We start from the raw sequence: 56,983 nt of genomic DNA, 5'->3' as shown, positions 1-56,983 counted from the left end.
CGCATCATCGAAGTGGAATTTGGCCGCAATGTGGGGACCGATGCGGAGGTGATTGCCCCCAATGGCACCATCGCGGCCTATGGCTCGGCGCAGGACATGGCGCCCACGCTGCCCTTTGGTCCGTTGCTGTTCAAGGCTGCGACGGTCGACATCCTGTTGATCTATCTTCTGCCGCCAGATCAACGCGCCGTGGCGATCGAGCATCTGCATGATGCGCTGCTTACAGGCGCGCTGACCTGCCCGATTGCCCAAACCTTTGCGCTGGCAGACACAGCAGCAGCACATGGCGCGGTCGAAGCAGGTGGACGGGCCGGAGCCATTCTGGTCGAGGTGCAGGCGTGATCCGTGCCCTATTGATCATCCTGTGCCTGTGCGCCGCGCCGCTTTCGGCACAGAACGCAAGCCAACCCCAAGGCACGATTGCCATCACGGACAGTGCCGCGCAGGACGCGGCAATTGCGGTGCGTATCCGCGATATTCTGAACGAGCTTGATGGGTTCGACGGGGTGACCGTGTCCGTCACGTCAGGCATCGTGACGCTGCGGGGCACGACCGTGGACACTGCAACCGCCGACCGGCTGAATGAGCTTGTTGGTCGTGTCGAAGGCGTCGTTGCCATCGAGAACGAAGTGACCGAAACGACGGATGTAGTCGCCCGGTTGAACCCAGCGGTCGAGCGCTTTCAGGCCCGCATGACACAGGCCGTTGCGATGCTGCCGCTGATTGCGGTTGCCCTTTTGGCCTTTGTTCTGGTTCTGACCCTTGGGATGTTGCTGGCTCGCGCGCGTTATCCTTGGGACCGGATCGCGCCAAATGCCTTTATCGCCAACATCTATCGCCAGGTGGTACGCATCCTGTTCTTTATCGCAGGTGTGGTCATCGCGCTGGATATCCTTGGGGCGACGGCCCTGCTGGGCACGATACTGGGTGCAGCGGGGATCGTGGGCCTCGCCATCGGTTTTGCCGTGCGTGACACGGTCGAAAACTTTATCGCATCGATCATGTTGTCGATCCGCCAACCCTTTCGTCCCAATGATGTCGTCGAAATCGAAGGCGACACGGGCAAGGTCATTCGCCTGACCAGTCGGGCGACTATTCTGCTGAGCTTTGACGGCAACCACATCCGCATCCCCAATGCGACCGTCTTCAAAAGCCGCATCGTGAACTACTCCACCAACACCGAACGCCGCTTTAGCTTTGAGATTGGCGTGAGTTCCGACGCCGATCTGGCCGAGGTGCGGCGCATGGCAGAAGAAACCGTGGCGGAGCTGCCCTTTATCCTTTCCGAACCGGCACCGATGTCGTGGATCGAACGGATCGGGGATGGCGCGATTTTCATGACAGTCACGGGCTGGATCGATCAAGAGGCGACATCGCTGGTCCGAGCCAAGGGGAGGCCCTGCGTCTGGTCAAGGCACGAATCGAAGGGGCCGGAATCGAAGTGCCCGACACCACCTATCGCATTCAGTTGCTGGGCGGTGCGGCACTCGACGCAGAATTGGACCAGCCCGGACCAAGCGAACAGGCACCCGCTTTGCCGACAGCCCCGGAGGTCGAAGCCGCCGATGTTACCGACATGTCAGAGCCGGGACTGGACAAGCTGGTGGATGCCGAACGCAATGACCCCGACGCCCCCGATTTGCTGACAGATGCGGCCCCCAAGGAATAGTCGGATTTTTGATGTAAAGGGGCTTGCGCACATCGCTTTGCCGCTCTAATTAGCGCGGCACGTTGGGATGTAGATCAATTGGTAGATCAACTGTTTTTGGTACAGTAGGTTGTAGGTTCGAGTCCTACCATCCCAGCCACTTTCCACAATATCACTGCACTCGCCGCATCAGCACCGCGCGATGTCGCGATTCTATCTAGCGTGGGCTGTAGCACCTGATAGCGTTTGGGCATGAAACATCTTGCCCGTACAGACACCCGCGCCGACGCAGCCATTGCCACGCTAACCGACGTTCCAGATCCCAGCGTGAGCGCAGACAATCCGGCGCGCCTGCTGCGCCGGTGCCCGGCGGCGGCGCCAACACCATTGGTGTCCTCGCCTGTCTTGGCGGACAGTGCGAATGTAGCCGAGGTGCAGATCAAGGACGAACGGGCGCGCATGGGTTTGGGCAGCTTCAAGGCGCTTGGTGCGGCTTATGTCATTGCCTGCGACGCCGAGACCGGCGCAGCGTCTGGACGAACTTATGTGACGGCCAGCGCTGGCAATCACGGCTTGTCAGTCGCGGCGGGTGCGCAAGCCTTCGGTGCAAAGGCGGTTATCTATCTGGCAGACACCGTGCCGGAGGTGTTTGCCGACCGGCTGCGTAGCTTTGGTGCGGATGTACGGCGTCATGGCTCGGTCTACGAAGACAGCATGGCCGAAGCGGCCCGTGCGGCGGAGGCCAATGGCTGGACGCTTCTTTCTGACAGCTCCTGGCCCGGCTACTTCGACATCCCGCACCGTTTGATGGAAGGGTATACTGTACTGATGCAGGAAACCGTGGCCGCTATGGATGCGCCCACCCATATCTTCCTGCAGGCGGGCGTTGGTGGACTGGCCGCGGCTTGTGCCGCCTATGCGCGCGACGCATGGGGACAGGCGCCCCGGATCATCGTGGTTGAACCCGAGGTGGCCCCCGCCCTTTTCGCGTCGGTTCAGGCGGGCGCACCGCAAGTGACCGAAGGGCCAAGTTCGGACATGGGGCGGCTTGATTGCAAAGAACCATCGCTGATCGCACTCAAAGGGTTGGCGCGAGACGCCAATGACTACGTGCTGATTTCCGAGGAGGAAGGCGCGCACGGCAGCACGGTCTCGGCCGAAGTTGGCTTGGCATCCACGCCCTCCGGGGCGGCGGGTCTGTCCGCCTTGCTGGCGAGCGCGCCATATCGTGACGCATTGGGTCTGACGGACGCGCCACGCGTGCTGCTGATCCTGAGCGAAGAGGCGTCGGAATGACACCGCACGCGCGCGGTTTCCACACGGCTGAATTTGCGGAGCGCACCCGCAAGGCCCAGTCGATGATGGAAGGTGCTGGCCTGTCTGCGCTGCTGCTCACAACTGAGCCGGAGATCAGGTACTACACCGGCTTTCTCACCCGTTTTTGGGAAAGCCCAACGCGCCCTTGGTTCGTTGTCGTTCCAGCGGAAGGCAACCCGATTGCTGTTATTCCATCCATCGGCGCACACCTGATGGGCCGGACATGGATCACCGATATTCGGACGTGGCAGGCACCGGACTATGACGATGACGGTATCGCATTGCTGGTCGACACATTGTCCGAGCACACTCCGCCCGGCGGCTCAATCGGCATTGCCGATGCGATGGAAAGCTATGTCCGCATGCCTTTGGGCGATCTGCGCAGCCTCGAGCAAAAGCTGGGATCGCGCAGGCTGGTGAGCGATATGCAGATCACGCGGCGTTTGCGATTGACCAAATCCGAGGCCGAGATTTCAAAGATACGAACCGCTGCAAACATCGCCGACCGAGCCTTTGATCGCGTGCCCGAGATCGCCCGAACAGGAACACCATTGTCCGAGGTGTTTCGCAGATTTCAGGCGCTGTGCCTTGAGGAAGGCGCAGACTGGGTGCCCTATCTTGCCGGAGCGTCAGATCAGGGTGGGTATGGCGATATGATCTCTCCGGCGACGGAAGCACCTTTGGAACCGGGTGACGTTCTGATGCTCGACACCGGCCTCGTACACGACGGATATTTCTGCGACTTTGATCGCAACTTCAGCATCGGTGAACCGAGTGCCGAGGTACAGGACGCTCATAAGCGGTTGATTGATGCGACCCGAGCCGGGTTCGAAGCCGCCCGCCCCGGCGCAGTGATTTCGGACATCTTCCACGCCATGAACAACGTCGCGAACCCGGGGGGGAATGCGATGGAGGCAGGGCGACTGGGTCACGGGCTGGGCATGCAACTGACCGAATGGCCGTCGATCATTGCGGCGGACCATACCCCAATAGGCCCCGGAATGGCCCTGACTCTGGAACCGTCAGTTCTCTTGGGCGATGGGCGCATCATGGTCCATGAAGAAAACATCGTGGTGCGTAAGACCGGAGCAGAGTGGTTATCCTCCCCTCAGGACCATACTATTCGGATGCTGGCATGAGTGTCCCATATTCCATGGGCGATACGCGCCCCACCCAGCTTGGGCTGATCGTCCTTCAGGCGGACGAGACAATCGAACAGGACATGCGCGTCCTGATGCCCTCGGATATTGAATACATGGTCAGCCGCGTCCCTTCCGGCACCTCAGTGACCCCCGACACCTTGCGCGAAATGGCGGGCAACCTGACCGGCGCCGCGGCACTGCTGCCGCGCGGTGCAAACATGGCCTGTGTCGCTTATGCGTGCACCTCGGGCACGGCAGAGATTGGCGCCGCGCAGATCGCCGATCTGGTGAAGGCAGGCGTGGATACACCGGACGTCACGGACCCGGTCACGGCACTGATTGCCGCATGTCGGCATCTTGACGTTACCCGCCTTGGCCTGCTGAGCCCCTATGTCGAAAGCGTATCGGCCCGGTTGCGCGCCGTTCTGTCCGAAGCTGGGATTGATGTCGTGGCCTTTGCCAGCTTCGATGAACCAGTGGAAGAGCGTGTGGTCCGCATCTCGTCGCAGTCGGTCATCGACGCCGCCCAAGACCTTGGCCAAGAAACGGAGTTGGATGCTCTTTTTCTGTCGTGCACCAACCTGCGCACGCTGGCGACCATTCCGGAAATCGAAGCTGCGCGCGACATACCTGTCCTCTCCAGCAACCTGGTTTTGGCTTGGCACATGGCGCAACTGGCGCAAACACCGCTTGCGGCTGATCTGCCCTTCCGCCTGACTACTCAGGCGTCCAAGCGGGCCGGGTCATCCCAATAAACGCATCCCCTGCTCCACCGGCGACATTGCGATCCACCACATCCCGAAGCGTTTCGGTCCGATTGATCGCCCGCCACCCGGGCCCGGAGAAAGTCGAACGTTTGAAGACATGCCGCGACAACAGCGGGTTGGTCAGCGCCTGACTGAACGCATCAAGCGCCACGAACTTGAGCACAAGGCTGGGCAGCGGGCTGTTGGGCACCCGATCTTCACAGAACAGTCCGACGTGGAAATCCACGTCGCGCGGACCGTCGTAGAACTGGCGGAGCAGGCCCGCGACCTCGGGATCAGACGAGATCGCTTCGAAATTCGCGGGCCTGCGCTGACTCATGTAGTCGCAATAATCCGAAAAGCTGGCCAATGCACAGTCGCGGTCCTGTTTGATCGAGGCCACCTCAATATGCAGGAGCGGTTCTGCCGTGTTGCACGGTCCCAACTCGGCCGCTTGGGTGTCGCTGATCCCTGAAAATGCAGCGAGCAGGCCATGATCGATCAACAGCGCATTATTCATGAAGGTGGTGTGCACAGGGTGTTTTTCGCCCCCCCATTTCAGCGCATCGGGGATCAACGCGTGCCAACGATAGAGCAGGCTGAATTCGGTGGTGATCCAGTTCGGTTTGTTCCATGGCGCGTTCCACGCAACGGACGGATCGGCGCGCAAGCTGAAAGGCAACGGAGATATGTGGTTGATGTAATCCTCAACCACGATCTTGATGAACATGACGATGACCGCGTTGCGCGCGGTCTCAAACACCCGGTCGTCATCCCAATCCGGATGATCGGCCTCAATCTCTGCCGCGAGGCGGTTGTGTTCCCGCAGGAACAACGTGTTCAACATGGCAACCTGAGGGACCGAGTTTGCACGGTCACCACCGAAGGCAAAGATCGTGGGCCGGCGCGTATCATCAAGCGTGCTTTGCCCGAGCGGTGGGTCAAGGAGATCGAACTGCGGATCGACCTTGCCGTCCTTGTAAAGGAACGGTGCGTATTCCTCTCCGTTGATCATCTGCGAAGCGAGCCGCCCCTTGCGGCCTTTTTCGTCAGACCGAAGACGCAGCGCCAGAGTCTGCGCGCGGGTGCGGCCGTAGAGGGGACAAAGGTCAATCTCGTGGTTTGACGTGTTGCGTTTCAAGCGGTGAGTGGGGTCTTCGCCCGCAGGCACCAAGTCTTCGGATTCCGTGCGGATAAAACCGTCGGTCAGATATTGCGCAAAGGCCGGAAACAAACATGTCGATTTGGGGCACATGCGTTGTTTGCCGTCCTTGCGACGAAACAGCGTGGCGAGATCTTCGGGATCGGCGGCATTGGCACGGGGACGCGGTGGCAGGTGTCGGCCACTCCAACGGCGATCGGTCAACCCACCCCACCAGACATAGTCGCGCTCCGTGCTTAGCGGATGCGGGCGCGGTCGGGCGCGATTGACAACGCGATTGATTGCCCACCGGTTGACGCGTTTGGCCAAGAACGGAATGGCTTCGACAATCGAAAAGACTGCCTTTTTGACGGAATACGGAAGAAATGACATAGCTGGCTCAATAATTGAAAGAATGAATGCCATCAGCATCCGCCAAAGTGACCCGCAATGCCAGCTTAAGTTGTGGCAAGTGGTGAATTTGGCGTCATCACGCAGATCGCGCGCACACGAAGTGTGTGAATTTGTGGACTTAAAGACAGCCACCTTGGCTTACTAGTTCTACGAGATCAGGTTGATCCATACCCATCACACCCTACGTGACATGTCGGCGCGCAGATCAAACCACAATACCGGGACAGTTTTTATGAAGACTTTGGCGTCACTCTCCTTTGTTTTGCTTTTGGTTTTCGGGGCCGCAGCCACAGCGCAGCAGGGTCCACCAACCGTGACGGCGGCCAAGCCGGTCGTCAAAACAATCGTCGAAGATGACGAATTTGTAGGCCGGTTCGAGGCAAGGTCCGAAGTGTCCTTGCGGTCGCGTGTCTCAGGCTACCTCGAGGAGGTTCATTTCAAGGAGGGCAGTCTGGTCGAGGCGGGCCAACTTCTGTTCACAATTGACCAGCGGCAGTTCCGCACCGCCCTCAGACAGGCGCAGGCGCAGATTGATGTCGCCGATGCGACATATGAGTTTGCAACTGAACAGCTGGAGCGGGCGCAAGCGCTGATCGGAAACGGCACCATCCCGCAAAGTGTTCTGGACGAACGGCGCGAGGCGTATTTAGCCGCGCAAGGCGCCTTGGAACAGGCCCGTGCGGCATTGGAATTGGCCGAGCTGGACCTGGAGTTTTCAGAGATACGTGCGCCGATGTCCGGACGGATTGATCGATCACTGATTGATCCCGGCAACTTGGTTTCTGCGGATCAAACCGTGCTGACGTCCATCGTGTCGAACGATCCCATCTACTTCGTCTTCGACATCGATGAACGGTATTTCCTTGCCTATGCGAGGGATGCGCGCGCGCGCGGAACCGCCCTGCAAGAAGGGGGTGGTGCGTTGGAGGTCAAGGTGACGCTGTCGGATAACAAAATCCCGCCGCAAACAGGATACCTCGATTTTTCGGAGAACAGGATCGATGCCGAAACCGGCACAATGCGCGTCCGCGCCGTTCTGGAAAACCCGGATGAGTTACTAACGCCTGGGCTGTTTGGTCGGGTCAATGTGCCGGGATCGCTTCCATATGAAGGTATTCTGATCCCCGACCGGGCAATTGTTGCCGATCAAAACCGGCGGCTTGTGATGACCGTCGACGCCGATGGTGTGGTCACGCCTTTGCCAATCCGTCCCGGACCCGGAATAGATGGCTACCGCGTCGTGCGCGAAGGTATGGATGGAACCGAAACAATTGTGATTGACGGTCTGGTGACCGCCCGCCCGGGCATGACAGTGAACCCGGATATGGTCGAACTGCCACTCATCGCGGAGAACTGATATGGGCCGCTTCTTCGTCAGCCGCCCAATCTTTGCCGTCGTTGTATCCGTGATCATGACGATTGTCGGTCTGATCTCGTACTATCAGTTGCCGATTGAACAATACCCCGAAATCGCACCGCCCTCGATCGTGGTGCGTGCTTCTTATCCGGGGGCGGATGCGACGACCATTGCAAACACCGTTGCAACCCCGCTTGAGCAGGAAATCAACGGGATCGAAGGCATGTTGTACATGTCCTCATACGCGACAGCCGACGGCGCGATGAGCCTGACCGTCACTTTTGAACTGGGTACCGATCTGGATACGGCGCAGGTGCTGGTGCAAAACCGGGTCGCCATCGCCGAGCCGCGCCTGCCACAAGAGGTGCGCGCACTGGGTGTGACGACCACCAAATCCTCGCCTGACCTGATGATGGTCGTACACATGCTGTCGCCAGACGCGACATTTGATCAGCTCTACGTGTCGAACTATGCCCGGGCACGAGTGCGCGACAGGCTGGTGCGCTTGGACGGCGTGGGCGATCTGATCATCTTTGGCGAACGCGAGTTTTCGGCGCGGGTTTGGCTGGACCCGGACAAATTGGCCTCGCTCAGCCTGACGGCAAGTGACGTCGTTGACGCCCTACGGGAACAGAATGTTCAGGTGTCTGGCGGCTCACTTGGTGCCCCTCCGAACACGGCAGACAGCGCTTTTCAGGTGTCCGTCACAACCCAGGGCCGACTGGAAGATCCAAGGGAATTTGGACGCGTCATCGTAAAGGCATCTGATGCTGGTCGGGTTGTCCGTGTTCGCGATGTCGCTCGGGTTGAGATCGGTGCGCGGTCCTACGTCACCAACTCCTATCTCAACAACAAACCTGCTGTAGCGCTTGGTATCTTCCAGCGACCCGGTTCGAACGCGTTGGCCACCGCAGACGAAGTGCGGGCGACGATGGACGAACTGGCCCAGGACTTCCCGAACGGGTTGGAATACCAGGTCGTCTACAACCCAACCGAATTCATCAGCGCCTCCATCGACGCCGTCTACAAAACGCTGTTCGAAGCTGTTTTGCTGGTCGTCATTGTGATCATCGTCTTCCTGCAAAGCTGGCGCACCGCCCTCATTCCGCTGCTTGCGATACCGGTGTCTCTGATCGGGACATTCGCGGTGATGCTGGCGCTTGGCTACACGCTGAACCTGCTGACGTTGTTCGGGTTGATCCTTGCCATCGGTATTGTGGTGGATGACGCCATCGTTGTTGTCGAAAACGTCGAACGAAACATCCGCAACGGCATGACACCGCGCCAGGCGTCGGCCAGATCCATGGACGAGGTGCAAAGTGCCATCATCGGCACAACACTTGTTCTGATCGCGGTCTTTGTCCCTGCCGCGCTGGTGCCCGGTATCACCGGACAGTTCTACAGGCAGTTTGCCGTCACCATCTCGGTGGCAACCGTGATCTCAAGCATCAACTCGCTCAGCCTGTCCCCCGCCCTCGCTGCCATTTTCCTGAAACCAAATAGCAACTCACTGTCCCGTAATCTGCCATCGCGGCTCGGTGCTTATTTTGCCAACGCCTTCAACGGCGGTCTTGATATCGTCACGCGCGGCTATGCCGCCGTTGTGCGGGTGCTTGTTGGTACGTGGGGCATGATCGCGGTCGCAATTGTCGCCTTCGCAGGTCTTTTGGGCACAGCATGGTGGATCAATGAAAAGGTGCCGACGGGCTTCATCCCTGACGCGGACCAAGGCTATGCCATCGTCGTGGTGCAATTGCCCGAGGGGGCATCGCTGGACCGGACCGACACGGTGATGAAGCAAGCCACCGAGATTGCGCTTGAAACGCCTGGCGTCACCAATGCCGTTGCGTTCGCCGGGTTCTCGGGTGCCACCTTCACCAACGCCAGCAATCAGGGCGTGATCTTCACGACCTTCGCCCCGTTCGAGGACCGTCTGGAAAGCGGGTTGGATGCCAATGCAATTGTCGGGCAGCTCTTTGGCCGCATGCAGGTGATCCGAGAGGCATTCATCATTGCCATCGCGCCCCCTTCGGTACGGGGTGTGGGCACCGGTGGTGGTTTCAAGTTGCAGTTGCAGGACACTGACAGTGCGGACATGCGCCGCGTGTTGAACAGTGCCTACGCCATCATGGGTGCTGCACAACAATCGGACAAGGTGACGGGCGTCTTCACGACATTCTCAGCCAGTTCGCCTCAGGTGTACCTCGAGATTGACCGGGTGCGCGCGCAAATGCTGAACGTCCCGATTGGCGCAATCTTTGAGACATTGTCGATCAACCTTGGTTCAGCCTATGTGAACGACTTCAACGCCTTTGGCCGCCTGTTCCAGGTGCGCGCGCAGGCCGACCAGCAGTTCCGACTGGACGAAGAAGACATTCGATCCCTGCGTGTCCGGACGGCAACTGGTGCACTTGTTCCATTGGGAACCCTTGTATCCGTGGTCGACACGGCAGGCCCTGCACTGGTGCAGCGCTATAACCAACTCGTTTCTGTGCCGATCCAGGGCAATGCCATCCCGGGTGTGTCCACGGGTGACGCCCTGATCGCTATGGAGGAATTGGCTGAACAACTGCTGCCGCTCGGCGTGGATTACGAATGGACCGAATTGGCGCTGCAGGAACGCAATCAGGGTGACACGGCAACATACATCTTTGCCTTCTCGGTTCTGTTTGCTTTCCTCTTTCTTGCCGCTCTCTATGAAAGCTGGGTCTTGCCACTTGCCATCATTCTTGTGGTGCCACTTGCAGTCCTGTCTGCCTTGTCGGGTGTGATGCTGCGCGGCATGGACAACAACATTCTGACGCAGGTGGGACTTATCGTATTGGTGGGCCTGTCGGCCAAGAACGCCATCCTAATCGTGGAATTCGCAAAACAAGCGCAAGAGGAAAAGGGGATGTCCGCAATTGACGCCGCCGTGGACGCGTGCCGCCTGCGTCTGCGACCGATCCTTATGACAGCCTTTGCCTTCATCCTGGGCGTGGTGCCCTTGATGATCGCCACTGGCCCCGGGTCCGAGATGCGGCAAGCCTTGGGCACCGCTGTCTTTTTCGGGATGTCCGGCGTGACCTTCCTCGGCCTGTTTTTCACCCCGGTGTTCTATGTCGCCCTGCGCCGCATCTTCCCCGGAAAAGCAAAGGATGTGGAAAGCACCGAAACGGCATCAGAGCCAACGCCCAGCTAAGGGCTGTCTTTGCGCATGGCCTGTGGGCTTTGACCAAAGGCTGCCCTGAAGGCACGTGTCATGGCGCTGGCGTTCTCATACCCGCATCTGCCCGCGATCTCTGACACGGGCAGATCAGTCTCCTGCACAAGACGCAAAACGGCGTTGAGGCGCAGACGCCGGTATACGGTCGCTGGCGTAGCAGCCATCGCAGTCTTCATGCGATGCTCCAGCGTTTTCTGGGTGCATCCGACGCGACGCGCGATCTCGGGAATGGGGATCGGATACTCGATATTGTCCTGCATCAACGCCACCGCCCGGCCAACCATCCGCCCCGACGCGCGGACTGGCAGCGCTTGCACCGTTTCGCGCGACATGAACAGTTGGGCAACCTCCATCGCAACCAGCGGCCCATGTGCGGACGCAATCAGGCCGTTTGCCAGGTCAAAGGCCGCCATGGCACCCGAACACGTGATACGATCAGCATCGATGACATAGCGTTGCCGCACAGTCTCAACATCCGGGAACGCCTCGGAAAAGGCATCGAGCATGTCCCAATGAATGGTTGCGCGGTGGTCATCCAAAAAACCGGCACGCGCCAACAGCCAGCTTCCTGTGTCGAGGCCACCCAGAACAGCGTAACTCCGTGCTGCACTGCGGACAGCACCCACGATACGATCCTGATCCAAGTCGCGAATGCCGTAGGACGGCATGAGCATCAGCGCGGTGCCTTCGGCGTTTGCGAGGGCGTCATGTGGCTCAATCTGCAACCCGCTTGAGCTGGAGACCGGCGTGCCATCCAGCGTGAAAAACCGCCATTGATAAGCGGTGCGCCGCAAGAACCCGTTCGCAGCCCGCAGCGGTTCAACGAAATTCGCGAGGCAGTGGTTCGAAAACCGATCAAACAGGACGATGTCCACATGCTGCATCGCGTCATGGATTTTCGACCATTCCTGCATGATAAATGCCTAGCACTGCACGTTGTATGTCGGCAAGCCGCGCTCTGATCCTGCAGTCACAACAGGGAACGCATCAATGCAGTTTGGTTTGACCGAAGAACAGGACATGATCGTCTCGACCGTCCGCAGTTTCGTCGAGAAAGAGATTTACCCCCACGAGGCCGAGGTCGAACGGACCGGGCAGGTTCCCCACGAGTTGGGGGAGGAGATCAAGCGCAAGGTCATCGATATGGGGTTCTATGCCTGCAACTTCCCCGAAGAGGTGGGCGGTGCGGGCCTCAGCCATATGGACTTTACGCTGGTCGAGCGCGAGTTGGGGCGCGGATCGATGGCGCTGACCCATTTCTTTGGTCGTCCGCAAAACATCCTGATGGCCTGTAACGAAGACCAGCGTGAACGCTACCTGCTGCCTGCCGTGCGGGGCGAGCGGATGGATGCGCTGGCCATGACTGAGCCCGACGCTGGTTCAGATGTGCGCGGTATGAAATGTACGGCCATCCGCGACGGTGGCGATTGGGTCATCAACGGGTCCAAACACTTCATCTCGGGCGCGGAACACGCTGATTTCTTCATCGTGTTCATCGCCACCGGTGTTGACGACACGCCTAAAGGACCAAAGAAGCGGATCACCACATTCCTTGTGGATCGTGGCACGCCGGGGTTCGAAGTGCGCGACGGCTACAATTCAGTCAGCCACAAGGGATACAAGAATTGTATCCTGTATTTCGATGAGTGCCGCCTGCCCGATGCGCAGGTTCTGGGTGAGGTTGATAGCGGTTTTGCCGTGATGAATGAATGGCTTTATGCGACGCGCCTGACGGTTGCAGCCTTCAGCGTGGGCCGCGCACGCCGGTGCTTTGACTATGCCCTGAGCTATGCGGCGGAGCGCAAACAATTCGGCCAACCCATTGGCAAGTTCCAGGGCGTCAGCTTTCAAATCGCGGACATGATCACCGAGATTGATGCCGCCGACTGGTTGACCCTCGCGGCCGCATGGCGGCTGGATCAGGGGCTGCCGTCGAACCGCGAGATCGCGTCAGCCAAGCTTTATGCCTCCGAAGCGTTGGCGCGGGTCACTGACACCACGTTGCAGATCTATGGTGGCATGGGTCTGATGGATGACTTCCCGATTGAGCGATTCTGGCGCGACGCGCGGGTCGAGCGCATCTGGGATGGCACCAGCGAAATCCAACGCCACATCATCAGCCGCGATCTTTTGCGGCCCCTGGGTGCCTGAGATGGTTTCGCATGGGCAAAGCCCATCCGACCGGAGCGAGGGGCCAGCCCCTCGCGCTCCCCGGGATTTTTTGAAACAGGGAAGAGCAAGCTTTCGCGACTGTTGCGCCCCAAATCAATCGCCGTCATCGGCGGCGGCCCGTGGTGCACTTCCGTTATCGAACAGGCCAAGCGTTTCGGTTTTGATGGCGCAATCTGGCCAGTACACCCAAACAAGCCGGTGCTTGCAAACCACGGCGCATTCCCATCGGTCGAGGATTTGCCAGCGCCCCCCGATGCCACGTTCATCGGTGTGAATCGTGCTGCAACTGTTGACGTTGTATCCACCCTATCGTGCCTCGGCGCGGGCGGTGCTGTCTGTTTCGCCTCCGGCTTTGCGGAAGCCACGGCCGAAGATGAAAGCTCCGCTGACTTGCAGGCGCAGTTGATCCAAGCGGCCGGCGATATGCCTATCCTTGGCCCGAACTGCTATGGCTTCATCAACGCGTTGGACCAGGCGCTTCTTTGGCCGGACCAGCATGGATGCACGCCCGTGGATAGGGGTGTCGCCATCCTTACCCAAAGTTCGAACATCGCGATCAACCTGACGATGCAGCAACGGGCACTGCCCGTCGCCTATGCGATCACCTCGGGGAATATGGCGCAAACGAGCCAAGCCGAGCTGGCGCTTTCGCTGCTTGAGGATCAGCGGGTTACAGCCATCGGACTGCATATCGAAGGCTTCGGTGATGTGCGCCAGTGGGAAGCCTTGGCCGCAAAGGCATATGATCGTGGCATTCCATTGGTCGCTCTGAAAGTTGGAGCGTCGGACCAAGCACGTCAGGCCACCATATCCCACACCGCATCACTGGCCGGGTCGGATGCAGGTGCGCAGGCTTTTCTGGACCGCCTGGGCATTGCCCGCGTCACCGCGCTGCCCGATTTTCTGGAAACATTGAAACTGCTGCATCTGCATGGCCCGATATCGGGAAACCGGATTGCCTCCATCAGCTGTTCGGGCGGTGAGGCCAGCTTGATCGCAGATATGGCGCTGGACACAGGTCTGACGTTCCCGGCACTGACAGACACACAGCAAACTGATCTGCGTGCCTCTCTCGGCCCCATGGTCGCGCTTGCGAACCCTTTGGATTATCACACCTATATCTGGCGCGATTCCGACACGATGGCAGACGCATGGTCGGCCATGACTGGCGAGGGGATCAACATGACCCTGTCAATCGTGGACTACCCATTGACCGACAGCTCTGATTGGGCCTGTGCCACCGACGCCGCCCTGAAAGTACGCGCGAATACCAAAGCCCCCTTTGGCGTCGTGGCCACCTTGCCGGAATTGATGCCTGAGCAGACCGCGCAGCAATTGGCCGAAGGTGGCGTCGTCCCCTTCCTTGGCCTGCGCGAAGCTCTTGCCGCCATTGAGGCTGCGCACCACATTCATGCCCCCCACCCGACCCCGATATGTGTGCCCGGCACGTCGGAGGCCACAATGCGTCTGACTGAGGCTGAGGCGAAAGCGGAGCTTGCACTGCATGGGTTGAACGTGCCGCAGAACCGTCTTTTTTCAGCCAAGGACGCTGAGCAAGAAGCGACCGCCCTTGAAGGGCCTTTGGCTGTGAAAGGGGTCGGGCTCGCGCACAAGACGGAAGCGAATGCTGTCCACTTGAATATAGCTGCATCGGACATTGGCGCGGTCGCCGACAGCATCGGGACACGGACAATTCTCATCGAGGAAATGGTGACGGATGGCGTCGCAGAATTGCTGGTTGGTGTTGTTCGTGATCCGGCCCACGGGTTTGTTCTGACCCTTGGTGCGGGCGGAGTGTTGACCGAACTGATGCAAGACACGCAATCACTGCTTTTGCCCGTTACTGCGACAGATATCGACACGGCCCTGTCGCGCTTGCGCTGCTCTGTGCTGCTTCGCGGGTATCGCGGTAAACCAGCCGCTGATCCTTCGGCCATCCGCGAGGCAGTACTGGCCATCCAATCCTACGTGCTTGCACATGCCGACACCGTCAGCGAGGTTGAAGTGAACCCGCTGATCTGTACACCCACCCGCGCTGTTGCCGTTGATGCGCTGATATGAAAGGCCTGATCGATGAGCCCCATAAAAACAAGGCACGAAGGCGCGATCCTGGAAGTCACGTTGGACCGGCCCAAGGCCAATGCCATCGACCTCACCACAAGCCGGATCATGGGTGAAACCTTTATGGCGTTCCGCGACGATCCCGAGCTGCGCGTGGCCATCATTACGGGCGCGGGCGAGAAGTTCTTCTGCCCCGGTTGGGACCTCAAGGCAGCAGCGGACGGGGATGCTGTTGATGGCGATTATGGCGTCGGGGGCTTCGGCGGATTGCAGGAATTGCGCGGCCTCAACAAACCGGTCATTGCCGCCGTGAACGGCATTGCCTGTGGTGGCGGGCTGGAACTGGCATTGAGCGCAGACATGATCCTGGCGGCCGAGCATGCGACATTTGCCCTACCCGAAATCCGGTCTGGAACCGTTGCCGATGCCGCCAGCATCAAGCTGCCCAAGCGCATCCCCTATCACATCGCGATGGAGCTTCTGCTGACCGGACGCTGGTTCGATGCCGAGGAGGCACATCGTTGGGGGTTGGTCAATGAAATCGTTCCAGTCCAAGGGCTTATGGACCGCGCGTGGAACTTGGCCCGGTTGATCGCATCGGGTCCACCGTTGGTCTACGCCGCGATCAAGGAAGTGGTGCGGGACGCCGAGGATTCAAAATTTCAAGACGCAATGAACCGCATCACCAACAGCCAGTTGCCTGCAGTCGAGACCCTCTACCGATCCGAAGATCAATTGGAAGGTGCCCGCGCATTTGCCGAGAAACGCGATCCGGTCTGGAAGGGCCGCTAGGGCGTTATTCTCGGATCAACCGGCAGGCCGCTTGGCACTGCCTTTGGCACGCCCAGTTTGCCGTCATTTGCGGTTTCACCCGTCAGGGCATGTAGGAAGGCGACGACCTGGTCGACTTCGCTGTCCGTGAGTGGGGTTGCTACGATCTGCACCGCCGCGCGTTGACGCGCCATTTCGTGGCTGTCTTGCCAGACCATGAAATCGATCGCCTCGAGCCACGGAACGGATGGCAGAGCTGCTGTCTCTGGCGTCCAATTATCCAATGATTGCAAGGGATTCATATGATGTCTCACGATCCCTTCGAGGGTCGGGTATGCGCCATTGTGCCCATAGGGCGCAGTCAGTGCCACGTTTCGGAGCATTGGTGTTTTGAAGGCATAGGCATCTTCGAGCGCGTCGCTTTCCCCCATGCGCCCGACATCCCGCACCATGGGGTCAAAGCGGCGGGTCCGACCCGGGCCAAAGGGTGGCAGGCCGAGAGCGTGGAATGCCTGATCCGTCATCAGTGGGCCGCTGTGGCAACTGCTGCAATCTGCTTTGCCATAGAACAACTCAAGCCCCTGCTTTTGTTGAGTATTCAAGGCATTTTCGTCGCCCGACAGATAGGCGTCGAAAGGGCTGTCCTTGCTGGTCCATTCCCAGATCATGAAGGCACTGAGCGCATTCGCGATATCGGCAATGGTTATGTCCTTGGCGGTCTTGATATGGTCGTATGCACCCGCGAACCCTTCGGCATAGGCGGGGATGTGACGCACACGGTCTGTAAGGATGGGCCACGCATAGTCCATACGCTGATGGATGGCCCCTGCAACCTCGTTTTCCTTGGGGTTTCCAGCCATTTCAAACTGGGCAACCAGCGGGAAAATTGCCTGTGCTGCCAACAGGTTATCCAGACCCTCGGGCAGCCATTCCTCTGCCGGAGAGTTAAAGCCGTTCTCATAGGTGTCGGCGACGCTGAGGCGTCCGTCGTGGAAGATGGTGTGCAGATCCCTGGCCCCGAGGTTCCAGAGGCCGGGCGCGTTGCGGGGGATGCGTTTGCGGATGCGATCATCACCTGTGCCTGCGGTGCGCTGCGGGCCCAAACCTGCGCCCCCTTCGCCGATGCCGAGGCTCAGACCGTCACCGGTGCCAAGGTCGGGATGGTGACAGGTGGAACAGGCGATATTGCGGTTGCCAGACAGGATACGATCATAGAACAGAAGCTGGCCTAGTTTGGCTTGCGCCGGGTCCACAGCGATGAAATCATCCGCAGTCAAAGCACGTGGTACACCGTCGGCAAAGGCGGGTGCGCCACAAAGGAGAAGCATATGCGCAAACTTGCGATAGCCCTTGTTTTTATGGCCTTTCCGGCACTGGCCGAGATTGAGGAAGCGCGTGATCTGATGGAGGCCGGAGACTACAAGGCGGCCTATGACGCGCTGTGGCCCGCGGCCCGGTCGGGCAATGCGGATGCCGAGGAACTGATTGGTGTCATTTACGCCTTGGGTCTTGGGGTCGAGCGCGATGATGAACGGGCGTTCGAGTGGTATTTGCGGTCCTCGATGAAGGGGCATCCGGGCGCGCAATCCGGTGTCGGATGGTACTACGAGGTTGGGCGCGGGATGCCTGCGCCGGACCTTGTGCGCGCCTATATGTGGTACACCCTGTCCGCGATTGGCGGCGATCCCGACGCGGCGATTTCGCTGGAAGAGGTGGTCAAGAAAATGACCAAGGATCAGATTGATCGGGCGCATATTCTGGTCGCTGATTACAAGGTGTGGATGTATCCGTTCCGGTGAGTGTGGCAGCAGGTTTTCGCCTTGGGAAGCCTTGTCACCGTACGGTGGCGTTAACGCTGCGTACGATGGTTAAATTCGGGTAAAACGCGCATTTTGCGGGAAAAAGTGCACAGTTTGGTGCGGGTCATACCAGCCTGTTTCAGCCTCATATTCTGAAACTGCGCATTAGCAGTCCGAAACTGCACATTTTGCATTGCCACTGCGCGTTAACAACCGGTTAAGATTTGGGCGGCGTTAACGTTTGAACGCGGCCCTTTACCTTTTGTTAGGAAAGGCGGGGTGAACCCCGCCCTACCGTTAGCTGGCGGCGGCTGCGCTGTAACCTTCGGCCACCTGCGTCATGGATTGGGCGAAAGGACCCGGGCCATAGCTGGCCCGCGCAACGCCGAGGGCGGCGACTTCGGCAATCGAACTCAGGGCACCGCGCATCATCACGTTGACCGGCAAGGATGACGCATCGCAGATGTCACTGATCATGCCGTGGTCCGTCAAGCCGGGGATGAAGAAGCCGCTGGCCCCGGCCTCGGCATAGGCTGCGCCGCGTTCCTTTGCCTCGGCCAGATGGGTGGCGTGGGTGTCGGGCTTGGATTTCAGGAACACATCGGTACGGGCGTTGATGAAGAGCGGCACGCCCGCGGCGTCAGCCGCAGCGCGGATCGCCTTGATCCGGGCCGCTTGTGCGTCGATGGGATGTAGGTCGGCGCTGCCCACCACTTGATCCTCAAAATTGAGCCCGATGGCACCGGTGCCGATCAGAGCAGTGATATTGGCGGCCAGAGGTTCTGGATCGATGGCATAGCCTCCTTCGAAGTCGATGCTGACCGGCAGGTCCGTGCTGTTCACAATGCGGGTGGCGATGGCGAGCAGATCGTCGAGCGGGATGTTTTCGCCGTCAGGGTAACCCTGCGCCTCGGCCACGGACCAGCTGCCGGTGGCAAGGGCCTTGGCGCCCGCCCCCGTAACGGCCTTGGCCGTGCCCGCGTCCCAGATGTTGTAGATGACGACGGGTGTGCCGGGGATGTGCAAGGCGGCGAAGGCGGCGGCTTTGTCGGCATGGGACATGGGAGTGACCTTTTGGGTGATTGAGGACTCAGAGCAGCTTACGCGCATGTGTTCCAGTGGCAAGGGAGGGTCACGCAAGTTCGCCAAGCCAGGAGATGGGGATCAAGCCCTGGTCACGCACAATGCAGGCGAAACCACACCTGCTCGCTTAGCTGGCCTTGATCTTTGCGAACACGAAGAAGTCAGCGAAAGACGTATTGTTTGGGTCGTCCACGTCGAAAGGGTATCGGTTTGGAATGTGTTCATGCAATTGGAAATCCGGTCTTTGGACGCTGACCCAATTGGTGAACTTACGATGCCGCACATGGGGAACTGGTGTCTGTTCCTCTTTGTCGGACGAATACACGATGACAAACCGTGTGGCAGCATCAAACAAATCCGCCATGTATGAGTGGAACACAGCGTCTTCGACCAGATGATAGACGACGTCTAGTGACATCGACAATTCAGCTGTCTCGCCGTGTCTGTCTGAGACAAGCCCAAATCGCTTCGACGGGTCATCCTGAAACCGGGCTTGGCAGGCCGCAACAGCCTCTTTCGAAACATCAAGGCCAAGATAGGCAGGGTAGCGAGCGAGTGTCAGTTGATTGCCGTCACCACTGCCAAATTCAATGACGCTAAGGACGTTATTGGTTTCAACGAAGTTGTTGATGACCTCTGCCTTTAGTTCGGCCAATCGCCCGTAGCTGCCAGAGCCGGATGTCCCGCCCAATTGATATCGAGTGTCCCAGTAATTCGACGACGTATCAAACTTTTCAGGCATGCCGTTCGCCGGGCGCCTTTCCTTTTTTTCTTTCGCAAAACCGTCCGTGCGAAAGGTTCGAGGTTGGTCCCTTCAAGCTTTCCAACGATCCAACGTCTTATCATTGCACAGACCCATCTGGATTTGACCGTTTCCGTTTTCTGCGGCTCAGCTATCACCACCGCCAAAAATTGGGAAGGCCGCTCAATTCAGAGCGACCTTCCATGTTTAGAACTTGAGCGGAGTTTTACCCCTCAGGTCTTAATTCAGATCAGCCGCGCGCGACGCGTTCACGTCTTCTTCGGCGGCCGCAACGGCTGCGGTCAGAGCGTCAAAGATTTCCGGGCCGCGGGCCACGTTGTCTTTGAACCAGTCGTAGACCGGTGTGGACGCTTCGGCGAAGGCCGCTTTTTGCGCAGGTGTCGGCACGTAGAGGTCACCACCACCGGCGACAAACTCTTCGTAAGCCTGGATCGATTTACGCTTGGGCGAGGCGAATGTCGCCTGTTGCAGGGCGTAGAAGCCATCAACCACGACGCGGCGCATGTCTTCGGGCATCGCGAGGAAGTTTTCGTTCGACATCCACCACAGCGCACCCATGTAGGCGTGACCGTCAAGCGTGACGTATTGCAGGCCCGCATCGGGGAATTTCATGCCCATGATGTCGGTGATGCCGTTCTTGGACCCTTCGACAACGCCAGTCTGGAACGAGGTGAAGAGTTCAGGCCACGGGATCGGGGTTGGGGACGCGCCAAGGGCTTTGACCAGTTCCTGCGGCAGGTCGGCGACCACGGTGCGGATCTTCAGACCTTCCATATCGCCCGGTTCGGCCACACGGCGTTGCGTGTTGGCAAAGTTGCGCCAGCCGCCGGTGTTCCCGATCGTCATCAGGCGGATCGCGCCACCGGAATCCTCAAGCGCCATGTCACGCATGGTGCGGGTGAAGTCACCCGACAGCACGTGTTCCGCGATGCGGTCGTCAGCCATCAGGTATGGCAGGTCGAGCACCTGGACGTAAGGAAAGATGCCCGAAGCACCGCCAGAGGTGGAGATGTAGACATCGATCGAGCCGTCGGCCACGCCTTGCAGGCATTCCGCACCGTTCGAGCAGAGCTGCGTGCCGATGAAGAGTTCCACGGCGATGGCGCCGTTGCTGGCCGCCTCGACATAGTTCTTGAAGACGACGAGGCCGTCATAATCTTCGTCATTGGTATTCGAGTTGGCGGTGGCGCGGATCGTGTAATCCTGCGCTGTCGCCATCATGGCCGAGCCTGCGACAAGCGCGGCAGCCGTGAGGGTTTTGAGGGTCGTTTTGAGCATTATGTTAGGTCCTCCCGTTAAGCTCTGGATTAGTTTGCAAACCCCGTCAGGCGGGGAATGGTCATGGATATTGCGGGCACGTAGGTAATCAGGAAGATCACTGCGATCTCGATGGCGAGGAAGGGCAGGATCGCCTTGGCGATGGTTTCCACCTTCTCCCGACTGACCGCCGCCGCGACGAACAGCACCAGCCCCATGGGTGGCGTTGCCAGCCCCACCGTCAGGTTCACCGACATGATGATGGCAAAGTGGATCGGGTCGACGCCGAGATCGACGAAGATGGGGCCGAGGATGGGCCCAAGGATGATGATCGCGGGCCCTGCATCAAGGAACATGCCGACGATGAACAACAGCAGGTTGATCAGGAAAAGCAGGACCAGAGGGTTTTCCGACAGCGTCAGAATGAAATCTGCGAGGATCTGCGGCGCGTAGCTGAGTGAGACCACCGTTTTGAACGCAAGTGCTGCCCCCACCAGCAACAAGACCACGGCGCTGGTCAGCCCCGCGCGGCTGAGGATGTCGGGCAGGTCCGACAGGCGCATGGTGCGCAGGACGAAGAAGGCGACGAAGACGGCGTAGGCCACGGCGACCGCTGCCGCCTCGGTCGGGGTGAAGACGCCGCCGAGGATGCCGCCGAGGATCAGGACCGGCGTTTGCAAGGGCACGATGGCGCGTTTGCAGATGGTGCGGAATTCGCTGCTGACCTGGGTACGGAGCGCAAGCATCAGCGCGTGGGCCACGACGACCGCGCCTGCGAAGGTGCCCCAGAGGATCAGCGGGGATGTCTCGCCCAGGGGCAGGAAGGCCCAGAGCAGTAGGCCGATGTTGAGGCGCACCAGTGCCCAGGACACCCAACGTTCCATGGGGCTGAGCGCAACGCCGTCGAATTTGACTTTGTGCGCCGCGGGCAGGTCGTAGCGGTCAGCGGTGAGACGGATCATCACCATGAGGCCGACGCCCACGAGGATGCCCGGCACGATGCCCGCGAGGAACAGGGCCGCAACGCTTTCGCCCATGACATAGGCGTAGATGATCATGATGCCCGAGGGCGGGATGATCGGGCCAATGACCGAGGATGCGGCGGTGATGGCGGCGGCGTAGCGCCTTGTGTAGCCCTCTTTCTCCATCGCCGGGACCAGCATGGAACCGAGTGCCGAGGTGTCGGCCACGGCAGAGCCGGAGAGGCCCGCGAAGAGGATGGACGACAGCACGTTCACTTGGGCGAGGCCACCGCGCAGATGGCCCATGAGTGCTTGGGAGAACTGGACGAGACGGATCGTGATCCCGCCCTTGTTCATCAACTCGCCTGCAAGCATGAAGAACGGGATTGCCATGAGCGGGAAGCTGTCCATGCCGTTGTAGACGTTGCGGTAGAGCAGCGTGATGTCACGCTCTTGCCCGTTCAGGTATAGCAGGATGCCGGGGGCGGCGAGCAGGCCGAAGAAGACCGGCAAGCCGATCATCAGGAACAGCAGGAAAAGCGGAAGGAACCAGATCAGCATATCATTCGCTCCCCGCGGCCATGTCGCCCAGATCGAGATCGGGCAACTGATCGCCGCCGCCCATCAGCTCGACCAGTTTGCGCAGGATCAATTCGACATTGACCATGAGCAGAAGAACCACACCGATGAGCAAAGACAGCATCATCCAGCTGCGTGGAACGCGGAACCAGCCATCGAATGTGGGCAGGTAGAGCGATGCGGTGGCAAACTTGCCGCCAAAGCCTGTCACCTCGGAATAGCCGATGGGCAAGGCGACCAGCAGGATCGCGATGGAGATCAGGAGCAGGACCAGACCAAGGAGTGCTGCGACGGGTCGTGGCAATACGCCCGAGATCATGTCGAGCGCCACGAAGCCCCCGCGCCGGAAGGCCGTGGGTGCCATCAGGCCGGTCATCCAGAGCATGCAGAAGCGTGCCGCCTCGTCCGGCCAGGGCAATGCATTGTTGAAGAGATAGCGGGCCACGACCTGAATCAGGATCGCAATCACCATGGCCGCAATGGCCACGATGCCTATGGCTCGCCCGATCTTGAGCAGCAGGCCATTCAACCAGCTGATCGGCGCGAGCACCGTCAGTAATAGACCCATGAAGGGCCCTCCCTTTGTCGGTCGCCCGGCGGTTAATCCACCGTGGCCCATTTTCCGCTTTCACCCCGCGGGCGGGTAGTTTTTCACGTCAGGACGTGACGGAGCCGAAGTTGCCCCCGAAGAATGTGAGCGGCTGTCCGTCGCGCATCTCGGTGCGCTGGACCTGGCCCACGATAATCACGTGGTCGCCTGCGTCATGTGCTGCCACCCTGCGACATTCGAACCGCGCAAGGCAATGATCAATCAAAGGAACACCATCGGCGTTCAAGTGATGCGTATGGTCGTTCAGCATATGCCCGTCACGCGCCGCACGTTTGCAGATGTCGTGCTGTTCTGCGGCCAGAACGTGGATTGCGTAGTGGTCGGCCGCTTCGAAATAGCGGAAGCGGCGGGCATCGCGGTCCACCGACCACAAGACAAGCGCCGGATCCAGAGAGACGGACGAAAAGCTGTTGGCCACGATGGCGATGGGGCCGTCGACGCTGGGCGCTGTGATCAGGGTTACGCCAGTGGCGAACTTGCCGAAGGCGTCGCGGAGCTGGCGGCTGGAATTGGCATCGGGGGAAAACACTGTCGATTGGTCCGGGCTTTGCATTGTCATCAAGCCACCTCATGTCCCAGGGCCGCTTCATACAAGCGGAACCATGTGGGCCGGTCCAGTGACACCTGTGCAGCATTGCCGATCTTGCTGATCCGGTCGATATTATTCGTACCCATCACCGGAATGATGTTTGCGGGGTGTGCCAGCAAAAACGCGGTCGCGACGGCAGCGCGATCTACGCCTTGTGCGCCAGCAATCTCATCCATGACGGCGTGCAGTTTGTCATTGCCCGTCATCAGGCCGCCGCCACCAAGTGGTGACCACGCCATCACAGGCTGGCCGTGCCGCTGGTGGAACGACAGGTCCCCGTTGGTGAACGGGTTGATTTCACTGAGGGAAATTTCGATCTGGTTGGTGACCAGTTGCGATTTCATGCCCGATTGCAGCAGCTTCCAATCCCAGGGGCGGAAGTTGGACACGCCTACGGCGCCGACCTTGCCGCTCGCGACCGCTTCGTCCAGCGCGGCACCTGTTTCATGGTGATCCATGAACGGGTCAGGGCGGTGGATCAGCAACAGGTCGATGTGATCGACGTTCATGTCCCGCAGCGAGTTTTCGATGCTTTGCATGATGTGGGCGCGGCTGGTGTCGTAGTATTTGACCGGCGCGTCAGCATAGCGGCCCACGGGCGCGACAATATCGCATTTGGTCACGATCTCCATCTTGGACCGCAGGCCGGTGTCGGCCTTGAGCGCTTCGCCCAGCACAGCCTCGGCCACGTAGCCACCGTAGATGTCGGCCTGGTCAAAGGTGGTGATCCCCTGGTCAAGGCAGGCGTGGATCTTGGCCTGGACGTGGCCCACCGACGTGTCGCTGTCGTCAGCCAAGCGCCACATGCCGTAGACGATGCGCGAGAAATTCAGGGTATCGGATAGTTGGACGCGGTCCATTAGCGGCGCTCTCCTGCGGCAAGGGGTGTTGCGGGTGCGGTCGATGGCACCCGGCCATACGCATGGGGCAATGAGCAGGTTTTCAAGTGCGGCATGACACGCGCGCCAAAATGCTTTGCTTCGTCCAGGTGCGGGTAGCCCGAGAAGATGAAGGCGCGGATGCCCATCTTTTGATATTCTTCGATTTTCGACATCACCTGATCGGTCGAGCCGACAAGCGCCGCGCCACAGCCCGAACGCGCCCGGCCAACACCGGTCCAGAGGTTGGGTTCGACATAGCCGAACTTGTCCGCCAGTTCGCGCGCCTTGGCCTGATGCGCCACGCCAAGCGACGTGCTGTCCAAAGCCCGGTCACGGATCAGCTGGCCGTATTCGTCATCAAGTTTTGACACGATGTAGTCCGCGTATTCGCGGGCTTCCTGTTCCGTGTCGCGCACGATCATGTGCACCCGCAGGCCGTAGTCGAGCGTACGGTTGTATTTCTCGGCCACGGCGTTCACGTCGCGCATGCGCTGCGCGAGGTTTTCCTTTGGCTCGGGCCACATCAGGTAGACATCACAATGCTGGCCGCACAGGTCGAGTGCTGATGGGGAATAGCCCCCGAAATAGAGCAGCGGGCCGCCTGTCTGATAGGGGCGCACGGGGTCTGTCGTGAGGCCTTCGAAGTTGTACACCTCGCCCTTGTACGTGATTTCGTCCCGCGTCCACGCCTGTTTCAGGATTTCGACCACCTCGCGTGAGCGTTGGTAGCGGTATTCGCTATCGGCCTTTTCGCCCGGAAAATCGGACGAAATGATGTTCACCGTCAGCCGCCCTTCCAGCATGTGGTCAAGTGTGGCGATGGTGCGGGCCAGCATGATCGGCTGCACCTCGCCGCAGCGGACGGCGGCAAGCAGGTTGATCTTGGATGTGATGGGCGCGCAGCCGGCAACGAAGGACAGCGTGTCCTGCCCCACCTGGTAGGAGGAGGGGCAGAGGATGTTGCGGAAGCCTTGCGCCTCGGCCTCTTTCACGATGTCGGAACAGTGCGCCCAGCTGGACCGCAAATTGCCGTCAGGCACGCCAAGAAACTGATAGTCGTCCGAGCAAAGAGCCGAGAACCACGACACTTCGGCCGCATCAAGGTCTGGGGATGTGATGGGGACGATCGTCATCTACAGTCTTTCAATGGCTTCAACTTGGCACTTGCGTAACACTGTCATTGATGTAGATCAATGGTGTATCAATTTTATGCACTGCAACCTGTAACCCCACGTGACCATGCAAAAACAATCCCCTCAGTCGCTGCCCATCTACGTGCAGATCGCCGAGCTTCTGACCCGGGATATCATTTCTGGCCGGTTGATCGATGGCGAGCGCCTGCCGCCCGAACGCGACATGGCGGCCGAGCTGGGTGTGAGTGTCGGCACGTTGCGCAAAGCCCTGCGGGACATGGGCGAAAAGGGGTTGGTGCAAAGTGTTCAAGGCTCCGGCAACTATATCCGGGCGGGGGGCGACACGGGCACCGTCTATGCCATGTTCCGGCTGGAACTGCTTGAAGGCGGTGGGCTGCCGCGGGCGCAGGTTCTGTCTGTTGATCTGATGAGCAAGCCCGCTGACCTGCCAGATTTCGGAAGTGCGGTCCGGGGCACGCGCATCCGGCGGCTGCGGTCCCTGAATGACACAATCATCGCTGTCGAAGAGATTTGGCTGGATGCGGATGCGGGAATCGTGTCGGAAGCGACGATGTCCGAATCCCTTTATGCCACTTACCGCAAAGAGCTGGGTCTGTGGATCCAGCGGGCCGAGGACCGGGTGTCGCTGGGCCCCGTGCCGGACTGGGCGCCCGATGTCTACGCCCCGCGTCCCGGCGATACGGTCGGGTATGTCGAGCGCCTGAGCTGGGCAGACGCAGCGGCACCCATTGAATTTTCCCGCACATGGTACGACCCCGCGCGGGCCGTTTATGTGCAACGCATGAAGTGAAGGAACGCAGGTTGGACCAGGTACGCTATGGCATCATCGGATGCGGGATGATGGGGCAGGAACACATGCGCAATATCGCGCTGTTGCCCGAGGCAAGTGTCGCCGCGTTCTATGAACCGGATGCGGGCATGGCTGCACAGGCGTCGGCCACCGCGCCCGAGGCACAGGTGGTGGGTTCTGTTCAGGAGTTGCTGGCCGTTGAAGACTTGGATTGCCTGCTGATCGTCAGCCCGAACTTCTGCCACGTGGCGCAGATGGAAGAGATCGCGGCCACGCGCCCCCTGCCCCTGCTGGTCGAAAAGCCCCTGTTCACGGACCCCGACGACGCCGCGAAGCTGGCCGCGTTCCGCGACAGTTATCCCGCACCGATCTGGGTCGCGATGGAGTACCGCTATATGCCCGTCATCGCGCAATTCCTTGAAAAGGCGGCGGAGGCGACCGGGGGCATCAGGCAGTTGTCGGTGCGCGAACACCGCTTTCCGTTTCTGGAAAAGGTCGGCGATTGGAACCGCTTCAACCGCTACACGGGTGGAACTTTTGTCGAAAAATGCTGCCATTTCTTTGACCTGATGCGTCTGGCGATGGGCGCGGAGCCGGTGCGTGTCATGGCCTCGGCCAGCCAAGCCATAAATCATCTGGACGAGGATTATGGCGGCGAGGTGCCAGACATCATCGACAGCGGCTATGCGCTGGTCGAATTCGACAATGGCACCCGCGCGATGCTGGAATTGTGCATGTTCGCCGAAGGCTCCGCCTATCAGGAAGAGCTGTCTGCCGTTGGACCGATCGGTAAGATCGAGGCGTTTGTGCCCGGGCCGGGCCGGTTCTGGCCCGCGCATCTGGGCCCTGCCCCGATCGCCAAGCTGGTGACATCGCCGCGCCAACCGCAAGGGCCTGTGGCCCATGATATTCCCGTCGATCCGACACTGTTGGAGGCGGGCGATCACAACGGATCGACCTTTTATCAGCATCAACGCTTTGCCGCGCTGGTGCGTGGTGAGGGTGCGCCAGAGGTCACGCTGCGCGACGGCTGGGCCGCCGTGGCGATGGGGATCGCAGCCCAGGAAAGCGCGCGCACCGGGCAGGCGGTTGATCCGCGACGGTGGATGTAGGCGGGGCTTTGCCGCCCTGTGGATTTGACTATCCTTTGGGGCAGGCCCATTGCTGGTTGTATCGCAATCATCAAAAATGAGCTGACCCATGTCCAAAGTCATTTTGATCACCGGATGCTCCTCGGGTCTGGGTATTTCCCTGGCCGTGCAAGCAGCACAGGCGGGCCACACGGTCTATGCCACCATGCGCAATCTGGACAAGCGGACCGCGCTGGATGAGGCGGCCGAGGCGGCAGGTATCACTCTGAATGTCGCGCAGCTGGACGTGCAGGACAGCGCATCGATTGCCGCCTGCGTTGAGAATGTGCTGGTTGCCCAAGGGCATATTGATGTGCTGATCAACAATGCGGGCGCCGGGTTTGTACGGTCGACCGAGCAAGCCAGCGAAGATGACATCAACTGGGTCATGGACGTCAATTTCATGGGTGTCGTGCGCTGCACCAAGGCGGTGATCGCCCATTTCCGCGAGCGTCGCGCCGGGCATGTGATCACCATATCCTCGGTCGGTGGGCTGGTTGGTCAGCCGTTCAACGAGATCTACTGCGCCGCCAAGTTCGCGGTCGAAGGGTACATGGAGGCGATGGCGTCCTATATCTCGCCCCATTTCGGGATCAACTTCACGGTGGTTGAGCCGGGCGGGATCGCGTCGGAGTTTGCTGCCAACGTGATGAAGCAGGTGGAAGAGACCGGCGGGATGCTGGACGATGAATACCTGCCCATTCTGCAGAAATATGTGGGCGGGTCGCAGACCCGGCAGGCGGGCAGCGACATCTACCAGACCGCCGATGAAGTGGCGGCTGTTGTCATGGACTGCGTGGCATCCGATGCCCCGCCCATCCGCACCCGGACGTCAAAATGGGGCGAGGCGTTCTGTGCACTGAAGACCGACCTCGACCCCGATGGAAAGAAGCTGCAACAGCAGGTGGTGGATACGTTCCTCAGCTAGCGGTCAGCATGTCCTTGAACGCATGCCATGACGCTTTGGGCGTGCGTTCGAGGCTGTCGAAATCCACGTGGACCATGCCGAACCGCTTTTCATAACCCAGCGCCCATTCGTAATTGTCCATGAGCGACCACGCCATGTAGCCCTGCACCGGCACGCCCTTGGCGATGGCGTCGCGGACCGCTTGCAGGTGGCTTTGGAAGTAGGCGATGCGGGCGTCGTCCTGCACCACCCCGTCGACGATCACATCGGCATTCGCCATGCCATTTTCGGTCACAAAGAGGGGTAGATCGCCGGTGTATTCAGACGCTGTCCGCACGAGGAAATCACGCAGGCCCTGCGGGTAGACCTCCCACCCCATTTGCGTCTTTTCCAGTGGGCCTTCAACGCTATGATGATGCGGCCAAGGACCATCATTCGGGGCAAGGATCGACCGCGTGTAGTAGTTGATCCCGGCCCAGTCCAGCGGGGCCTTGATGGTGGTCATGTCGTCTTGCCAGCCGTCAGGAAAATGGGGGCCAAACGCTGCGGTCAAGCGGTCGGGATAGGTGCCCTTGAACGCGCCGGAAACGAAGAAGTGGTTATAGTAATCATCGTAGAGGGCCGCGGCCTCTGCCGCTTCGAGGCTGTCATCGGCGGGTGTAGCCCATTCCATGTTGAACACAGCGCCGAGGTTGCCGATGCCCATGCCGCGCATCCCTTCGATCGATGTGCCGTGGGCCAGAAGCACGTGGTGCATTGCACGCGCCGTGGCCCGGATGTCGCGCAGGCCCGGCGCGTGGTGGCCGAGGAAATGAGACAGGAAGGATACGCACCAGAATTCGTTGATCGTGGCCACGGAATAGGTGCGGTCGCCGATACGGCCCATCACCGCTTCGGTGAAGTCCCCGAACCAGCCCGCGATGTCGCGGTTGCGCCAGCCGCCCAGATCGGCGAGCGCCGAGGGCAGTTCCCAATGGTAGAGCGTGGCGCAGGGTTTGAGGTCTCGCTCCAGCATCGCATCGACCAGTCGGTCGTAGAAATCCAAGCCTTCGGGGTTCACATTGCGCCCGTCCGGCATGACCCGCGCCCAGCTTGTTGAAAAGCGGTAGGCGTCAAAGCCACCGTCGCGCAGCAGGTCCAAATCGCTTTCGTACCGGTGGTAATGGTCGCAGGCGCGCGCGCCGTCTTCGGCCCGGACAACATTGCCGGGCGTGGCGGCGAAATCATCCCACATGGCGCGGCCCGCGTCACCGTAGGCGTGTCCTTCGATCTGGTAAGCAGAGGTTGCAGCCCCGAAGAGGAAGCCCTCGGGGAAATCGGTACGTTTGTGCGTGAACATGATCAGTCCTTGGATGTGCCCGGTGCCGGGCCGGTCGAGGCGCCCGAGACGAACTCGGCCTCCCAGAGCTTGGTGATATGCGGGGCGTGCGGGGCACGAATGCGGTCAATGAGCATTTGGGCCAGCGTCGCCCCAGCCGCCCGCACGGAGGATTGCCAAGCGGTGAATACGGGCTGGTCGCCGCCATTGCCAAAATAGCTCAGGCAGTCGTCGAAAGTGGCGATGGACACGTCCTGCCCCACCCGCAGGCCGCGTTCGTCCAGCGCGCGGCGGATGCCGGCGGCACAGATGATCGAGGCGGCAAGGAAGGCGGTAGGCGGCTGGTCGAGCTCCAGCATCGCGTTGGCTTGCGTATAGCCGTAGGCTTCGGTCATCTCGCCCGTGCTCATCAATGCGGGGTCGATGGAGAGGCCTGCGAAGCGCAGAGAGGATTCGTAACCCGAACGACGGCGGATGGCGAAATCCATCGTTTCCTGCCCGTTGATGAGCGCAATGCGGCTGTGGCCAAGGCTCGCGAGATAGGACGTCGCCTCGGAAAAGGCGCGGGTGTTGTTCACGTCGAGCCAGGAATAGGGCGTCTTGATACCGGTGGAGCGGCCATGGACGACGTAGGGCAGCCCGATCTTGTCGAGCAGTGCCAGCCGCGCATCATTGCGGCGCGGGGCGTGCACCACGATGCCATCCACTGCGCCACGAGCCTTGAGGCTGCGATAAGTGTCCGCCTCGTCCTGCGCGCCGACGCGCGTGACCATCATGTCATAGCCGTGCGCCGAATAGGTCTCACCTGCCCCGGCCATGAAGTCGCCGAAGATCGGGTTCACCATTTCCGCCGAATCACTCACCGAAATGACGTGACCGATGCACTTGGAATGGCCAGTGGCGAGGCCTTGGGCCCGTGTGTTGGGGCTGTAAGAATGCGCCTCGGCTGCCTGAACCACGCGGGCGCGGGTTTTCTCGGACACCTCGGGATAACCGTTCAGGGCCCTGCTGACCGTGGTCTGACTAAGACCCAACAAAGATGACAGTTCCTTAAGATTCACAGGCGGATTCGTTCCAAAGCGCTTTAGTTATAGCGACGCTAACGGCTGGTTGCGCTAACGTCAAAACATCTCATCACTCTCGCATAACGTGTTAGGCTAATTTGTACCGGAGACAGCTCAGCGTTTGACAGGACGCGAAAATTCGGCAACGTTCACGGCATCCAAAGCGCTTTGACAAATATGAAAGCGGGCATGAACTGGTCAATCAGCATGTTGGATTTGAACACGAATGGGAGGACGACCAGAATGACGAATAAACTTCTGGCCAGCGCCGCGGCGTTGGCTATCACGGCTGTATCGGCACAGGCCGACGGCCATCTGGCCTTTGCACCGGGCGAAGGCCCGTTCAGCTGGGACAGCTATGACGCATGGGCCGAAGGGGCCCCTGACCTGAGCGGTCAGACCATCACCGTGTTCGGCCCCTGGCTGACACCCGAGGATGGCTATCTGAACAACGCTCTGGCCTATTTCGAAGCGGCAACTGGTGCCGACGTGATCTACACCGGATCCGACAGCTTCGAGCAGCAGATCGTGATCGATGCCGAGGCCGGTTCGGCCCCGAACATTGCCGTGTTCCCGCAGCCGGGTCTGGCTTCCGTGATGGCGGGCAAAGGCCAGCTGCATCCCCTGCCTGAAGGCATGGGTGACTGGGTCAAGGAAAACTATGCCGCCGGTCAGTCCTGGGTTGATCTGGGCACCTATGCGGATGCCGATGGCAACGATCAGGTGTTTGGCTTCTTCTACAACGTGAACGTCAAATCGCTGGTCTGGTACAACCCCGAGAACTTCGAGGATGCTGGCTATGACGTGCCGGAAACCATGGAAGACCTGAAGGCGCTGACGGATCAGATCGTTGCCGACGGGGACACGCCGTGGTGCATCGGTCTGGGATCAGGTGCAGCGACAGGCTGGCCTGCGACCGACTGGGTCGAGGACATGATGCTGCGCACCGTGTCGCCAGACGTCTACGACCAGTGGACCAGCAACGAGATCCCGTTTGACGACGAACGTGTCGTTGCCGCGATCGAGGAGTTCGGCTGGTTTGCACGTGATGATGCCAAGGTTGCCGGTGGGTCCGGTGCCGTTGCATCGACCGATTTCCGCGACTCGCCCAAGGGCCTCTTCACCTCGCCGCCACAGTGCTACATGCACCGCCAGGCGTCGTTCGTACCCGCCTTCTTCCCTGAGGATGTGGAGTTTGGTGTCGACACCAACTTCTTCTACTTCCCCTCCTATGCTGAAAAGGATCTGGGCGACCCGGTTCTGGGTGGCGGTACGCTGATGGCGATCACCAATCCGTCGGATGGCGCAAACGCGTTGATGGAGTTCTTCCAGGAGCCGATCAGCCACGAGCTCATGATGGCGCAAACCGGCTTCCTCACACCCCATAACGGTGTGAACCTGGATGCCTACAAGGACGACACGCTGCGTGCGCTGGGTGAAGTTCTGCTGGGTGCCACGACCTTCCGCTTTGACGGGTCGGACCTGATGCCTGGTGGCGTTGGTGCCGGTACGTTCTGGACCGGTATGGTTGACTACGCAGGTGGCAAAGATGCAGCCACCGTGGCAGGCGAAATCCAGTCCAGCTGGGACGCTTTGAAGTAAGCGCAAACCTCACAAAAGACCGACCAGTCCGCTGCGTGCGGGCTGGCCCCACGAACCGGCCTGTGCCGGTCGCGAGAGACCCCCAAAAACCGGGCCTCGCCCCTAGGGAGGAAGCCAGATGAACCCTGCACTTTTGGGACTTGTGACCATTCTCGCCGGCGTCGGCGGATGTCTTTTGTATTTCTGGGGATCGAACCAGATCCTCGACAAGGTGATCTTTCCGGCGAAAGGGCCACAAGCGGGTCAGAACATCAACCGGGCCAACATCGTGCGCCCCTGGCTGTTCCTGTTTCCTGCCATGTTCGCGCTGGGTCTTTACCTGGCCTACCCTGTGTTCGAAACGCTGCGCCTGTCCCTGACTGACCGGGATCAAGGCGGCGCCTTTGTCGGCCTTGCCAACTACAACCAGATGATGGGCGAGCCAAAGTTTTGGGAAGCACTACGCAACAACCTGTTGTGGTTGATCGTTGTGCCTGCCGCGTCGACGGCGTTTGGCCTGCTGGCCGCCCAGCTTACTGACCGGATCAAGTGGGGATCAGCCGCCAAATCGCTCATTTTCATGCCGATGGCGATTTCCTTCGTTGGTGCGGGCGTGATCTTCAAGCTGGTCTACGAGGCACGGCCTGCGGATCAGAACCAGATCGGTGTGCTGAATTCGGTCTGGCTGCAATTTGACGGCGGCATCGGGTCGTTCCTGTTCCTGCAGGTGCTGCCTGCCATCATGCTTTTGGCCTTTGCCGCGATTGTCGCCTATGTCGGCTGGATTTTCGTGCGCCCTATTGCTGAAAGCAAACAGCGGGGCGGCGGGGCCGGATACGTGCCCCTGCGCCTGTTCGTGGGTGTTGCGGCGCTTTACCTCGTGTACCTGTCGCTGACCTCGCTGGTCGGTATTTTCACCTTCGACTATCCGTACGGCCAGCCGCAGACATGGCTGACCATTCCGTTCTGGAACAGCTTCCTGCTGATGGTCGTGTTGATCTGGATCCAGACCGGCTTTGCCATGGTGATCCTGTCTGCCGCCCTGCGCGGCATCCCGGAAGAAACGGTTGAAGCAGCCATCGTCGATGGGGCCAACCCGTTCCAGATTTTCTTCAAGATCAAGGTGCCGCAGATCATGGGCACCATCGTGGTGGTCTGGACAACCATCACCATCACCGTCCTCAAGGTGTTCGACATCGTGTTCGCGATGACCAACGGCCAGTGGGAGACGCAGGTTCTGGCCAATTACATGTTCGACAAACTGTTCCGCGCCAACGATTGGGGCGTGGGGTCGGCATCCGCGATCATCATCATGATCATGGTGTCCCCGATCCTGGTCTGGAACGTCTACAACGCCCGTAAGGAGATGAAATAATGGACAATATAGCTGGTTCCAAATCGTCTCTGGGCTGGGTGGTCAACATCTCGGTCGTGCTGCTTGTCGCCTTGTGGGTATTCCCAACCTTCGGCTTGCTGGTGTCCTCGTTCCGCACGGCAGATCAGATCGTCGGATCGGGCTGGTGGGCATCCCTGTTTCCGTCAGAACAGACCGAGCGGTATCGCGCCGCAGACCCCGATGAAAACCGTGTACAGCGCGGAGACCTGTTCGTGGTCGAGGGCAACTTCTTTGGCGACAACGGCGCGCCGGGTGAAATTCAAAGCTGGGGCACATCGTCCCGCGCTGTTGATGCCTATCAGGCGGGTGACGTGGCGGATCTGGGTGACGGCGAGACATTCTCGGTCGATGCTGAGGGCAACTATGTCTGGTCCGGCAATGACGAACAGATCAGTGGCCGGGGGCAGCGTGCCTTTGTCACGGCCGTGTCACCGCCCGAGTTCACGACCGAGAACTACGTTAACATCATGACCAGTGGTGACAGCAACGACAACATGGCCAAGGCGTTTTTCAACACGCTGACGGTGACCATTCCGGCCACCATCATTCCCATCGTTGTGGCCGCTTTTGCCGCCTATGCGCTGGCGTGGATGGACTTCCCCGGTCGGGCGATCCTGATTGCCTGTGTCGTGGGCCTGCTGGTGGTGCCCCTACAATTGGCGCTGATCCCGCTGCTGAAACTGCATGTCGGCATTGGCATCGGCAAAGGGTATCTGGGCGTCTGGCTCGCCCATACGGGCTTTGGCCTTCCGCTGGCGATATACCTCTTGCGAAATTACATGGTTGGCCTGCCCCGCGACATCATCGAAAACGCCAAGGTGGACGGCGCGACGGATTTCCAGATCTTTACCAAGATCATCCTCCCACTGTCGTTCCCCGCCTTGGCGTCCTTTGCGATCTTCCAGTTCCTGTGGACCTGGAATGACCTGCTGGTGGCCAAGGTGTTCCTGATTGACGCCACGGGGCAAACGACAGTGATGACCGACCAGATCGTCAACTTGCTGGGCACACGGGGTGGCAACTGGGAAATCCTTGCCACGGCGGCGTTCGTGTCGATTGCGGTGCCGCTGTGCGTGTTCTTTGCAATGCAGAAGTACCTGGTGCGCGGTCTGCTGGCCGGGTCGGTTAAATAGGATCTAGTGTATGAACAAGAAAGCGGAATTCGACATGGCTCGGACTCTTGTGGCGGACAAGGACTGGTGGCGCGGGGCGGTGATCTATCAGATCTATCCGCGCAGCTTCCAGGACAGCAATGGCGATGGTATCGGTGATCTGAACGGGATCACCAGCCGCCTGCCCTATGTTGCGTCACTTGGGGTTGATGCGATCTGGATTTCGCCCTTCTTCACCTCGCCGATGAAGGACTTTGGCTATGACGTCAGCGACTATCGTGGCGTCGACCCGATGTTCGGCACGCTGGCCGATTTCGACGCGCTGGTCGAGACGGCGCATGCCTTGGGCCTGCGCGTGATGATCGACCTTGTTCTGTCGCACACATCGGATCAGCATCCGTGGTTTGCAAAGAGCCATGTGGACCGCAGCAATGACAAATCCGATTGGTATGTCTGGTCCGATCCCAAGCCCGATGGCACGCCACCCAACAACTGGCTGTCGATCTTTGGCGGCCCCGCCTGGACGTGGGAGCCGCGGCGCGAGCAGTATTACCTGCACAACTTCCTGTCGACGCAGCCGGACCTGAACTTCCACAACGTGCAAGTGCAGGATGCGCTGCTGGACGTGACCCGCTTCTGGCTGGATCGTGGCGTGGATGGTTTCCGTCTGGACACGATCAACTTCTACTTCGCGGACAAGGACTTGCGCGACAATCCGGCCCTGCCGCCCGAACAGCGCAACGCAACCATTGCGCCATCGGTGAACCCGTATAACCACCAGGAACACCTCTATTCCAAGAACCAGGTCGAGAACCTGGAGTTCCTGGCGCGGTTCCGGTCACTGCTGGACGAATACCCCGGCGCGGCTGCCGTGGGCGAAGTCGGCGACGCACAGCGCGGGCTTGAGATCATGGGCCAGTACACTGAGGGCGATGAGCGCGTACAGATGTGCTATGCCTTTGAATTCCTCGCCAAGGATCCGCTGACCGCTGCGCGTGTTGTCGAGGTGCTGAACAAAGTGGATGATGTGGCTACGGATGGCTGGGCTTGCTGGGCGTTTTCCAACCACGACGTCATCCGCCATGCCAGCCGGTGGGACCTGTCCCCCGCCGCGATGCGCGCCTATGCAACGCTGATCCTGTGCCTGCGCGGCTCGGTCTGCTTGTACCAAGGCGAAGAGTTGGGTCTGCCGGAGGCCGACGTGGCCTTTGAAGACTTGCAAGACCCTTATGGCATCGAATTCTGGCCCGAGTTCAAGGGTCGCGACGGGTGCCGGACGCCCATGGTGTGGGAGCCATCGAACAGCCATGGCGGGTTCACCACCGGTGAGCCGTGGCTGCCTGTCAGCCGTGATCATCTGCACAACGCAGTATCAACACAGGAGCACGACCCCGCCGCCCTGCTGCATCATTATCGCAAGGCCATCGCCCTGCGCCACGCCCACAAGGCGTTGTCGAAAGGTGCGCATGACGAGGTCAATGCGACCGGCGACGTCGTGCATTTCGCCCGCACGCATGATGGCCAGGTGATCTTTTGCGCCGTGAACCTGAGCGACGAACCGGCCACGCTGGACCTGCCCGATGGGGCCTGGGTCACCATCGGGTCAGAACTTGGCAGCACCGCCCCCAGCCCCGATGGGCATGTCCATCTGGGCGCGTGGCAGGTGGCGCTGGCCTTGAAGACGTAAACGAGGAGAAAGGGGCCCGGTCCTGACCGGGCGCCCGAAGGGAGGGACCAACCATGGCCGACTTGAAACTGACAGATGTCGAAAAGACATATGGCGGCACGGTCAACGTGCTCAACAACATCAACCTCGACATCGAAAAAGGCGAGTTGATTGTCTTTGTCGGCCCGTCCGGATGCGGCAAGTCCACGCTGCTGCGCATGATCGCGGGGCTGGAAAAGATCACCGGCGGCACGCTTGAGATTGACGGGACTGTCGTGAATGACGTGCCACCCGCCCAGCGCGGCATCGCCATGGTGTTCCAGTCCTACGCGCTTTATCCGCACATGACCGTGCGGGATAACATGACTTTTGCCCTGAAGCTGGCAAAGAAATCGCAGTCAGAGATTGATGAGGCGGTGAACCGCGCTGCGCGTATCCTGCAGCTTGAGCCCTATCTGGATCGGCTGCCCAAGGCCCTGTCCGGTGGTCAGCGTCAGCGGGTTGCCATTGGCCGCTCCATCGTGCGCGATCCCAAAGTTTATCTGTTCGACGAACCGCTTTCGAACCTCGACGCCGCCCTGCGCGTCGCCACACGGATCGAGATTGCGCAGTTGAAAGAGTCGATGCCCGACTCCACCATGATCTACGTGACGCATGATCAGGTCGAAGCCATGACCCTTGCCAGCCGCATCGTGGTTCTGGCCAACAAGGGCATCGCGCAGGTGGGTTCGCCCCTTGATCTCTATGAACGCCCCGAGAACGAGTTCGTGGCACAGTTCATCGGCTCGCCTTCGATGAACCTGCTACCGGGCGAGATTGTCGAGACTGGCGCACAGACCAAGGTGAAGATGGGCAACGGATCCGTCATCACTTCTGCCGTACCCACGCAGGATGGCGACAAGGGGATGCAGGTCAATGTAGGGGTCCGTCCCGAAGATATGGTCGAAACCGATGGTGACGCCGTGTTTGAAGGCAAGGTCGATTTCACCGAAGCTTTGGGCGAAGTCACGATCCTGTATTTCGAAGCCCCCGAGGGAGAACAGGCCGTACTGGCCAAGATGCCCGGCATCCACAAGGATCTGCGCGGCAAATCCGTCAAGGTGACGGCTGCGCCAGAGAAGGTGCAGCTGTTTTCAAACGGCCAATCGCTTTACTATCGCTAAGGATTTGGGCGCCTCGGCGCCCTACCCCTGATCGAACAAGGCCGCGGACCGATCCAGCAGCAATTGCCCGATGATCGGTCCGGCAGCCGCCCCAATCCCCCGCGCATTTCCACCGATCTGACCGGCGACTGTCACCGGCGGGATCAACCCGCGCATGTCCTTGGTCGCAAGTGCTGCGCGGGTCATGTCGACCAACCGTTCGCGTATACCGTTGGGCATGGCACCATCGATCACAACAGCCTCGACATCGATCACGGCACATGACGCCACACCGGCCAGTGCCAAGGCGTCGGCCGCCTGCTCCAACCACGGCTGAACAAAGGCTTCCAGATGGGACCAGTCCTGCGGCTGATGCCACAGCTGCCGTGGATCCTGCGCCGCCTCGATCAGGCGCAATTCGAGTGTACGGATCGACGCAAGATCAATCAGATGCTCGGGTCTGCCCTGCAAGTCCGCGACGGGCATTGTGCCAAAGGCGCCCGCGTTCTTCTGGTTGCCCTCGAACACGGCATGATCCAGCACCACGCCTCCGCCGACAAAAGCCCCCAGGAAGAAGTAGATGTAATCCCGATACTCCCGCCCTATGCCGAACACATGCTCGGCGCGGCAGGCAGCGGTGGCGTCATTGACCATGCGCACCGGCAGATCAGTGATGCGCCCGACCTCGGCGACGAAATCGGCGTCTTTCCAGGCGGCGAACTCGTCGGCCGGAGCATCCAGCAATTCATGCCAGCTCCACAGCTCAAATGGGGCAGCTATGCCAACGCCACACAAGCGCGCGCGGGTGTTATCGTCCATTTCGTCCATCAACCGCGCAAACCCGTCACGCAGAAACGCAAAGACAGCGCTAGGCAGCGGATAGTCATAGGTGTCGCGTAGCTGATGGCGCACCTGTCCAAGCGCATCCAGCACAAGCAGATCGGCGGTTCGTCGCCCGATCTTGAGCCCAATAGAAAACACGCCGTCCGCGTTCAGCAAGTACGGCACCGACGGCTTGCCCACCTTGCCTTTGACCGGATCGCCTTTCAGCAGCAGACCGTCCTGTTCCAGCTTGCGCAGGATCACGGATGCGGTCTGTGGCGACAGCCCGGTCCGTCGCGCAAGATCTCTGCCCGGCAGTCCGCTATTGCGCTGCAGGATCGATAGGATCAGCCGTTCATTGTAAGCGCGCACGCCGGTCTGGTTGATGCCTCCGGACAGGGTGCGCACGTGGTCCAGTGTCATCTGACCGTATCCTCCCTTCATCAATCTTTGCGCGCGTCAATTAATAAATCAAGTTGAATTATTAATTGACAGGATCACAGAATCGCGTTTCCCTTGGGGCAGTTTGGGTCGGGCATTTTCCCGATCCGACAACGACTGGGAGGACACCATGAAGAAACTCTTGCTGGGCACAGCCTGTGCCTTGACCACGATGGCGGGCGCTGCATTGGCAGATGGGCACGCGATTTCGGCCTGTCTGATCACAAAAACCGACACCAATCCGTTCTTCGTCAAGATGCGCGAAGGCGCCACCGCAAAGGCGGAAGAGCTTGGCATCAACCTCAGCTCGTTCGCGGGCAAGGTGGATGGCGACCACGAGACACAAGTGCAGGCCATCGAAACTTGCATCGCCAACGGCGCCAAGGGCATCCTGCTGACTGCCTCGGACACCGCCAGCATTGTGCCTGTCGTCCAACAGGCACGTGATGCGGGCCTTTTGGTCATTGCGCTCGACACCCCGCTTGAGCCCATTGACGCCGCCGACATGACATTCGCCACCGACAATTTTCTGGCTGGTGAGCTGATTGGCGCATGGGCCGCCGCGAGCCTTGGGGATGCAGCAGCAGACGCCAAGATCGGCATGCTCGACCTCGCGATCAGCCAGCCGACCGTTGGCGTGCTGCGCGATCAGGGCTTCCTGACCGGGTTCGGCATCGACGTCGGTGATCCCAACAAGTGGGGCGACGAAACCGACGCCCGCATCGTCGGCAATGACGTCACCGCTGGGAACGAGGAAGGTGGCCGCCGCGCGATGGAGAACCTTTTGGCCAAGGACCCGTTCATCAACGTCGTCTACACCATCAACGAACCCGCCGCTGCCGGTGCCTATGAGGCGCTGAAAGCCATTGGCCGTGAAAACGATGTGCTGATCGTGTCCGTCGACGGTGGCTGCCCCGGCGTACAGAACGTGGCCGATGGCGTGATTGGCGCGACATCGCAGCAATACCCGCTTCTGATGGCATCCTTGGGGATTGAGGCGATTGCTGCCTGGGCCGCTGACGGGACCAAGCCCGAAGCTACCGATGGCAAGGCGTTCTTTGACACGGGCGTGGCGTTGGTGACAGACAAGCCTGCCGACGGGGTCGAGAGCATCTCGGTCTCCGAAGGCAAGGACCTGTGCTGGGGCTGATCAGCGAAAGCAGATCAAATTGCGGAGCGCCGGTGCCTCACCGGCCTCCCAATACCAACAAGAACTAAGCTATACTTGGGGCGGGCACGTCGCCTGCCCCATTTCATTGCCTGACATCGGGACCACCCATGACCCAATCGGACAACTACGAAGCCGCAGCCACTTCAGCCGACGCAACCGTCGCAGAGTTCGAGGATCATCGTCGAGGCCTTGTCGGGCGCGTGCAGCATACGCTGCACCAGACGCCATCACTGGTGCCGCTGATCGTGCTGATCTTTTCCATCGCGCTCTTTGGCATCCTGCTGGGACAGCGCTTTTTCTCGCCCTTCGCGCTGACGCTGATCCTGCAACAGGTACAGATCGTAGGCGTGCTGGCCGCCGCACAGACTCTGATCATCTTGACGGCTGGTATTGACCTAAGCGTTGGAGCCGTCGCCGTTTTGTGCACCGTTGTCATGGGTAAGGCGACCTTCAGCTATGGTGTTCCACCCGCTGTCTCTGTTGCCATCGGCTTGGCGGTTGGCACGACTTTGGGCGCCATCAGTGGATGGCTTGTCAGCCGTATGAAGCTGCCACCCTTCATCGTGACACTGGGCATGTGGCAGATCGTGCTGGCCGCGAATTATCTCTACTCCGCCAACGAAACCATCCGTTCGCAGGACATCGAGGCGGAGGCTTCCTTTCTCCAATTCCTCGGGACCAAGATCCAGTTTGGTGGTGCGACATTCACCCTTGGCGTTCTGGGCATGATCGCCCTGTTCATCGTGCTGGCCTATGCCTTGCGATCTACCGCGTGGGGTCGACATGTCTATGCTGTCGGAGATGACCCCGAGGCGGCAGAACTGTCCGGCGTCGACGTGCACAAGACCTACATGTCCGTCTACATGGCCGCCGGGTTCATCTGCGCGCTGGCAGGCTGGGTGATGATCGGGCGGTTCGGGTCGATCTCTCCCTCCGCAACGACCGGCGTGATCGGCAACATTCAATCCATCACCGCCGTGGTGATCGGCGGCATCTCTCTCTTTGGCGGCCGTGGTTCAATTGCAGGTGCACTCTTTGGTGCACTCATCGTGGGCGTGTTCGAACTGGGCCTGCGCATGGCCGGGGCAGACCCGCAATGGACCTTCATGCTGATCGGCATGCTGATCATCGCAGCCGTCGCAGTAGATCAATGGATACGGAAGGTGGCGGCATGACCGAACCCATTCTCAAAGCCCGCAACCTCGTCAAACGTTATGGCAAGGTCACAGCGCTTGACCATGCCGACTTTGACCTCATGCCGGGCGAAATCCTTGCCGTGATCGGCGACAACGGGGCAGGCAAATCTTCGATGATCAAGGCCGTGTCGGGCGCGGTTGTCCCGGACGAAGGGCAGGTGTGGCTGGAGGGGCGCGAGGTCAAGTTCCGCTCGCCCATCGAGGCGCGCGAGGAAGGCATCGAAACCGTTTATCAACAGCTTGCCATGTCCCCTGCCCTGTCCATTGCGGATAACATGTTCATGGGGCGCGAGTTGCGCAAACCCGGGATCATGGGCAAGGTGTTTCGCCGTCTCGACAAGCAGGCGATGGAGAAGTTTGCCCGCGAAAAGCTGAGCGAGCTGGGGCTTGCGACGATCCAGAACATCAATCAGGCGGTCGAAAGCCTGTCTGGCGGTCAGCGTCAGGGGGTCGCCGTGGCGCGCGCAGCAGCTTTTGGGTCCAAGGTGGTGATCCTTGACGAGCCGACGGCAGCCCTCGGGGTCAAGGAAAGCCGCAAGGTGCTTGAGTTGATCCTTGATGTGCGGTCGCGGGGCATCCCAATTATCCTGATCAGCCACAACATGCCGCACGTCTTCGAAGTGGCCGACCGCATCCATGTGCACCGGTTGGGCAAGCGCCTATGTGTAATCGACCCCAAGGATCATTCGATGTCCGACGCTGTTGCTTACATGACCGGCGCGGCGGTCCCGGAGATAGCAGCGTAGATGACCTTCGACCAGATCTGTGCGCAGATCCTTGATCGGCCCGCTGCACCACACAGGCGTCTTGTGGCCGTGGCGGGTCCGCCTGCGAGCGGAAAGAGCACGCTGGCAGAAATCCTTGCCGCGCGGCTGTCACAGCAAGGCGAGCACGCCGCCGTGGTGCCCATGGATGGGTTTCACCTTGACGACTGCCTGCTGGAACGCGATGGGACGCGCAACCGCAAGGGCGCACCACACACGTTCGATGCAGATGGCTTTTGCCGGCTGATAACCGCACTGCAATCGCCCGACCCGATTGTGTTTCCTGTCTTTGACCGCACCCGCGAAATCGCCGTAGCAGGCGCGGGACGGGTCGAGGCAAGATGCAGCACGGTGCTGGTCGAGGGAAACTACCTGCTTCTCGACACGCCGCCCTGGACCAAGCTGCACGATCTCTGGACATTCTCGATCGCGCTGCACCCCCCGATGGATCTGTTGATCAACCGTTTAAAGGCCCGCTGGGACGCACATGCCAAGCCTGATGCACAGGCATGGATTGACACCAACGATGTGCCGAATATCACCACCGTGCTGACTCACTCGGCACCTGCCGACCTCACATTGAACGAGATAGACCAATGATACTTTGCGCGGGCGAAGCCCTGATCGACATGATCCCGAATGCCGACGGCGCTTACGTGCCGCATGTCGGAGGCGCGGTTTTGAATACCGCCGTAGCCTTGGGTCGCTTGGGCGAACCCGTCGGGCTGATCACCGGCCTGTCCTCGGACCCGTTTGGCGGGATGATCGCAGATCACCTGACCGCCAGCCATGTCTCTGCCGACCATGCCGTGCGCAGCGACCGCAATACGACGCTGGCCTTTGTGCATCTGGACCAGGGCAATGCCACCTACACGTTCTATGATGACGAAACCGCGACACGGAACATCCAACCTGTTGATATTGCTGCCGTCCCCGCGGGGACAGAGGCGGTGTTCTTCGGTGGTATCTCTCTCTGCAACCCGCCGGTGGCGGACAGCCTGCTGGATTTGGCCCTGTCCCAACCCGAAGACCGGTTGGTGATGGCGGACCCGAACATCCGCCCGGGCTTTGTTTCTGATCACGACGGGTATCGCGCCCGGCTGAACAAGCTGATCGGGCGCGCGGACATTGTGAAACTGTCGGATGATGACATCGGCTGGCTGGTGCCCGACGGTGATCTGGACGCCAAGGCGCGGGCCGTTCTGGACATGGGGCCGAAGTTGCTTCTGCTGACCGAAGGAAGCGACGGGGCGACGGCGCTTTTGTCAAATGGCACACGGGTGCGGGTCGCTGCAGAAAAGGCGACGGTCGTTGACACAGTTGGCGCTGGTGACACGTTCAATGCGGGTTGCCTTGCCGCCCTGCGCCGCGCTGGCGCGTTGTCGCCTTCGGATGTTGCAGTGCTGGACGAGGTCACGCTGACGGATATGCTGACCCTGTCCGCCCGTGCCGCCGCCATCACCGTCTCTCGCGCCGGGGCGAACCCGCCCTGGCAAACTGAACTGGACTGATCCCATGAAACGATCCCGCGTGAATGACATCCTGGCCGAAGGGGCCGCGTTCTTTACCAAGCACGGCTGGACCGTGCCGCCCTTTGGCGGCTGGACACCGGACGAGATGCGCAGCGACAAGGCCGCCCATATCCGGGACCGGGGCCTCGGCTGGGACATCACGGATTACGGGCAGGGCCGCTTTGATGAGATGGGCCTGTTCCTGTTCACCATGCGCAATGGCGATCTGACCGAAATGGGCCAGCAGGGCGCGATGCTTTATGCCGAGAAGCTGATGATCTCGCGTCAGGATCAGCTTTCGCCGATGCACCGCCATGTGCTGAAGACCGAGGATATCATCAACCGTGGTGGGGCCACGCTGGTGCTGGAACTGTTCACCTGCGATGCCGAGGGGCAGATGGATCGCAAGGCGGACGTTCAGGTGCTGACCGATGGCGTTCCGGTGACCTTGCCTGCTGGGGGACATTTGAAGCTGCCCGTGGGTGCGTCCGTGACCCTGACACCCACCACCTGGCACGCCTTTTGGGGTGAGGGCGGCGATTGCCTGATCCACGAAGTGTCGACCGTAAATGACGATCTGACCGACAATATCTTTGCCGAGCCCATCGGGCGGTTTTCCGACATCGAAGAGGATGTCGCCCCGACCCACCTTCTGGTCAGCGACTACTAGCTTTGTTCAGCGCCGCATCGGCGTCTGGTTTCAGCCGCGCGACAGCTTCGGCCTTGACGGGGCCGAAGCCACGAAACTCCAACGGTGCGCCAAGGAATTCGCGGGCCGCTTCGTGGTCTGTGATGCCGTGGCTGAGACGGTCGAGGCCCGAAACATACCAGTCGATCAGTGCCCGCTCTTCACGCCGTTCCGCCGTGTAGCCAAACGGATCGAACGCGGTGCCGCGCAGGCGTTTGCCCTTGGCCAAGATTGTCATTGCGCGGGTCATCCATGGCCCAAAGCGGCGCTTCAGTGGGCGGCCGCGCGCGTCGGTTTTCCATGACAGGACCGGTGGCGCCAGATGGTGGCGGACCTTGAAGTCGCCGTCGAATTGCTCGGCCAGCTTTTCTGCGAACCCGGTTTCGGTGTGCAACCGAGCAACCTCGTACTCGTCCTTGTAGGCCATCAGCTTGTAGAGGGACTTGGCGGCAAGGCGCTGGCTTTCGTCGTCAAACCCTGTGGTGGAGCGGTTCAATATATCCCGGTAGCGCTGCGCGTAGGCTTCATCCTGATAGGCGACCAGCAACGCGGCGCGGTGCGCGATGATCTCGTCCACGGTTTGCAGTGCCTGTGAATGGCTGGGGGCGACAAAGTCTGCCGGATCATGCGCCCAGATGCGCCCCATCTCAAAGGCGCGGGTGTTCTTCTGGACGGCAACGCCATTGAGGTGAATGGCCTGTTTCAAGGCAATCTGACTGACAGGAACGAGACCCTTTTGCCATGCCATCCCCAACAGCATGACATTGGCAAACACGCCATCCCCCAACATGCGCTCCGCCAGCGCATTCGCATCGCAGGTGATCAGGTTGTGCGCACCGATCACATCGGCAATTGCAGCCTCACGGTCATCAACGCGCAGGCTTGCGTCGCGGTGCAGGACCAGATCACCGGTGGGCATTTCTGCCCGGTTCAGGACCATGCGGGTGCCGGGATGATAGTGGGCCGACGCCTTTGGGGCTGATGACACCACGATGTCACAACCGATAACCACATCTGCTGCAGCCTCTTCGATCCGCACCTGATGCAAGTCGTCCGGTGTTCGCCCCAACCGGATGTAGCTGAGAACCGTCCCGAATTTCTGGGCAAAGCCGGTGAAGTCGAGAACGGAAGCTCCGCGCCCCTCAAGATTTGCCGCCATGGTGATGAGTGCGCCGACGGTCACGACGCCCGTTCCGCCCACGCCGGTGACCAGCAGGTCGAAGGGTGTGTCCAGATGCGGGAGGGTTGGTTCGGGGAGGCCACCAAGCGCGGCTTCTATATCAAACTCCATGGCTTTGGGTGTCTTCCGCGTCGCACCCTCGACCGTGACAAAGCTGGGGCAGAAGCCGTTGAGGCAGGACATATCGGCGTTGCAGGTCGATTGGTTGATGCGCCGCTTGCGCCCCAAGGACGTCTCCACCGGCTCTACGCTCAGGCAATTGCTTTCGACCGAACAATCGCCGCAGCCTTCGCACACCTCGGGGTTGATCACAGCAAAGGTCGAGACGGGCGGCAATTCCCCCCGCTTGCGGCGGCGGCGCTTTTCGGTGGCGCAGGTCTGTTCGTAGATCAGAACGGTGACGCCAGGCACCTCGCGCAGCTCGCGTTGTACGGCGTCGAGCGACCGGCGGTCGTGAAAGCTGGTGCCCGGGGGAAAGTTGGACCTTGGAAACTTGGCAATGTCGTCGGACACCAAGGCGATCCGGTCTACACCTTCTGCCCGACTGGACCACGCAATGCCGGCGGCACTGACCGGGCCGTCAACAGGCTGCCCGCCCGTCATCGCGACCGCATCGTTGTAGAGCACTTTATAGGTGATGTTCGTCCCTGCGGCGACAGCCTGTCGGATCGCCAGAGACCCGGAGTGATACCATGTGCCTTCGCCCAGGTTCTGGAAGATATGCTTGCCGCCATTGAACTTGGAGGCGGCGACCCAGGGCACACCCTCGCCGCCCATCTGCGCATAACCGCCTGTGTCCCGGTCCATCCACGAAGCCATGACGTGACAGCCGATACCCGAGGCCGCCTTGGACCCTTCAGGCACCTTGGTCGAAGTATTGTGCGGACAACCCGAGCAAAAATACGGGGTGCGCGTCGCGCCTTCGACATTCAGTAGCTTTGGCGGTGTTTGCAGCGCTTTGGCCCGTGCAGGAAGGTCCAGATCGGGAACGAAGGCGTGCAATCGTTTGGCGATCAGGGGAGCGAGCAGCTTGGGGCTCAGCTCTCCGGTCCACGGGACCAAGGGGGCGCCGGTTTCGTCATGCTTGCCCACCATGCGCTCTGGTATGTCACGCGGCAGATCGTAAAACGCCTCTTTGAACTGGCTTTCGATGATCCCGCGCTTTTCCTCGATCACCATGACCTCGCGCTTGCCGCGTACAAAGGCGCGCGCGTCGCGCAAGGCCAGCGGCCAGACCATGCCGACCTTGTAGATGTCGATACCATGGGCGCGGCACGTGGCTTCATCGAGGCCAAGAAGCCGCAGCGCTTCCATCAGGTCCAGATGTGCCTTGCCGGTGGTCAAAAAGCCGAAATGCGCGTCAGGCACATCATAGATGCGCCGGTCAATCGGGTTGGCCTGCGCAAAGGCCTGCACCGCGTCCAGTTTGTGACCGATGCGCACCTCGATCTCGGGGCTGGGCAAATCCGATGGGCGGATATGCAGACCACCGGATGGGGCAACGTAGTCCGGTTGGGCAAAGACTGGACCGGGCGGCAGGATCACCGATGCCCCGCTTTCGACGGTTTCCGAAATCGCCTTGAACCCCACCCATGTTCCCGAAAACCGGCTAAGCGCGAAGCCCCACGCGCCAAAGGTCAGGTATTCGGCCACCGAGGCAGGGTTCAGCGTGGGCATGAACCACGTCATGAAGGCGACATCGGACTGGTGCGGCATGGAGGACGACACACACCCATGATCATCCCCGGCGACGACCAACACCCCTCCCAAAGGCGACGATCCATAGGCATTGCCGTGCTTCAACGCGTCGCCGGACCGGTCCACGCCCGGCCCCTTGCCGTACCACATGGAAAAGATGCCATCATGTTTGCAATCGGGGTCCAGCACGGCCTGTTGCGCCCCAAGGACGGCTGTGGCCCCAAGGTCTTCATTGACGGCGGTCATGAACGTGATGCCTGCAACATCGGTCCGCTGCTGTGCCCGCCACAGCTCCAGATCGAACCCACCAAGCGGCGACCCGCGATAGCCCGAGATAAAACCAGCCGTGTTGCGCCCAGCAGCCCGATCTCGTCGCGCCTGATCCAGCATGATGCGCACCAGCGCTTGCGTTCCGGTCAGGAACACGCGTCCTTCCGTTCGGTCATAGCGGTCGTGGAGAGCGTAGGTGTCAAAGCGGTGGCGCGGGTCCGACATGTGCGGCCTCCTTTCCAATAGTATCGCGGTTCCGGGGTGGGAAGGGATTTCAGTTTCTCTGCGACAGGCCTAATATGTGAAAAATCATGCCAGAAATAGCTCAAGAAATGGATAAATTACCCACATGAAGATGGATCACCGCGACCACATCCTTTTGAAGCAACTTCAAGCTGACAGCCGCATCTCCAACGCTGATCTGGCGGATGCGGCAGGCATGTCGCCGTCCGCGTGCTGGCGGCGGGTGAAAGCGCTGGAGGAGGCAGGTATCATCGACCGCTACGGCGCGGTCGTGAACGCTACAGCCGCGGGCCTGACCTTTCAGGCCATCGTGCATGTGCAACTGGCCCGCCATTCCGAGGACGAGTTGAACGCCTTTATCCAGGCGGTGTCGACACGGCGCGAAGTTGTGGAATGCTATGCCACCACAGGCCAATCCGACTACCAGATGCGCGTGCTGTGCCGCGATCTGGACGCTTACAACGCCTTTCTTGAGACGTTCCTGTTCCGCCTATCCGCGGTTGCCAGTGCACAGACCAACGTTGTCTTGCGTGAAATCAAGCGCAACACCGGCATCGGGTTCTAGCGCAACCGGGTGCGCAGGAAATCAATGACGGCACGCACCTTGGTGGGCAGATAGGTGCGGCTTGGGTACAGCAGCCACGCCCCGGTATCGAAGGTGGTCGCCGTTACGTCGTGATCCGGAAACAGATCGACCAGTGTGCCCTGCGCCAAATCGGTTTCGGTCATCCAGTTTGCCAACAGCGCAGGACCCAACCCGTTTCGCGCGGCTGTGCGCAGGGCCAGGGCGTTTGAGATCAGGATCGGGCCTGTGACCCCGACGATCGTCTCGGTCTGGTTTTTCCGAAACCGCCATTCGGTCCGGTAGTCCGGCAAGGTCATGCGCAGGCACGCATGGTCTGTCAGTGCCTCCGGCTTCCGAGGTCTGCCCTGTTGATCGAGATAGTCCGGGGATGCCACCACACGATACTGCGTGGACCTGAGCCGTGTGCTGATCAGATCGCCCTTGGGTGCAGGGGCAAGGCGGATGGCGATGTCGATCTGGCCCGCAACCAAGTCGATTGTCTGGTCGTTCAGGATCAGTTCAAGCTCGATCTCGGGCAGTGCCGCGCGCAGGTCAGCGAGATGTGGCACGATCACCTCTTGCCCAAACGCGACCGACGCCGTGAGCCGCACGCGGCCAGACGGCTGCGTGCTGACCTCGGCCGCCGCGTCTCGCGCAAGGTCCATATCGTCCAGCAAGGGGCCGATCCGCGCCAGATACACCGAACCGGCTTCGGTCAGCGTGAGTTGCCGGGTTGAGCGTTGAAACAGCCGCAATCCCAACTGCCCCTCAATCCCTGCCACTGTCCGGCTGACTGAGCTGGGATCAATATCGAGCACACGCGCCACGGCGGCAAAGCTTTGATGGTGGGCGACAAGTTGCACTGTGCGGAGGGCGGCGATGTCCATTCGTGTAATTTACGCATGAATACGATGTACTCAAACCAATTTTTTGCATGTTCCGCAACAGATAGGTGAGGGGCATCTGATCCCACAAGGAGATATGACATGTTCCGCACACTACCACTTGCCGCCTTTTTGCTTGGCACCATGCCCGCCGGTGCCGCGCCAACCGAATGGACACTTGACCTTGGCCACGCTCATATTGGTTGGGAAATCAATCACATGGGGTTGAGCCGCACGGTGGGCCGCTTCAACAGCTACGACGGCACCTTTCTGATTGACGAAGAGAACCCGGCCAATTCTCAGATAACCTTCACCATCGATGCGGCCAGCATCGACAGCAATCACGAGGCGCGCGACGCGCATCTGCGGCACGCGGATTATCTGGATGCGGACAACAACCAGCAGATCACCTTCATATCCACAGACATTCTGATGCTGACGCCCTCCAGCGGAAAGCTGACAGGTGACCTGACGATGCGTGGCCAGACTGCGCCGGTGACGCTGGATTTCACCATGGTGCGGGACCGGGTCTATCCCGACTTCATCCCAAACTACGATGAGGTACGTGTTGTGGGGTTCGAGGCCATGGGCGAGATCCTGCGGCTTGATCACGGGATGGATTTCATAGCGTTCCTCGACAGCCCAACGGGCCTGAGCGTCGATGTCGATCTGCATTTTGATCTGGTGCAATGCGAAGGTGCGACTGAAAATAACATTCCCTGCACATGGGGTCGTTGAGCCATGCAGCATGTCAAAGGCAAAACCGTTGTCATCACCGGGGCCAGCAAGGGGATCGGGGCGGCCAGCGCCCGGGTCCTCGCCCGCTTTGGCGCCCATGTTGTGCTCGCAGCACGAACCGGTGATGCGCTGCTGGAGTTGGCAAAGGAAACCAGCGGCATCGCGGTGCCCTGTGATGTGAGCGACTTTACGCAAGTGCAAGCAGTGATGGAGCGAGCAGGCGAAGTGGACGTACTGGTCAACAATGCCGGGTTGATCGACCCAATCGCGCGATTGGCGGACAGCGATCCGGCAGCTTGGGGGCGGGTCATCGATGTGAACGTCAAAGGCGTCTATCACGGCCTGCGCGCGGTCTTGCCCGGCATGGTCGCGCGCGGGTCGGGGACGGTTATCAACATCTCCTCCGGCGCGGCCACAAGCGCGCTTGAGGGGTGGAGCCACTACTGTGCGACCAAGGCCGCCGTCCTGTCTATGACCCGCGTGGCGGATAAAGAGGTGCGCGGGTCAGGCGTGCGCGTTATGGGCCTGTCTCCGGGCACGGTCGCAACAGACATGCAGCGCGAGATCGCCACGTCCGGCATCAATCCGGTTAGCCAATTGTCGTGGGACGCCCACATCCCGCCCGATTGGGTTGGGCAGGCCATTGCCGTTTTGATGGGGCCTGAAGGCAATGCGTGGTGTGGTCAGGACTTCTCGCTTAAGACGAAGGCTGGGCGCAACATCGTCGGGCTGCCCCCGCTTTGAGGTCGGGGCGGACGACACGTCCGCCTTACAGGTTCTGGTGCGTAAGGCGCAGCTTGCTGCGTCCGCGCGGCGGAGGACACCTCCGCCTTACGATGATCCACCTGTAAGGCGCACCTGCTGGTGCGCCCTAGACGAAGGGCAGGTAGTAGTCGCGCACCTCATCCACGGACTTGTCCTTGAGCCGCTTCCATTCATCCTGCTTGAGAAAAATTAATGCATCGCAGATCGCTTCCCCCACAGCCATGCGCAGGGGCTTGTCCGCATCCAGAGCATCCAACGCCTTGCCCAGCGCCGATGGTACATGGCGGGTCGCCCGGATGTTGTCCAAGCCATCAAGGTCCTCGGCCGGCTCCAGCGCATAGCCACCACTCACACCCAGAAGCGATGCCTGCAGAACGGATGCGACAGCAAGATACGGGTTCGTCGCGCAGTCCGCCATGCGATGCTCCAACCGGGCGGAGCGCGGCGACGTCACGCAAGACCGCGTTGTCACAAGCCGGTGGTCATCGGCCCAATTGGCCCAATACCCGGCCATGGATGCTGGGCCGAGACGGTCATAACTGTTGACCGTCGCAGCAAGCAGACCGGCCAACCCCTCATGATGGTGGATGAGGCCCGCCATGCATCCTTTTGCAATGTCAGATAGCGCACCGTCAGGCGCGATCACATTGGCCCCTTGCGCGTCCGCAAGACTGAAATTCACATGCAGACCGGACCCGCCCCGATCTGGAATGGGCTTGGGCAAGAACGTCAGCAGCAGTCCCATCTCTGCAGCGACCTCTCGTGCCATCGTGCGGAACAAAAATGCGTTGTCACAGGCCGCAACTGCTGTCTCGAACTTCATCGTCAGTTCGAACTGGCCACTGTCATACTCGCCATTCATCGACTCGATGGGGAGGCCCGCCGCATCCGCAGTGGACCACAGTGCGTCCATCAAACCTGCCGGGTCATTTTGCGGCCCGGTGCCATACACGAATGCGCCCGGCGTATTGTAGGGCGTCCACACCCCATCGGCATCCTGCTGGAAAACATAGGCTTCCATTTCAAGACCCACCATCGGGGTCAGCCCCTTCGCCTCCCACGCGTCAACGGCAGCTTGCAGCCGCCCGCGCGCGCAGAGGCCAAATGGCGCACCTTCCACGTGCAAAGTACCAAGCGCGATTTCGCTGTCCCGCTGCCAGTCGGGGCGGCGGTCACCATCCAGCACCAGTTCCATGTCTGGAATGCCATCGAACACCCCTGCACCCGGCACCGGGATCAGGTCACGGTCAAACGTCGTGCCAAAGACGCCACGGGCAAAACCGATCTTGCCCCCTGAAGCGACATCCGGCGGTACGAACTTGCCCCGTGGCAAATTGAGCAGATCACAAAAAAGGGTGCGGGTGCGGTTCGTCATGGTTGTCACTTCAGCGTTGGGCGGGCAGTCAACGATTTGACCCCGCAGATAAAATTCGATCGTGTCCAGGTGGGTGCATCCACAGCCTCAAGCGCGCGGATACGACCGGCAAGCTCTTGCAGCACGCATTTCAACTCCAGCTTGGCGAGCCACATGCCTAGGCACACATGCGGTCCACCCTGCCCGAAGGCGACGTGGCGGTTCGGACTGCGATCCAGTTGGGCAAAATGGGGATTGTCAAACATGGTCTCGTCCCGGCTGCCCGACACGAACCACATCAACACCTTGTCACCTTCACGAATGGTCTGGCCGTGCATCTCGATATCCCGTGTCGCGGTGCGTCGAAAATGCAATGTGGGCGAGGCGAGGCGAATGAACTCATCCGCGCATGTCTCCCACACCTGCCCGCTCTGCAACGCCCCAAGCAGGTTCTTTTGCTGTGTCAGCAGATGCAGCGCCATGGCGATCGAATAACGGGTCGTGTCATTGCCTGCCGCGACCAACAGACAAAAGAAGTTCTTGAAGTCCTGCCCGGTGATTGCGCCGTCTTCGCTGCGCAGCACACGGGCGAGGATGCCCTTGTCATCCACGTCACGTGTACCGTTCAGGATATCATCGGCATAATCGTACAATTCCACCCCGGCAGGTGAGCGGAAGGGCATCATGCGGTAAGCATCGGTGTCCACCTTGTCGATGACCGTGTCGGTGAAGTCGGGATCGGTATTCCCGATCAATGCGTCGCCCCGTTCCACGAGCCAATCCAGATCAGCATCCGGCACACCGAGGATGCGGCCCAGCATCAACATGGGCAGGCGTTTGGCAATCTTGTCGACCGCGTCGAACTCTGCATGTTCCAAAGCCTCCGCCACGATCTCCTGCGCCAACTCGCGGATCAGGGGTTCGAACTGGGCGACGACCGGCTTGGCAAAGGCCGGGTTCACCGCACGCCGGGTCACAGTGTGCTCGGGTGGGTCGGTTTCCTGAAACGTGCGGCGGGCGAGGTATTCTTCGTGGCTCTGATCTTCGATCCGGATGCCTTGGGCGCTGGAAAACGTGTTCGGGTCTTTTTGCGCAGCCATGATATCCGCGTAGCGGGTGAGGGACCAAAACCCCCTTTGCCCACCAAACGCTTCCGTCCAATGCGCAGGCGCTTCGGCCCGCATCTGCGCGAACGTCTCGTGTGGCACACCATCCACAAAGCTGTCGTGATCAGCGAGATCTTTCATGACGTGCCTCCGAAAAAGCGGGTAGCCCAATCCGCGAACAGCGGGCCGTCATTGGTGCGGGTCAGCGTTGCTTCGGCGTCGGCCACCTCCTCCGGGCTCAGATGCGGTTTGGTGTAGTCGAGCACGCAGCGCATGAACGGATCGGAAAACTCCGGGTGCGCTTGGGTGGTGAAGATGTGGTCGCCTTTGGTGAACCCGGCGACGGCACATTTGGGCGATGTGGCCCATGGCGTGCATCCATCGGGCAAGGCCGCCACCGCGTCATGGTGAAACTGGTACAGGCCGATGGACGGCACGGCGGGCTGCATCCACGGCAAGGTTTCCGAGACCTCGATTTGATCGATCCCGATGTTCCAATCCTGCCGGGCCACCATCCCACCCAACGCCATGGCAATCGCCTGATGTCCGAAACACGCACCGAGCAGGGGCTTTTTCGCGGCATCGCAGGACCTGATGAAATCGTAGAGCGTTGGTAGAAAGGCCAGATCATCCAGAACGCTCAGCGGAGAACCGGTGATCAGGTACGCATCCTGTTCGTCCACATCCTGCGGGACCTCGCCCCCGATGGTCATGTAGACACGGTAGGTGAACCGCTGCTCCTGTGCATCGAACAGATCGCGGAAGCGGTGCGCGTCATCAGGAAAGGCATCACCAACCTCGACCGACCGGTCGTGGTTCACTTGCAGGATACCGAGCTTCAGGCGGGGCATATACTTTCTTTCCAAAGGCGGGGACGGCGCGAACCGCCCCCGGCTGTTTCAGCGACCCAGGATCTCGTTGATCTCGGCTGACTTGGCGCGGTCCGCTTCGATGCGCGCCTGTGCCTCCTCCTGGCCTTGCCAGTAGACAGCGGCCCCGGTCTCGGACATCAATGCCTGCGCTTCATCCGATGCCATGGTTTTGGCTGCCACTTCGGCAATGGTATCGATGACCTCCTGTGGCGTGCCCTTGGTCACGAATAGCCCGTTCCACAATTCAACATCATTCACACCCGATTGAGCTGCGATGGTCTCTACTCCATCGAGCTTCGCAATGGGCTGAGCGCCAATGTTGCCCAGCACGTTGATGTCATCCAAGCAGGGTTCGATCAGCGCGAGCGTCGTATTGATCACATCGGCATCGCCCGAGGACAGCGTATTGCAGTCCAGCAGGTCAAAGGCGCTGTCATCGGCAAACTCGAACCCCATCTTGGCCGCTGCCGCCATGGACACCGCCGTGGGCGTCAGGCCCGCACCAAAGTGACCCAGAACGACGTCATTGTCTTGCGCATGGGCGGCCAGTTCGGCCATGTTGGAATAGGGCGCATCGCCCGAAGCAGCCAGCACGAACGGGTAGGTCAGGAATATCCCGACGGGAACAAAGCTGTCCTCGTCGATGCCGATGTCGATCTTCGGGCCAACAATTGGCACACCGATCACAAAGGACCCGATGACCGATCCGTCATTGGGCGCATTCAGCACCTCCAAAGCGCCGGGGAATGGGCCATCCCCGCCGCCGGGACGGTTCACGACCGAAGCCGGTTGCCCCGTCGCTTCGGCCATATCGGCGGCGATCATGCGCGTCAGAATGTCCTCGAAATCGCCAGGAGGCCACGGCACAGTGAACTGCACCGGACCGGTGGGATACTCGGCCAACGCGGGGCCGGTCAGGGCGGCCAAGGCAAAGGCCGCTGAGGTCAAAAGCTTTTTCATATGTACTCTCCCTGAGTTTGTTTTTTGCTTTTGGTGGTTAATGTTCAAACCTCTTCGTCCGGAGGCTTTGGGCGATCGTGACACCAATCACGATCAGGATGACAACAAAAAGTGTTCCGGAGACGGGCCGGTTCACCAGATCGAAGACGGTTTTGATCTGACCTGCCCCCGCTGTCAGCTTCTCGATCATGATCGAACCGAGGACGAGGCCCAGCACGATGGGTACAAGTGGCCAGTCGAGACGGCGCAGGATAAAGCCCAGGTAACCGAAGCCAGCGGCGAACATGCAATCCGCAAACGAGTTGCGGATCGAAAAGACGCCGACGAAGGCGAGGATCAGGATGAACGCGCCCAAGAGACGGTTCGGCACGTAAATGATGCGCGCAATCCACTTCGTCGTCATCAGCAGCGTGATGATGACCAGTACGTTGATAATCAAAAGCGCGATGAAAAGGGAGAACAGGAAATCCGGGTTATTCTCAAAGATGTCTGGCCCGGGTTTGATGCCCGCATCAAAGAACACGACCATCATCATCGCCGTCAGCGCTTCACCCGGCACGCCCAGCGCTAGAAGGGGCACCATAGCGGCAGCGGGCACCGCGTTGTTGCTTGCCTCGGACGCAATCAAACCGTCGGGCGCGCCACGCCCAAACTTGCCGGGGTCTTTCGACATGGCGCGCGCAGTGGAGTAGCTGAAGAACTGTGCCACGAACTCACCCACGCCGGGGATGATGCCCATGATCGTTCCGTAGCCCGCGCTGATGGTCGCCACGGCTGGGTGTTTGCGCAGTTCCCCGAACCCGCGCAACAGACCGCCTTTGAGCCGCGCCTCGGGTGGGTCGGCATCCTTGCCTGTCAGCAGGAACAGCGCCTGCGAAATGGCGAAGATACCCACAATGACGACGATCAGGTTGAAGCCGGGGTAGAGGTATTCGATGCCGAACGTATAGCGGTCGATCTGCTTGAGCGATTGCCGCCCGACCAGTGCAATGAGAAACCCAAGTCCGAAGAGCAGCGCCGCAATTCCCATCGTCTTGCGGTGCGCTGCGATCAGCAGAACTGCACCGAGGGCTGCGGCCATGAAAATATCCCGCTGTCCGAACAGCGCGCCCAGATCGCGCAGGTATGGGCCGAACAGCATCAACGCCCCAAGCCCCAGCAGGATGGAAAAGCACCCGCCGAAAAAGGACGCAGAGTAGGCCAGCGATAACCCCCGAGCCGCCTCACCCCGCCGGGTCATAGCATAACCGTCATAGGTGGTCAGCGCATTCACCGGCGTGCCCGGCGTATTGATCAGAATGGCGGGGATGGCACCGCCGTACATGCTGGATCCATAGACCCCCAACAGAAGCACCAGAGACACAAGGTCATCCAAAAAAACGGTCGCGGGCAGCAGGATCGCAATGGCAATGGCCGGCCCAATCCCCGGCACGGCCCCGATGGCTAATCCGCCCACCGATCCAATCAGGATCGCCACCAGAACAGGCACGCTGGCGAGGTTGTCGAGGCCGGTCCAGAACGCCTCCATCAGAACCACACCTGCATGAAGGTTTCCATGCGCTGCGGCAGTTGGTCATAAAGCCAGATATTCACTGGAGTCTTGATCTGTAGCCCGGTGCGAAAGACCAGAACGATGGCGAAACTCGCCGCCAGACAAATGCCCATCCACCGCCAGCCGCGATAGCCCAGACGCCATGGCAAGAGCGTCACCAACAACAATGTCGACACCAGGTAACCAAGCACTGGCACAAGCAGAGTGTAGGCCACGAACCAAACGACATATTCCAGCGCGCGCAACCACTGCCCCAGCTCATGGGCAATGCCGGTTGGCTGCTTGAACCGCTGCCGCCACGCCTGCGCCCGCCATGCCCCGCGCAGGTTCCAAAGGGCGGCAGGCACCAAAACCCCCAGACAGATCAACGGCGCCACCCAGCTTTGCTTGAGGATGCGGCCCAGGCGGGCAGTGCGCCCTTCGGGTGCGGTTACCCCAAACTGGTC

The 56,983-nt window shown here is 60.3% G+C and carries 50 protein-coding genes and 1 tRNA gene (2 of these 51 cut by a window edge); 29 read left to right on the top strand and 22 right to left on the bottom strand.

The window, feature by feature from the left end; translation table 11 throughout:
* The 6 genes from ACZ1HN_RS06655 to ACZ1HN_RS06630 form a co-directional block, all read left to right on the top strand.
* Positions 1-342: the 3' portion of an NADPH:quinone reductase gene (locus tag ACZ1HN_RS06655; RefSeq protein WP_472726924.1), read on the top strand. It extends 651 nt beyond the left edge of the window; only the last 342 of its 993 coding nucleotides appear in the window; its start codon lies off the left edge, out of view; its stop codon occupies positions 340-342.
* A complete protein-coding gene (locus ACZ1HN_RS06650; RefSeq protein WP_472726923.1) occupies positions 339-1,646 on the top strand; it encodes a mechanosensitive ion channel domain-containing protein in 1,308 nt (435 codons plus the stop codon). The genes ACZ1HN_RS06655 and ACZ1HN_RS06650 overlap by 4 nt, the downstream gene beginning before the upstream one ends.
* A gap of 86 nt (positions 1,647-1,732) precedes the next feature.
* Positions 1,733-1,808, top strand: a tRNA-Gln gene (locus ACZ1HN_RS06645).
* Between the two features lie 92 nt (positions 1,809-1,900).
* Positions 1,901-2,944 (top strand): pyridoxal-phosphate dependent enzyme, encoded by a 1,044-nt coding sequence (locus tag ACZ1HN_RS06640; RefSeq protein WP_472726922.1) that lies wholly within the window; start codon positions 1,901-1,903, stop codon positions 2,942-2,944.
* Complete coding sequence (locus tag ACZ1HN_RS06635; protein ID WP_472726921.1) at positions 2,941-4,104, top strand: M24 family metallopeptidase; 1,164 nt, start codon at positions 2,941-2,943, stop codon at positions 4,102-4,104. The genes ACZ1HN_RS06640 and ACZ1HN_RS06635 overlap by 4 nt, the downstream gene beginning before the upstream one ends.
* Complete coding sequence (locus tag ACZ1HN_RS06630; protein WP_472726920.1) at positions 4,101-4,862, top strand: maleate cis-trans isomerase family protein; 762 nt, start codon at positions 4,101-4,103, stop codon at positions 4,860-4,862. Before ACZ1HN_RS06635 ends, ACZ1HN_RS06630 begins: the two co-directional genes overlap by 4 nt.
* On the opposite strand, the gene ACZ1HN_RS06625 is transcribed toward ACZ1HN_RS06630, so the two are convergent.
* On the bottom strand, positions 4,825-6,387 hold the full coding sequence (locus tag ACZ1HN_RS06625; RefSeq protein ID WP_472726919.1) for a peroxidase family protein: 1,563 nt from the start codon (positions 6,385-6,387) through the stop codon (positions 4,825-4,827). The genes ACZ1HN_RS06630 and ACZ1HN_RS06625 overlap by 38 nt on opposite strands.
* Before the next feature lie 253 nt (positions 6,388-6,640).
* Between ACZ1HN_RS06625 and ACZ1HN_RS06620 the strand changes: the two genes are divergently transcribed.
* Together ACZ1HN_RS06620 and ACZ1HN_RS06615 are read left to right on the top strand one after the other, a co-directional pair.
* Entirely contained in the window at positions 6,641-7,765 is a 1,125-nt protein-coding gene (locus ACZ1HN_RS06620; protein ID WP_299205347.1) for an efflux RND transporter periplasmic adaptor subunit, read from the top strand.
* 1 nt (position 7,766) lies between these two features.
* Positions 7,767-10,946 carry an efflux RND transporter permease subunit gene (locus ACZ1HN_RS06615; protein WP_472726918.1) on the top strand — a complete coding sequence of 1,060 codons (3,180 nt, stop codon included), beginning with the start codon at positions 7,767-7,769 and terminating at the stop codon, positions 10,944-10,946.
* Here ACZ1HN_RS06615 and ACZ1HN_RS06610 read toward each other — a convergent pair.
* Positions 10,943-11,884 (bottom strand): GlxA family transcriptional regulator, encoded by a 942-nt coding sequence (locus ACZ1HN_RS06610; protein ID WP_472726917.1) that lies wholly within the window; start codon positions 11,882-11,884, stop codon positions 10,943-10,945. The genes ACZ1HN_RS06615 and ACZ1HN_RS06610 overlap by 4 nt on opposite strands.
* Before the next feature lie 76 nt (positions 11,885-11,960).
* Between ACZ1HN_RS06610 and ACZ1HN_RS06605 the strand changes: the two genes are divergently transcribed.
* The 3 genes from ACZ1HN_RS06605 (at position 11,961) to ACZ1HN_RS06595 (ending at position 15,995) form a co-directional block, all read left to right on the top strand.
* Positions 11,961-13,121: an acyl-CoA dehydrogenase family protein gene (locus tag ACZ1HN_RS06605; protein ID WP_472726916.1), complete on the top strand. Its 1,161-nt coding sequence runs from the start codon at positions 11,961-11,963 to the stop codon at positions 13,119-13,121.
* 99 nt (positions 13,122-13,220) lie between these two features.
* Positions 13,221-15,203, top strand: coding sequence for an acetate--CoA ligase family protein (locus ACZ1HN_RS06600; RefSeq protein WP_472729288.1), 1,983 nt, complete (start codon positions 13,221-13,223; stop codon positions 15,201-15,203).
* A 12-nt stretch (positions 15,204-15,215) separates the two neighbouring features.
* Positions 15,216-15,995 carry a carnitinyl-CoA dehydratase gene (locus tag ACZ1HN_RS06595; protein ID WP_472726915.1) on the top strand — a complete coding sequence of 260 codons (780 nt, stop codon included), beginning with the start codon at positions 15,216-15,218 and terminating at the stop codon, positions 15,993-15,995.
* Here the strand turns inward: ACZ1HN_RS06595 and ACZ1HN_RS06590 are convergent.
* Positions 15,992-17,302 (bottom strand): cytochrome-c peroxidase, encoded by a 1,311-nt coding sequence (locus ACZ1HN_RS06590; protein ID WP_472726914.1) that lies wholly within the window; start codon positions 17,300-17,302, stop codon positions 15,992-15,994. The two genes, ACZ1HN_RS06595 and ACZ1HN_RS06590, sit on opposite strands and share 4 nt — an antisense overlap.
* Between ACZ1HN_RS06590 and ACZ1HN_RS06585 the strand changes: the two genes are divergently transcribed.
* Positions 17,303-17,773, top strand: a complete 471-nt coding sequence (locus tag ACZ1HN_RS06585) for a tetratricopeptide repeat protein (protein WP_472726913.1) — start codon at positions 17,303-17,305, stop codon at positions 17,771-17,773. It abuts the gene before it with no gap.
* 297 nt (positions 17,774-18,070) lie between these two features.
* Here ACZ1HN_RS06585 and ACZ1HN_RS06580 read toward each other — a convergent pair whose 3' ends face one another.
* The 8 genes from ACZ1HN_RS06580 to ACZ1HN_RS06545 form a co-directional block, all read right to left on the bottom strand.
* On the bottom strand, positions 18,071-18,835 hold the full coding sequence (locus tag ACZ1HN_RS06580; protein WP_472726912.1) for an isocitrate lyase/PEP mutase family protein: 765 nt from the start codon (positions 18,833-18,835) through the stop codon (positions 18,071-18,073).
* 148 nt (positions 18,836-18,983) lie between these two features.
* Complete coding sequence (locus ACZ1HN_RS06575) at positions 18,984-19,598, bottom strand: class I SAM-dependent methyltransferase (protein ID WP_472726911.1); 615 nt, start codon at positions 19,596-19,598, stop codon at positions 18,984-18,986.
* A gap of 240 nt (positions 19,599-19,838) precedes the next feature.
* A complete protein-coding gene (locus tag ACZ1HN_RS06570; RefSeq protein WP_299205373.1) occupies positions 19,839-20,897 on the bottom strand; it encodes a TRAP transporter substrate-binding protein in 1,059 nt (352 codons plus the stop codon).
* 29 nt (positions 20,898-20,926) lie between these two features.
* Positions 20,927-22,399 (bottom strand): TRAP transporter large permease, encoded by a 1,473-nt coding sequence (locus tag ACZ1HN_RS06565; protein WP_299205376.1) that lies wholly within the window; start codon positions 22,397-22,399, stop codon positions 20,927-20,929.
* Between the two features lies 1 nt (position 22,400).
* Positions 22,401-22,985 (bottom strand): TRAP transporter small permease, encoded by a 585-nt coding sequence (locus ACZ1HN_RS06560; protein WP_299205379.1) that lies wholly within the window; start codon positions 22,983-22,985, stop codon positions 22,401-22,403.
* A gap of 88 nt (positions 22,986-23,073) precedes the next feature.
* The gene (locus tag ACZ1HN_RS06555) at positions 23,074-23,586 is read right to left on the bottom strand and encodes a flavin reductase family protein (protein WP_299205382.1); all 513 of its coding nucleotides are present in this window, start codon (positions 23,584-23,586) and stop codon (positions 23,074-23,076) included.
* Positions 23,586-24,476, bottom strand: coding sequence for an aldo/keto reductase (locus ACZ1HN_RS06550; protein WP_299602314.1), 891 nt, complete (start codon positions 24,474-24,476; stop codon positions 23,586-23,588). Before ACZ1HN_RS06550 ends, ACZ1HN_RS06555 begins: the two co-directional genes overlap by 1 nt.
* The gene (locus ACZ1HN_RS06545; protein WP_472726910.1) at positions 24,476-25,630 is read right to left on the bottom strand and encodes an LLM class flavin-dependent oxidoreductase; all 1,155 of its coding nucleotides are present in this window, start codon (positions 25,628-25,630) and stop codon (positions 24,476-24,478) included. The genes ACZ1HN_RS06550 and ACZ1HN_RS06545 overlap by 1 nt, the downstream gene beginning before the upstream one ends.
* Positions 25,631-25,730: 100 nt before the next feature.
* Here ACZ1HN_RS06545 and ACZ1HN_RS06540 point away from each other — a divergent pair, with 100 nt between their 5' ends.
* The 3 genes from ACZ1HN_RS06540 (at position 25,731) to ACZ1HN_RS06530 (ending at position 28,499) form a co-directional block, all read left to right on the top strand.
* The gene (locus ACZ1HN_RS06540) at positions 25,731-26,441 is read left to right on the top strand and encodes a GntR family transcriptional regulator (RefSeq protein WP_472726909.1); all 711 of its coding nucleotides are present in this window, start codon (positions 25,731-25,733) and stop codon (positions 26,439-26,441) included.
* A gap of 11 nt (positions 26,442-26,452) precedes the next feature.
* Positions 26,453-27,553, top strand: coding sequence for a Gfo/Idh/MocA family protein (locus tag ACZ1HN_RS06535; protein WP_472726908.1), 1,101 nt, complete (start codon positions 26,453-26,455; stop codon positions 27,551-27,553).
* Between the two features lie 88 nt (positions 27,554-27,641).
* Positions 27,642-28,499: an SDR family oxidoreductase gene (locus tag ACZ1HN_RS06530; protein ID WP_472726907.1), complete on the top strand. Its 858-nt coding sequence runs from the start codon at positions 27,642-27,644 to the stop codon at positions 28,497-28,499.
* Here ACZ1HN_RS06530 and ACZ1HN_RS06525 read toward each other — a convergent pair.
* Both ACZ1HN_RS06525 and ACZ1HN_RS06520 read right to left on the bottom strand, forming a co-directional pair.
* Positions 28,492-29,817 (bottom strand): GH1 family beta-glucosidase, encoded by a 1,326-nt coding sequence (locus tag ACZ1HN_RS06525; RefSeq protein ID WP_472726906.1) that lies wholly within the window; start codon positions 29,815-29,817, stop codon positions 28,492-28,494. The genes ACZ1HN_RS06530 and ACZ1HN_RS06525 overlap by 8 nt on opposite strands.
* A gap of 2 nt (positions 29,818-29,819) precedes the next feature.
* Positions 29,820-30,857, bottom strand: coding sequence for a LacI family DNA-binding transcriptional regulator (locus ACZ1HN_RS06520; RefSeq protein ID WP_299771425.1), 1,038 nt, complete (start codon positions 30,855-30,857; stop codon positions 29,820-29,822).
* A gap of 246 nt (positions 30,858-31,103) precedes the next feature.
* Between ACZ1HN_RS06520 and ACZ1HN_RS06515 the strand changes: the two genes are divergently transcribed.
* The 5 genes from ACZ1HN_RS06515 (at position 31,104) to ACZ1HN_RS06495 (ending at position 37,778) form a co-directional block, all read left to right on the top strand.
* Complete coding sequence (locus tag ACZ1HN_RS06515) at positions 31,104-32,462, top strand: ABC transporter substrate-binding protein (RefSeq protein ID WP_299771427.1); 1,359 nt, start codon at positions 31,104-31,106, stop codon at positions 32,460-32,462.
* A gap of 118 nt (positions 32,463-32,580) precedes the next feature.
* On the top strand, positions 32,581-33,816 hold the full coding sequence (locus ACZ1HN_RS06510) for a carbohydrate ABC transporter permease (protein ID WP_299205409.1): 1,236 nt from the start codon (positions 32,581-32,583) through the stop codon (positions 33,814-33,816).
* Positions 33,816-34,970, top strand: coding sequence for a carbohydrate ABC transporter permease (locus ACZ1HN_RS06505; protein ID WP_299550227.1), 1,155 nt, complete (start codon positions 33,816-33,818; stop codon positions 34,968-34,970). Before ACZ1HN_RS06510 ends, ACZ1HN_RS06505 begins: the two co-directional genes overlap by 1 nt.
* A 10-nt stretch (positions 34,971-34,980) precedes the next feature.
* Complete coding sequence (locus tag ACZ1HN_RS06500) at positions 34,981-36,636, top strand: alpha-amylase family glycosyl hydrolase (protein WP_472726905.1); 1,656 nt, start codon at positions 34,981-34,983, stop codon at positions 36,634-36,636.
* Positions 36,637-36,689: 53 nt separating this feature from the next.
* Complete coding sequence (locus tag ACZ1HN_RS06495) at positions 36,690-37,778, top strand: ABC transporter ATP-binding protein (RefSeq protein WP_299602299.1); 1,089 nt, start codon at positions 36,690-36,692, stop codon at positions 37,776-37,778.
* Between the two features lie 21 nt (positions 37,779-37,799).
* On the opposite strand, the gene ACZ1HN_RS06490 is transcribed toward ACZ1HN_RS06495, so the two are convergent.
* Positions 37,800-39,002, bottom strand: coding sequence for an ROK family transcriptional regulator (locus ACZ1HN_RS06490; RefSeq protein ID WP_472726904.1), 1,203 nt, complete (start codon positions 39,000-39,002; stop codon positions 37,800-37,802).
* A 148-nt stretch (positions 39,003-39,150) separates the two neighbouring features.
* Here ACZ1HN_RS06490 and ACZ1HN_RS06485 point away from each other — a divergent pair, with 148 nt between their 5' ends.
* From ACZ1HN_RS06485 to ACZ1HN_RS06460, 6 genes are all read left to right on the top strand, one after another.
* Complete coding sequence (locus ACZ1HN_RS06485; protein WP_299205425.1) at positions 39,151-40,170, top strand: sugar ABC transporter substrate-binding protein; 1,020 nt, start codon at positions 39,151-39,153, stop codon at positions 40,168-40,170.
* A gap of 128 nt (positions 40,171-40,298) precedes the next feature.
* Positions 40,299-41,366: an ABC transporter permease gene (locus tag ACZ1HN_RS06480; RefSeq protein ID WP_472726903.1), complete on the top strand. Its 1,068-nt coding sequence runs from the start codon at positions 40,299-40,301 to the stop codon at positions 41,364-41,366.
* Positions 41,363-42,133: an ATP-binding cassette domain-containing protein gene (locus tag ACZ1HN_RS06475; protein WP_299205431.1), complete on the top strand. Its 771-nt coding sequence runs from the start codon at positions 41,363-41,365 to the stop codon at positions 42,131-42,133. Before ACZ1HN_RS06480 ends, ACZ1HN_RS06475 begins: the two co-directional genes overlap by 4 nt.
* Positions 42,134-42,751 (top strand): nucleoside/nucleotide kinase family protein, encoded by a 618-nt coding sequence (locus ACZ1HN_RS06470; RefSeq protein WP_472726902.1) that lies wholly within the window; start codon positions 42,134-42,136, stop codon positions 42,749-42,751.
* Positions 42,748-43,662 carry a carbohydrate kinase family protein gene (locus ACZ1HN_RS06465; protein ID WP_472726901.1) on the top strand — a complete coding sequence of 305 codons (915 nt, stop codon included), beginning with the start codon at positions 42,748-42,750 and terminating at the stop codon, positions 43,660-43,662. The genes ACZ1HN_RS06470 and ACZ1HN_RS06465 overlap by 4 nt, the downstream gene beginning before the upstream one ends.
* 4 nt (positions 43,663-43,666) lie before the next feature.
* Positions 43,667-44,332, top strand: a complete 666-nt coding sequence (locus tag ACZ1HN_RS06460) for a D-lyxose/D-mannose family sugar isomerase (protein WP_299704091.1) — start codon at positions 43,667-43,669, stop codon at positions 44,330-44,332.
* On the opposite strand, the gene ACZ1HN_RS06455 is transcribed toward ACZ1HN_RS06460, so the two are convergent.
* Positions 44,319-47,723 (bottom strand): indolepyruvate ferredoxin oxidoreductase family protein, encoded by a 3,405-nt coding sequence (locus ACZ1HN_RS06455; RefSeq protein ID WP_472726900.1) that lies wholly within the window; start codon positions 47,721-47,723, stop codon positions 44,319-44,321. The two genes, ACZ1HN_RS06460 and ACZ1HN_RS06455, sit on opposite strands and share 14 nt — an antisense overlap.
* Positions 47,724-47,847: 124 nt before the next feature.
* On the opposite strand from ACZ1HN_RS06455, the gene ACZ1HN_RS06450 reads away from it, so the two are divergent.
* Entirely contained in the window at positions 47,848-48,306 is a 459-nt protein-coding gene (locus tag ACZ1HN_RS06450; RefSeq protein WP_472726899.1) for an Lrp/AsnC family transcriptional regulator, read from the top strand.
* On the opposite strand, the gene ACZ1HN_RS06445 is transcribed toward ACZ1HN_RS06450, so the two are convergent.
* Positions 48,303-49,193 (bottom strand): LysR family transcriptional regulator, encoded by an 891-nt coding sequence (locus tag ACZ1HN_RS06445; protein ID WP_472726898.1) that lies wholly within the window; start codon positions 49,191-49,193, stop codon positions 48,303-48,305. The genes ACZ1HN_RS06450 and ACZ1HN_RS06445 overlap by 4 nt on opposite strands.
* Before the next feature lie 99 nt (positions 49,194-49,292).
* Here ACZ1HN_RS06445 and ACZ1HN_RS06440 point away from each other — a divergent pair, with 99 nt between their 5' ends.
* A complete protein-coding gene (locus tag ACZ1HN_RS06440) occupies positions 49,293-49,928 on the top strand; it encodes a YceI family protein (RefSeq protein WP_472726897.1) in 636 nt (211 codons plus the stop codon).
* A gap of 3 nt (positions 49,929-49,931) precedes the next feature.
* The gene (locus tag ACZ1HN_RS06435) at positions 49,932-50,672 is read left to right on the top strand and encodes an SDR family oxidoreductase (protein WP_472726896.1); all 741 of its coding nucleotides are present in this window, start codon (positions 49,932-49,934) and stop codon (positions 50,670-50,672) included.
* A 127-nt stretch (positions 50,673-50,799) separates the two neighbouring features.
* Here ACZ1HN_RS06435 and ACZ1HN_RS06430 read toward each other — a convergent pair whose 3' ends face one another.
* The 6 genes in view from ACZ1HN_RS06430 to ACZ1HN_RS06405 are tightly spaced (at most 48 nt apart) and all read right to left on the bottom strand, a layout consistent with a single transcriptional unit that may run on beyond the window.
* Positions 50,800-52,068: a type I glutamate--ammonia ligase gene (locus ACZ1HN_RS06430; RefSeq protein WP_472726895.1), complete on the bottom strand. Its 1,269-nt coding sequence runs from the start codon at positions 52,066-52,068 to the stop codon at positions 50,800-50,802.
* 5 nt (positions 52,069-52,073) lie between these two features.
* Complete coding sequence (locus tag ACZ1HN_RS06425; RefSeq protein WP_472726894.1) at positions 52,074-53,294, bottom strand: cytochrome P450; 1,221 nt, start codon at positions 53,292-53,294, stop codon at positions 52,074-52,076.
* Positions 53,291-54,004, bottom strand: coding sequence for a type 1 glutamine amidotransferase (locus ACZ1HN_RS06420; RefSeq protein ID WP_472726893.1), 714 nt, complete (start codon positions 54,002-54,004; stop codon positions 53,291-53,293). Before ACZ1HN_RS06420 ends, ACZ1HN_RS06425 begins: the two co-directional genes overlap by 4 nt.
* A 48-nt stretch (positions 54,005-54,052) precedes the next feature.
* Positions 54,053-54,985 carry a tripartite tricarboxylate transporter substrate-binding protein gene (locus tag ACZ1HN_RS06415; protein ID WP_472726892.1) on the bottom strand — a complete coding sequence of 311 codons (933 nt, stop codon included), beginning with the start codon at positions 54,983-54,985 and terminating at the stop codon, positions 54,053-54,055.
* Positions 54,986-55,022: 37 nt separating this feature from the next.
* The gene (locus ACZ1HN_RS06410) at positions 55,023-56,513 is read right to left on the bottom strand and encodes a tripartite tricarboxylate transporter permease (RefSeq protein WP_472726891.1); all 1,491 of its coding nucleotides are present in this window, start codon (positions 56,511-56,513) and stop codon (positions 55,023-55,025) included.
* Positions 56,513-56,983 carry the 3' portion of a tripartite tricarboxylate transporter TctB family protein gene (locus tag ACZ1HN_RS06405; protein WP_472726890.1) on the bottom strand. The gene runs 270 nt beyond the window's last position, so only the last 471 of its 741 coding nucleotides appear in the window; its start codon lies off the right edge, out of view; it ends in the stop codon at positions 56,513-56,515. Before ACZ1HN_RS06405 ends, ACZ1HN_RS06410 begins: the two co-directional genes overlap by 1 nt.

It is taken from the genome of Tateyamaria sp. GN1-10, assembly GCF_055693845.1.
This window is presented reverse-complemented; position numbering and strand designations above follow the sequence as displayed.

What these genes read in the sequence shown, in the direction of transcription:
- ACZ1HN_RS06630 (WP_472726920.1), top strand. Translation starts at nt 4,101, where the DNA reads ATGAGTGTCCCATATTCCATGGGCGATACGCGCCCCACCCAGCTTGGG.
- ACZ1HN_RS06450 (WP_472726899.1), top strand. Translation starts at nt 47,848, where the DNA reads ATGAAGATGGATCACCGCGACCACATCCTTTTGAAGCAACTTCAAGCT.
- ACZ1HN_RS06585 (WP_472726913.1), top strand. Translation starts at nt 17,303, where the DNA reads ATGCGCAAACTTGCGATAGCCCTTGTTTTTATGGCCTTTCCGGCACTG.
- ACZ1HN_RS06610 (WP_472726917.1), bottom strand. Translation starts at nt 11,884, where the DNA reads ATGCAGGAATGGTCGAAAATCCATGACGCGATGCAGCATGTGGACATC.
- ACZ1HN_RS06510 (WP_299205409.1), top strand. Translation starts at nt 32,581, where the DNA reads ATGAACCCTGCACTTTTGGGACTTGTGACCATTCTCGCCGGCGTCGGC.
- ACZ1HN_RS06415 (WP_472726892.1), bottom strand. Translation starts at nt 54,985, where the DNA reads ATGAAAAAGCTTTTGACCTCAGCGGCCTTTGCCTTGGCCGCCCTGACC.
- ACZ1HN_RS06490 (WP_472726904.1), bottom strand. Translation starts at nt 39,002, where the DNA reads ATGACACTGGACCACGTGCGCACCCTGTCCGGAGGCATCAACCAGACC.
- ACZ1HN_RS06495 (WP_299602299.1), top strand. Translation starts at nt 36,690, where the DNA reads ATGGCCGACTTGAAACTGACAGATGTCGAAAAGACATATGGCGGCACG.
- ACZ1HN_RS06455 (WP_472726900.1), bottom strand. Translation starts at nt 47,723, where the DNA reads ATGTCGGACCCGCGCCACCGCTTTGACACCTACGCTCTCCACGACCGC.
- ACZ1HN_RS06545 (WP_472726910.1), bottom strand. Translation starts at nt 25,630, where the DNA reads ATGACGATCGTCCCCATCACATCCCCAGACCTTGATGCGGCCGAAGTG.
- ACZ1HN_RS06465 (WP_472726901.1), top strand. Translation starts at nt 42,748, where the DNA reads ATGATACTTTGCGCGGGCGAAGCCCTGATCGACATGATCCCGAATGCC.
- ACZ1HN_RS06575 (WP_472726911.1), bottom strand. Translation starts at nt 19,598, where the DNA reads ATGCCTGAAAAGTTTGATACGTCGTCGAATTACTGGGACACTCGATAT.
- ACZ1HN_RS06590 (WP_472726914.1), bottom strand. Translation starts at nt 17,302, where the DNA reads ATGCTTCTCCTTTGTGGCGCACCCGCCTTTGCCGACGGTGTACCACGT.
- ACZ1HN_RS06410 (WP_472726891.1), bottom strand. Translation starts at nt 56,513, where the DNA reads ATGGAGGCGTTCTGGACCGGCCTCGACAACCTCGCCAGCGTGCCTGTT.
- ACZ1HN_RS06605 (WP_472726916.1), top strand. Translation starts at nt 11,961, where the DNA reads ATGCAGTTTGGTTTGACCGAAGAACAGGACATGATCGTCTCGACCGTC.
- ACZ1HN_RS06625 (WP_472726919.1), bottom strand. Translation starts at nt 6,387, where the DNA reads ATGTCATTTCTTCCGTATTCCGTCAAAAAGGCAGTCTTTTCGATTGTC.
- ACZ1HN_RS06470 (WP_472726902.1), top strand. Translation starts at nt 42,134, where the DNA reads ATGACCTTCGACCAGATCTGTGCGCAGATCCTTGATCGGCCCGCTGCA.
- ACZ1HN_RS06485 (WP_299205425.1), top strand. Translation starts at nt 39,151, where the DNA reads ATGAAGAAACTCTTGCTGGGCACAGCCTGTGCCTTGACCACGATGGCG.
- ACZ1HN_RS06530 (WP_472726907.1), top strand. Translation starts at nt 27,642, where the DNA reads ATGTCCAAAGTCATTTTGATCACCGGATGCTCCTCGGGTCTGGGTATT.
- ACZ1HN_RS06640 (WP_472726922.1), top strand. Translation starts at nt 1,901, where the DNA reads ATGAAACATCTTGCCCGTACAGACACCCGCGCCGACGCAGCCATTGCC.
- ACZ1HN_RS06615 (WP_472726918.1), top strand. Translation starts at nt 7,767, where the DNA reads ATGGGCCGCTTCTTCGTCAGCCGCCCAATCTTTGCCGTCGTTGTATCC.
- ACZ1HN_RS06500 (WP_472726905.1), top strand. Translation starts at nt 34,981, where the DNA reads ATGAACAAGAAAGCGGAATTCGACATGGCTCGGACTCTTGTGGCGGAC.
- ACZ1HN_RS06460 (WP_299704091.1), top strand. Translation starts at nt 43,667, where the DNA reads ATGAAACGATCCCGCGTGAATGACATCCTGGCCGAAGGGGCCGCGTTC.
- ACZ1HN_RS06570 (WP_299205373.1), bottom strand. Translation starts at nt 20,897, where the DNA reads ATGCTCAAAACGACCCTCAAAACCCTCACGGCTGCCGCGCTTGTCGCA.
- ACZ1HN_RS06555 (WP_299205382.1), bottom strand. Translation starts at nt 23,586, where the DNA reads ATGACAATGCAAAGCCCGGACCAATCGACAGTGTTTTCCCCCGATGCC.
- ACZ1HN_RS06580 (WP_472726912.1), bottom strand. Translation starts at nt 18,835, where the DNA reads ATGTCCCATGCCGACAAAGCCGCCGCCTTCGCCGCCTTGCACATCCCC.
- ACZ1HN_RS06480 (WP_472726903.1), top strand. Translation starts at nt 40,299, where the DNA reads ATGACCCAATCGGACAACTACGAAGCCGCAGCCACTTCAGCCGACGCA.
- ACZ1HN_RS06435 (WP_472726896.1), top strand. Translation starts at nt 49,932, where the DNA reads ATGCAGCATGTCAAAGGCAAAACCGTTGTCATCACCGGGGCCAGCAAG.
- ACZ1HN_RS06515 (WP_299771427.1), top strand. Translation starts at nt 31,104, where the DNA reads ATGACGAATAAACTTCTGGCCAGCGCCGCGGCGTTGGCTATCACGGCT.
- ACZ1HN_RS06440 (WP_472726897.1), top strand. Translation starts at nt 49,293, where the DNA reads ATGTTCCGCACACTACCACTTGCCGCCTTTTTGCTTGGCACCATGCCC.
- ACZ1HN_RS06550 (WP_299602314.1), bottom strand. Translation starts at nt 24,476, where the DNA reads ATGGACCGCGTCCAACTATCCGATACCCTGAATTTCTCGCGCATCGTC.
- ACZ1HN_RS06475 (WP_299205431.1), top strand. Translation starts at nt 41,363, where the DNA reads ATGACCGAACCCATTCTCAAAGCCCGCAACCTCGTCAAACGTTATGGC.
- ACZ1HN_RS06635 (WP_472726921.1), top strand. Translation starts at nt 2,941, where the DNA reads ATGACACCGCACGCGCGCGGTTTCCACACGGCTGAATTTGCGGAGCGC.
- ACZ1HN_RS06595 (WP_472726915.1), top strand. Translation starts at nt 15,216, where the DNA reads ATGAGCCCCATAAAAACAAGGCACGAAGGCGCGATCCTGGAAGTCACG.
- ACZ1HN_RS06560 (WP_299205379.1), bottom strand. Translation starts at nt 22,985, where the DNA reads ATGGGTCTATTACTGACGGTGCTCGCGCCGATCAGCTGGTTGAATGGC.
- ACZ1HN_RS06525 (WP_472726906.1), bottom strand. Translation starts at nt 29,817, where the DNA reads ATGTTCACGCACAAACGTACCGATTTCCCCGAGGGCTTCCTCTTCGGG.
- ACZ1HN_RS06425 (WP_472726894.1), bottom strand. Translation starts at nt 53,294, where the DNA reads ATGAAAGATCTCGCTGATCACGACAGCTTTGTGGATGGTGTGCCACAC.
- ACZ1HN_RS06565 (WP_299205376.1), bottom strand. Translation starts at nt 22,399, where the DNA reads ATGCTGATCTGGTTCCTTCCGCTTTTCCTGCTGTTCCTGATGATCGGC.
- ACZ1HN_RS06620 (WP_299205347.1), top strand. Translation starts at nt 6,641, where the DNA reads ATGAAGACTTTGGCGTCACTCTCCTTTGTTTTGCTTTTGGTTTTCGGG.
- ACZ1HN_RS06505 (WP_299550227.1), top strand. Translation starts at nt 33,816, where the DNA reads ATGGACAATATAGCTGGTTCCAAATCGTCTCTGGGCTGGGTGGTCAAC.
- ACZ1HN_RS06430 (WP_472726895.1), bottom strand. Translation starts at nt 52,068, where the DNA reads ATGACGAACCGCACCCGCACCCTTTTTTGTGATCTGCTCAATTTGCCA.
- ACZ1HN_RS06420 (WP_472726893.1), bottom strand. Translation starts at nt 54,004, where the DNA reads ATGCCCCGCCTGAAGCTCGGTATCCTGCAAGTGAACCACGACCGGTCG.
- ACZ1HN_RS06445 (WP_472726898.1), bottom strand. Translation starts at nt 49,193, where the DNA reads ATGGACATCGCCGCCCTCCGCACAGTGCAACTTGTCGCCCACCATCAA.